Raw genomic sequence first — 44,211 nt, 5'->3', positions numbered from 1 at the left:
CCGAGCGCCGCCCGCCACGGGCGGGCCGAGCGCAACGCGACCCACGCCAGCGATGCCGCGAGCACGCGCGCTTCCAGCGTCAGCGCCGCATCGCGCACGCCGCGGAAATAACCCGAACCGTCCTGCCGCTCGTACGCATACGACGCAAGCAGCGCGGCTTCACCGAGCGCGCCGGTCTGCCTGCCGGCGCGCTCCGTCCAGTACGGCACGAGCCGCACTTTTTCCCATGCGCTTGCAGGCAGCCGCGTCGGCAGGTTCCACACGTCGTTCGGCACCGCAGCCCTGCCGATGCCATGAATCAGCCCGGCGCGGTAGACGCGTTCGCGCGCGGCCGCATCCGGCGACAGGCGCTCGTAACACGCGGCCGCCGTCACGGCGACCGAACGCGAGAATCCGGTCATCCACGGGAGTTTCAGATCGATGACGTCCGCGATCAATTCGGCGCAGGTCGCGCCTTGCATATCGGGCGTGGCCAATGCGGCATCGAGAGCGTCGGGCGACAGGTGATCGAGCGCCGCGAGCCAGCGCGCGGCATCGTGCGCGGCCGCCTCGACGAGCGCGCTCGGATAGCGTGCGCCCGCGCGTTGCCCGATCCATTCGATGGCCTGCTCGATGCCGTACGTGCGGCTGAATACGTCGAGGTCGCCCGCGAGCGTGACGATCGACACGGCGGCCGGCACCTGTTCCCGGGCGAGCCGTGCGGGCAACCCGTTGCCGTCCCAGCTTTCGAAAATGTGCCGCAGCGCGGTTTCCGTGGCGTGGGAGAGGCCCAGTATTCGCGCGACTTCGCCCGACACTTCGCAATGAATTTGCGCAAGCGGGATCATCGCGGCGCCGGCGCGGCCGACCGCTTCGGCGAGGCCGGGCCGGTTCTCGAGCATCGCGGCGCGGATCGCGACATCGTCGCCGAACGCCTGAGCGAAACCCGCGGCGTTCGCGGTACAGCCTGACCAGCGCAACAGCGCCACTTCGCGGGCCGTGTCGCACACCGATGCGTCGAAGCCCGCCGCGTGCGCGAGCTGTGCCGCCAGCCAGCCGGTGCGCAGCGAATGATCGGTCGGCTGCCCCATGCTGAGATCGCCGATGAAGGCCAGCGCGCGGACGGCGTCGAATATGCGCAGCGGGGCGTGACGGGCTTCGGCGTCGGGCATCGGATGGGGCGCGGGCATTCACGAGAACGGGAAAACGATCATACGCGACGACGTCGCGCCGTGCATGCGCGTGCAGATCGGCCGCACGCCGCACTTGGCCCGAAGCGATCTCGGCCGCTGCCCGGCGCGCGCGCGGGCGCGCCTTCGCCATCGGACATCCGACCGATGGCGGGCGGCCGTCACGATGGCGATACTCGGTGCACTGGTGATCCGGTCGGCACGGCATCCGCACGGCGGACACGCTGCACGCCGGCCGGAACGACGATTCGATTTACGAAGGAATGCAAATGGCTGACCACTCCCCTGAATTCCGTGCCCCCGCCGACGCACAATGGCTGAAACGGTATTACTTTTCCCGGGCGATATTCTCGCTGCTCTGGGTCGCGCTGGCATTTTCCGTCGGCCGGCAGAGCGTGGCCGGCGCAGCGATCCTGCTGATCGTTTATCCGGCGTGGGATGCACTCGCCAATTTCGTCGACCTCGCCCGCAGCGGCGGAGCGGCGACGAACCGCACCCAGGCGGTCAACGTCGCGATCAGCGCGGCCACGACGCTGGCGGTTTTTCCGGCGTTGAATGCCGGCATGCATGCGGTGCTCGCGGTGTTCGGCATCTGGGCGATTCTTTCCGGCTTGCTGCAGCTCGGCACGGCGCTGCGTCGCTGGAAGCAGGTCGGCGCGCAGTGGGCGATGATCCTGAGCGGCGCGCAATCCGCGCTCGCGGGCGTGCTCTTCATCGCGCAGCGCCACGCGTCCATGCCGCCCGCCATCGTGAAGATCGCGGGCTATGCGGCGGTAGGGGCCGCCTATTTCCTGATATCGGCATTGTGGCTGCAGTTGCGGCGGGCGCGACGCAGCGCGTCGTGAGTCGTCGATCACGATGACGATGTGACGCCGCGGGGCGCCGTCGCCGTCGCCGTGGTTGCGGTCAAGGGCACATGTCGTGCAACGCATGAGCTCATGCAGATGATCCCAGCGGTGAAAACAGGGGGTGTTTCGCGGTCGCGAATGGCAGGTGGTGGGCGACGCGAACGGGTCTGAACGACCCAGAAGGGACAGTCAACTTAGCGGAAAGCGGCCCACCAACAGCAAAAGCTACAGCTGGTTATCTATGGGTGAACCGGCGCGGCAACACCACTAAGGCAGTAATCATCTGTCGTCTGGCTGTCAAACCAGACTGTGCCCAGGCAAACTTGCCCTAAACACTGTATTCTGCCGGTAGAAATGACGTTGCCTAACCACTTACGCAATAATAATGCTAATTCAAAAATTCGTAGTACCAGCAGAAGAAGTGACTCATCGCGGCTTGAAGGAAATAAACATGCCTCGCCTCGGCCGATTCGTCGCCTTGGCCGGCAAAAACGGCGCCGGTAAAACGAGAATATTAGAGACCCTGGAAGCGCTAGTTATCACACGATCCAGTACCATAAACCAAGTTGAGCAAATAAAAGCAAGTATAAATTCTTATAAACATACTATTGAATTGAATCCCGGGCACTCCAGCATGCCTCAATGGACGACTCTACTTTCACAAGATGAGGCTCGTCTATCACAGATTCTTGACAGGGTCATCGGCGCCGACGACGTTACGAATTTCAGAGCGATCAAATTTGTTCCAAAGCAGTTAAATTTACAGGATCCCGGCCAGTTTCCTACGAGCCAATTGCAAGAGCGGTTTACCCAAGCCAAATCCCCCGGCCTCGTCGGATACGAGAATAATTGCCTCTTTTATATCCAGCATTTGCAGGCCCGGTATTGGAATGTAGAGCATCCGCTGTATTCTGGCTCTCCGGAAGATAAGGAGTCAGCCATCGAAGATTACAAGAGTTTTAAGGATATAATTGATCGGCTTCTCGGCACTACTCTTGACCGAGATTTAGACAGTAATCCGACGCTGTTCGGAAAACCCATTTCAAAAGTAGGGTTGTCTGATGGACAAAAAATCATCCTACAACTCTGTGTCGCCTTGCACGCACAGCGAAGTGGCCTTGATAACACTGTGTTCCTGCTCGACGAACCGGAGAATCACCTCCATCCGTCGGCGGTCATAGATTTGGTCAAGTCGCTCTACGAGACAACCAAAACGTCTCAGATCTGGATCGCCACTCATTCCGTTCCGCTGCTGTCGTACGTTGCGAGCATTGACCCGATGTGCCTTTGGTATGTTGACGATGGCAAGGCAACGCATGCTGGCCGACGCCCCGAGCTGGTCTTAGGAAGCTTGCTGGGAAATGAAGAGCAAATTGCGCAACTCAATTCGTTCACGTCACTGCCGGCGCAACTAGCGGCGATTAACTATGCGAACGAAAGCTTGCTGCCGCCAAAGGTAATTTCGGAGGGAGGAAAGGACCCCCAAGTTAGCCAAATACAGCGAATCATTGCTGGCTTGGGCAACGGTACGCCCCTCGCTGTGTTAGATGTCGGCGCGGGGAAAGGTCGCTTACTCGACGGCCTTGGGGAGGAAGTGGCTGCACAAGGTAGCCGCGTCGATAAGTTGATCGATTATTTCGCCTACGATCTTTTCCCTGACGACCGAGCTGCTTGCGAGCAGGTCATTCGCTCGCACTTTCCCGATGGCGTACGGCGTTACTTCAACTCGCGCGACGAGTTTTTCAGTCATAAGGACAATGGGAGCATTTCTGTAGTTGTAATGTGCAACGTTTTACATGAAATCCCTCCGCACGAATGGCTTGATTTGTTTTCATCCGAGAAACTGATCTATCGATCCTTAAAAGATGATGGTTATCTATTGTTGGTCGAAGACCAACGCATTCCAGTTGGAGAGAAGGCGCATCAATTCGGCTTCGTCGTCCTTGACACGAGCCACCTTAAAACACTATTTGACGTCAAGGCAGCCGATATTGATGCGGGAAGTTTTATTGTCGACGATGCCAGAAACGACGGACGCCTTAAAGGGCATTTGATTGCAAAGGGATTGCTTTCCCGAGTGACTCCTGATACGCGCCGAAATGCAATTAAACAGTTAAATGACACAGCCAAGGACAACATTAAAAGCTTGCGGACAGGTGCACCCTCGTACGCCAACGGCCAACTTCACGGCTTTTGGACGCAGCAATTCGCAAATTCGTCTCTATACCTCAGCGAAGCTTGAGTGACGCTCGGCATACTGGGCGCCCGTCTTGAGTGCATGCCGGCGGGCGGCCAAAGTTGAATACAGTCGGACTATGCGTTCGCACGGGCTTCTGCCGAAGCGCTCACGTAGCAGACGGGGAGTCTAAGGGGCGATACGCGTATCGGTAAGACAATTGTCAGCGATCTACGCCCCCATGTTGAATGACGCTACTTGGCCGAATGCCACCCGACGCATTCGACAGCACCCGCCCCGGAGAAAACACCAGCCATTCCCAAACCCGGCCTTTTGCCCCTCCGACGACGCCCGCTTGCTCCCCGCGCCTACCGACTACCCAACGCCTGAGCCAGCGCATCCCCCGCAGCCAGAATATGCGCGGACAGCGCCGCACACGCTGCGTCCGCATCGCCGTCGCGTATCGCCCGAACGATGTTCCGATGCTCGTCGTTCGAGCGATCCTGCCAGTCGAGTTGCTGCCACGTCGCGTACAGATGCCGTGAGCTGGCCCGATGCATGTCGCCGATTGCGTCGATGAGCCGCGGCATCCCGCACCGCGCGGTCAATGCGCGATGAAACCTGAGGTTCAGCGTGCCGAGCACGGCGATACCGCGCGCCGCCGACTCCTGATCGAGGATCGCATCGAGTTCCTCCAGCGCACGGGCGTCGAGAGCGGGCATCGCCTCGCGCAGCGCCAGCGCCTCGAAAGCAGCGCGCATCTTGGCCATTTCAAGCACGTCCGCCGGCTCGAGCGGCGCCGCCCGCACGCCCCTTCGCGGTTCCACCACGGCCAGCCCTTGCGCTTCCAGCCGCCTGAACGCCTCGCGTACCGGCACATGGCTCGCGCCGAACTCTGCCGCGATGTGGTCCTGGCGCAGCCACTCTCCCGGCGCGATGACGCCCGAGATGATGCGGTCCGCCAATGCGGCAGCGATCCGATCGGCCAGCGAGCGATCGTCCTTGACTTCAAAGTTCATGCCGACCACCATGCATATATTATCTATTAAATTGTAACAAAATCGGAGGCTCGATGCGCCACCACCGTCCTGTGCGTCTGCAGCACATTGCCGGCATCGGCGTCGATCGCATGGGTTCGATCGCCGATCATGCCGACGTCGACCTGTTGCGGCTCGAAAATCTCGATACCGACATCCCGCCCACCGCAGAGGCGCTCGCCTTCACCCGGGAGGCCATCGAGCGAGACTCGGCCAACTCCTATTTGCCATTCGTCGGTCAGGATCGGCTGCGCGCAAGCGCTGCGGCCCACGTGTCGGCGCTTTCGGGGCAGCGCTTGACGGCCGACCAGGTGGTGGTGTCGGCGGGTGGGCTCTCCGGCATTCTGAACACGCTGCTTGCCACCGTCGAGACCGGCGACGAAGTGATCGTCACCGATCCGACGTACGCGGGCCTGCTCAACCGCGTCCGCCTGGCGGGCGGCGTGCCGCGGCAGGTTCCGTTCGCCTTCACGCCGGGCGGCGAATGGAAGCTGGACCAGGCCGCGCTGCGGGCGGCAATCGGCCCGAAAACGCGGGCCATGCTGCTGATGTCGCCGTCGATGCCTTCGGGCGGGGTATTCGACGCGTCCGACTGGCAACTGATCGCGAGCCTGTGTGTGCAGCACGATCTGCTGCTGATCCTCGACAGTGCGATGGAGCGGCTGCTGTTCGATGGACGCACGGTCATCCATCCCGCCGGCCTGCCCGGCATGGCCGAGCGTACGGTGACGGTCGGCGCGGCGTCGAAGGAACTCCGCATGATTGGCTGGCGGGTCGGCTGGATCGTCGCGCCGGAATGGCTGATTCCCGATCTGGTGGCGGTGTCGCTCGCCAATGTCGTGGTACCGGTCGGCATTGCCCAGGAGGCTGCGGCGGTTGCGCTCGAGCATTCCGCGACCGATCTGCCCGGCTACGTGAGCGAACTCGAAAGGCGGCGTGACACGATCGCCGCCGAACTGTCCGGGCTCCCGTTCGGCATGCCGGCGGGCGGCTGGTCGATGCTGCTGCGTGTCTCCGACTTCGGCCTGACCGGATCGCAGATGTCGGAGCGGTTGCTGCGCCGCGGCGTATGTGCGACGGCGATGACCGGATGGGGCGTCGCACACGGCGAGCAGTATGTCCGTTTCGTGTTCTCGAACGAACCGGTCGAACGGTTGCGCACGCTCGGAAACAAGGTGCGCGTCGCACTGGAGGACGCATGACGGTCGCCTACGAGGCAGCCGGGTCGTGCGCCAGGTGTCCGTGGCTCGAGGTATCCGGCACGCCCCGCGTGAGGGTCGAGCGAACTCACGCGAGATCCTGCTTTTGCCGAAAGTCCCGCGTGCGACGATTCACGTGACGCGAGACATCCGAGGCCGGACAGCGCGATGCGCAGCCCGGCCGACCGTCACATCGGCCGAACGCCCTACCGCCCCGCCGGCGGCTGCAGCACGTCGCGCGGAATCAGTGCGATCAGCACGCAGCTGACCAGCAGGCAGGCGCCCAGCGCATAGGTGCCGTTGTTGATGTTGCCGGTCATTTCCTTGGCCATGCCGGTGATCATCGAGCCCGTGAACCCCGACAGGTTGCCCATCGAATTGATCAGCGCAATGCCGGCGGCCGCAGCCGTGCCGGACAGGATCTGCCCCGGAAAGGTCCAATAGATCGGCATCAACGCGAGGATGCCGCAGGTAGCGACGGTCAGGAATACGATCGACAGCGCCACGTTGTGCGCGAACGCCGCGCTCAGGATCAGGAAGACCCCGCCGATCAGCGCGGGAATCGCCGCGTGCAGGCGGCGTTCACCGGTCTTGCGCGAGTGCGACGCGTTCCACACCATCGCGAAGATGGCCGTCAGGTACGGAATGGCGGTCAGGACACCGATATGAAGCGGGCTGCGCACGCCCGACGCGCGAATGATCGACGGCAGCCAGAACGCGAGCCCGTAGAAGCCGGTATTGAAGGTGAGCAGGATGAAGGTGAGCAGCCAGACACGCGGGCTGCGCAGCGCGGCCCCGATGCTGTGCGACTTGTGCGTCGCCTCGGATTCGAGATTGCGCGACAGGACGGCCTTTTCGTCCGCGGACAGCCACTTCGCCGACTTCGGGCCGTCGCCCAGGCAGGCCAGCACGATGAACGCCACCACGATCGACGGCAGCCCTTCGAGCAGCAGCATCCATTGCCAGCCGCTCATGCCCGACAGGCCGTGCGTCTGCTCCATCAGCCAGCCGGACACCACGCTGCCGAGCGTGAGGCTCAGCGGGATCGCCACCAGGAAGCCCGACATGGCCACACTCTGGCGGCGCGCCGGAAACCAGTAGTTCATGTACAGGATCACGCCCGGGAAAAAGCCGGCTTCGCACAGGCCCAGCAGGAAGCGCAGCGTGTAGAACATGGTGGTCGTCTGCACGTGGAAGAACTGCGCGAGCGGCACGATGAACGCCATCGACGACGAGACGATGCCCCACGTGATCATGATCCGCGCGATCCAGAAGCGCGCGCCGTAGCGGTGCAGCAACAGGTTGCTGGGCATCTCGAACAGGAAATAGCCCCAGAAGAAAATGCTGGCGCCGAGCGCATAGACGCCGTCGCTCAGGCTCAGCTCGTCGAGCATCTGCAGCTTCGCGAAGCCGACGTTGACGCGGTCCAGGTAGGCCACGACGTAGCAGAGCAGCAGCAACGGCAGGATGCGCCGCATGACCTTGCGATAGAGCGCGTCTTCGGATGAGTCGGCCGCGGCCGGCGCGGCAGCGGTCTGCGTGATGGACGGCATCGGTTTGTCTCCTGATTGTGTAGGTCTTCTTCGTACCGGCGGGTTTTCTGATGCATCGATGTTACCGATAACATTTCACGGCAAAAAAAACGCCAATGGGGCGACGGGAGAAACGGGCATGCTGATACCGGTAACAAGCAGCACGGTAGCATGTCGCGACAGGCGTGTTCAAGCGTCGCCGAACGCGTGGTTTCCCTAGTGCGGACAGCGCTGCGACGTGCGCGCCGTGGGCGGCCTGCACCGTACGCTGCACCGGTATGATGTAGCCTTTCCAGGTTTTCCCGATCGCGATCCGATGCCCAGCCCCACCGCCGTCCGGCCTGCCGGACCGCCCCGCATGTCCGACGTAGCGCGCCTCGCCGGCGTATCGAAGATGACCGTGTCGCGCGTGCTTGCCGGCCACAGCGTGGCAGCAGACACTCGCGCACGCGTCTGCCAGGCCATCGACCAGCTCGGCTACGTGGCCGACGCGGCCGCCGGTGCATTGTCGTCGGGGCGATCGGAATTCGTCGCGGTGCTGGTGCCGTCGCTGTCGAGCTCCAACTTCTCCGACACCGTGCGCGGCCTGACCGATGCGCTCGAACCCCATGGCCTGCAACTGTTGCTCGGCGACACCGATTACGATCTCGAACGCGAGGAACGGCTCGTGCGTTCGATGCTGCGTCACCAGCCGCGCTGCGTCGCGCTGACAGGTGCGCAGCACACCGATGCGACGCGCAAGGTGCTGGAACGCTCGGCCATTCCCGTGGTCGAGATGTGGGACCTGCCCACGCATCCCATCGACACCGCCGTGGGCTTCTCGAACGTGCGCGCCGCACGTGCGATGGTGCGGCACCTGGCCGAGCGCGGTTACCGCCGCATCGGCTTTCTCGGCGGCGCCAGCGAACTGGATCGCCGTGGCCTCGACCGGCTCAAGGGATACCAGGCGGAGATCAAGGCGCTGAAGCTTGGTGAGCCGCGCATCGTGCGGCTCGGCGAATCGCCGATCACCATGAGCCACGGCGGGCCCGCGATGGCGGCCCTGCTCGCGCAATGGCCGGACACCGATGCCGTGATGTGCGTCAGCGACATGTCGGCATTCGGCGCGATCATGGAATGCCACCGGCGTGGCCTGTCCGTGCCAGAGGACATCGCGGTGGCCGGCTTCGGGAACTTCGAAGTGGCGACGTGCTGCCACCCTGCCATCACGACCGTGTCGGTCGACGCATACGGCATCGGCCTGCGCACGGGCGAGGCGCTGCTGGCGGCACTGCAGGCGCGCGACGGCGGCGAGCCGGTCGATTCGCGAAGCATCCGTATCGACTACACGATCGTCGCGCGGGAAAGCGCGTGACGGGCCGGTTCTCGCCGGTCGCGCCCGGCGAGAACCGGCGTGCGCTCGAGGCGCGCGCGAACGACGCGATTGCGTACCGCCCCCCTGCCCTTACGCCGCCCCGCCATCGCATGAACGAAAGGCCCGGTTGACGGCCGATGCGCGTCGATACGGTGCCGTTCGACTGGACCGAAACCGGCGCATCGCGCGCCGCGCTTGCTCCCTCCCCTGCGCCACCCGCACCCAAAAATTCCCTTCCGCCACGCAAAAACCCCGTGCTAACATCCATTCGATGTTACCGGTACCAATCCGGCATGCAACAATGAACGAGGCCCTTCGGAGACAGCCCGCCATGTCACAGCCCCCGCGCCGCCTGCGCAGCCAGGAATGGTTCGACGACCCCGCGCACGCGGACATGACCGCGCTCTATGTCGAGCGCTTCATGAACTACGGATTGACGCGCGAGGAGTTGCAGTCGGGCCGCCCCGTGATCGGCATTGCGCAGACGGGCAGCGACCTCGCGCCGTGCAACCGCCACCACGTCGAACTGGCCGAGCGCACGAAGGCGGGCATCCGCGACGCGGGCGGCATTCCGATGGAATTCCCCGTGCATCCGCTGGCCGAGCAAAGCCGCCGCCCGACCGCCGCGCTCGACCGCAACCTGGCCTACCTCGGGCTGGTGGAAGTGCTGCACGGCTTTCCGCTGGACGGCGTGGTGCTGACCACCGGCTGCGACAAGACCACCCCCGCCTGCCTGATGGCGGCCGCGACCGTCGACCTGCCGGCGATCGTGCTGTCGGGCGGGCCGATGCTCGACGGCTGGCACGACGGCAAGCGCGTCGGCTCGGGCACGGTGATCTGGCATGCGCGCAACCTGCTCGCCGCCGGCGAGATCGACTACGAAGGCTTCATGCAGCTGACCACGGCCTCGTCGCCGTCGATCGGCCATTGCAACACCATGGGCACCGCGCTGTCGATGAACAGCCTGGCCGAGGCGCTCGGCATGTCGTTGCCGGGCTGCGCAAGCATCCCCGCCGCGTACCGCGAGCGCGGCCAGATGGCGTACGCCACCGGCAAGCGCGCGGTCGAGCTCGTGCGCGAAGACGTGCGCCCGTCGGCGATCATGACGCGCGCGGCGTTCGAGAATGCGATCGTCGTCGCGTCCGCGCTCGGCGCCTCGACCAACTGCCCGCCGCACCTGATCGCGATCGCGCGCCACATGGGCGTCGAACTGAGCCTGGACGACTGGCAGCGCCTCGGCGAGTCCGTGCCGCTGCTGGTCAACTGCATGCCGGCCGGCGAATACCTCGGCGAGAGCTTCCACCGCGCCGGCGGTGTGCCTGCGGTACTGCGCCAGCTCGATACGGCCGGCCTGCTGCGGCGCGACTGCGTGACCGTGTCCGGCCGCGCGATCGGCGAGATCGCCGACACCGCGCCCGACGCCGACCGCGACGTGATCCGCACGCCCGACGCGCCACTCAAGCATGGCGCCGGCTTCATGGTGCTGTCGGGCAACTTCTTCGACAGCGCGATCATGAAGATGTCGGTGGTCGGTGAAGCGTTCCGCCGGACCTATCTGGCCGAGCCGGGCGCGGAGAACACGTTCGAGGCCCGCGCGATCGTGTTCGAAGGCCCCGAGGACTACCATGCGCGCATCAACGATCCCGCGCTGAACATCGACGAGCGCTGCATCCTCGTGATTCGCGGCTGCGGCACGGTCGGCTATCCGGGCAGCGCGGAAGTCGTCAACATGGCGCCGCCGGCCGAACTCGTGAAGCGCGGCGTGAGCTCGCTGCCGTGCCTGGGCGACGGCCGCCAGAGCGGCACGTCGGCCAGCCCGTCGATCCTGAACGTGTCGCCCGAGGCGGCGGTCGGCGGCGGCCTCGCGCTGCTGCGCACGAACGACCGCATTCGCGTGGACCTGAATCGCCGCAGCGTCGACGTGCTCGTGGACGAGGATGAACTGGCGCGCCGCCGCGAGACGGCGAGCTGCACGGTGCCGCAGGCGCAAACGCCGTGGCAGGCACTCTATCGCCAGTTCGTCGGCCAGTTGTCCACCGGCGGCTGCCTCGAGCCCGCCACGCTGTACCTGAAGGTGATCGAACAACGCGGCAACCCGCGCCATTCGCACTGACCCTCCCTGCCCACGACCCTTGCCGAGCCGACCATGCGTACTCTTTCCGTTTCCGACTGCCTGCCGCACGACCTGGCGCAAGCGCTGCTGATCGGCCGTGTGTGGCGGCACGACGGCGCCCATGCGGGGCCGAGCGTCGTTGCCGTGCGCGACGGCGAAGTGATCGACATCACGCGCACCGTACCGACCACCGCGGACCTGTTCGACCGCCCCGACGCCGTCGCCCTCGCCCGCACGGCGCCCGGCGAATCGCTCGGCCGCGTCGAGCCGCTGCTGCAGACGGCGCTCGACGGCACGCGCGGCGCGACCCACCTGCTCGCTCCGTGCGACGTGCAGGCCATCAAGGCCTGCGGCGTGACCTTCGCCGTCAGCCTGATCGAGCGCGTGATCGAGGAACAGGCCGGCGGCGACCCCGTGAAAGCAGCGGACGTGCGCGCGACCATCGCGGCCACCATCGGCACCGATCTGTCGAAGATCGTGCCGGGCTCGGACGCCGCGCTGCGGCTGAAGGCGGAACTCGAGCGCCGCGGCGCGTGGTCGCAATACATGGAAGTGGGCATCGGCCCCGATGCCGAGGTGTTCTCGAAGGCGCAGCCGATGTCGGCGGTGGGCTTCGGCGCGGACGTGGGGCTGCTGCCGGTATCGGTCTGGAACAACCCCGAACCGGAGATCGTGCTCGCGGTTTCCAGCAGCGGCCGGCCGGTGGGCGCGACGCTCGGCAACGACGTGAACCTGCGCGACATCGAAGGCCGCTCGGCGCTGCTGCTCGGCAAATGCAAGGACAACAACGGCTCGTGCGCGATCGGCCCGTTCGTGCGGCTGTTCGACGACGGCTTCACGCTGGACGACGTACGGCAGGCGAGCGTGTCGCTGCGCGTCGAAGGCGCGGACGACGGCTTCGTCCTCGACGGCATCAGCCACATGCGCGAGATCAGCCGCGACCCGGTCGACCTCGTCGCGCAGACCTGCGGCGCGCATCACCAGTATCCGGACGGCTTCATGCTGTTCCTCGGCACGATGTTTTCGCCGATCCAGGACCGCGACGCGCCCGGCGGCGGATTCACGCATCACCTGGGCGACCGCGTCACCCTCTCCACGCCCGCACTCGGCGCGCTCGTCAACACCGTGCGGCTGTGCACCGAGATCGCGCCGTGGACCTTCGGCGTGCGCGCGCTGTATGCGAATCTGGCCGCACGCGGCCTGCTTGCGCCGTAAGGCTCGGGGCCGCGACGCCCCCATTGACATCGACGCGCAGCGGATCGACGGCTAGGCCGCACCCTCACGCACGCGGTTGCGATCAAGGGTGGCGTGGATGCGTGCCGCGCCGGTGCGGCCGCCCGGCGAAATCATGCAAAATACGCCCCATCTGAGATGCGGAGACGCGCCCGTGGGGATCAACTTCGACTTGAACGACTTGCAGGCGTTTCGCGCGGTCGTGGAAACGGGCAGCTTCCGAAAGGCCGCGGAATCAGTCAGCATTTCCCAGCCCGCGTTGAGTCGCCGGATCGACAAGCTCGAGGAAGCGCTCGGCGTGCGCCTCTTCGAGCGCACCACGCGTCGCGTCGCGCTCACCACGGTCGGCCGCGTGTTCGCGCAGAGCGCCGAACAGCTGCTCGACGATCTCGACGCGGCCCTGCTCGGCATTCGCGACGTGTCGTCGAGCCGCCTGGGCCATGTGACCATCGCGTGCGTGCCGTCGGTGGCCTACTACTTTCTGCCGGCCATCATCGCGCGCTATCATCAGCGCTTTCCGCGCATCCGGGTCAAGCTGCTGGACGCGAGCGCGAATGAGGTGCTGGGCGCCGTCATCAGCGGCGAAGCCGATTTCGGCGTGAGCTTCATGGGCAGCCAGGAAGCCGAGATCGAGTTCAAGATGCTGCTCCAGGAGCGGTTCGTCGCTGCGTGCCGCCGCGACCATCCGCTCGCGCGCAAGAAGCGCGTGACCTGGAACGAACTGTACGAGCACGATTACGTGTCGGTGGACAAGACTTCCGGGAACCGCCTGTTGCTCGACCAGGCGCTCGCCGCCGTGGCGCCGCGTGGGCCGAGCGTGTGCGAAGCGCGCCACGTGACGACCCTGCTCGGCTTGATCGAGGCGGGGCTCGGCGTCGCCGCGGTGCCCTCGATGGCGATGCCCGGGCACGACCACCCCATTCTCACGAGCGTGCCGCTCGTCGAGCCGGTCGTCAAACGGCGCGTAGGCATCGTCAAGCGGCGCGGACGGCCGCTCACGCCGGCCGCCGAAGCATTTCACCGGATGATCGTCGACGCGAAGCGTGATGGCATCGCAAGCAGCGATGCATCGGTGTGACAACGACACAAGAGACACGAAGGAAGACCGTTCCGTGAGGTTGGCCAGGCTGCTCAAATCGCTCTACGTGCAGGTCCTGCTCGCGATGCTGCTCGGCGTGACCGTCGGTCACGTATGGCCTGACGCGGGCGCGAGGCTCAAACCGCTCAGCGACGCATTCGTCGGCCTCGTGCGGATGACCATCGCGCCGATCGTCTTTTGCACGATCGTCTCGGGCATCACGTCACTGGCGAACGGGAAGGCCATCGGCCGCACGATCGTCCGGGCGCTGGCGCTCTTCTATCTGCTGACCGCCGTCGCGCTCGCGATCGGGCTCGTCGTCGCGTTCGTGCTGCGCCCCGGCGCCGGCCTGCACATCGACGTGCATCATCTCGATGCGAGCATCCTCGCGCAGTACGCGAAGGAGGCGCAGCCGCGCGGGCTCGTGGCATTCGGGCTGAGCGTGATCCCCGATACGATGCTCGGCGCGTTCGAGCACGGCGAGGTGTTGCCGGTGCTGCTGCTGTCGCTGCTGTTCGGCTTCTCGCTGAATGCGCACCGGCGGGCCGGCCAGCCCGTTCTCGCGCTGATCGACGGGGTCGCCCAGGTGGTCTTTCGCGTGCTCGCGATGATCATGCGGCTCGCCCCGCTCGGCGCATTCGGCGCGATGGCCTTCACGGTGGGCCGCTTCGGGATCGGCTCGGTCGGCTCGCTCGCGAAGCTGGTGGTGTCCTTCTATGCGGCCTGCGCGCTGTTCGTCGCGCTCGTGCTCGCGCCGCTCGCGCGGCTGCACGGCTTCGCGCTGTGGCGGCTGTTGCGCTACCTGCGCGAAGAGTTGCTCATCGTCCTCGCGACGTCGTCGTCGGAGCCCGTGCTGCCGCGCCTGATCGTCAAGCTGGAATCGCTCGGGTGCGACAAGGGCGTCGTGGGGCTCGTGCTGCCGGCGGGTTATTCGTTCAACCTGGACGGCACCGCGATCTATCTGACGCTCGCGGCCTTGTTCATCGCGCAAGCGTGCGACGTGCCCCTTTCCGCGTCGCAGATCGCCTTGATGCTCGCCGTGATGCTGGTCACGTCCAAGGGCGCGGCCGGTGTTTCCGGTAGCGGGCTGGTCGCGCTGGTCGCCACGCTCGCCGTCATGCCCGACCTGCCCGTCGCCGGCGTGGCACTGCTGGTCGGCATCGATCGCTTCATGTCCGAGGCGCGTGCGCTGACGAGCGTGATCAGCAATGCGTGCGCGGTGATCTTCGTGTCGACGTGGGAAGGTGCGTGCGATCGTGCGCGTCTTGCGCAGCGGCTCGCTGCCGGCGGGCCGGTGTCCCCGAACGGGGTCGACGCGGACCGTGCCGCCGCGGATGCCGGCGGCAACGGCGACGGCGACGGGAAGGCGGTCTGACGCCAACCTTCCCGTCGATCAGGCTCAATGAGCGGGGACGGAATCCAGCCCGGTCGATTTCACGTCGGCCTGCACGTCGGGCGACGCGAGATAGTCGAGCAGCGCCTTCGCTTCCGCCGGATGCTGCGCGCCGACAGGGATGCCGGCCGCGAAGCGCGTGACCGACTGCAGCGATTCGGGGATCTTGCCGACGAAGGTCGCCCCCTTGACCGGCAGCAGCTCGCTCACCTGCTGGAAGCCGATCTCGTAGTCGCCGTTCGCGACGACCGATGCCACCGGAATCCGCGGAATCATCTTCGCCTTCGACTTCACCTGGTCCTCGATGCCGAGCTTCCTGAACAGCTCGCGTTCGATATACACGCCGCTCGCGCTGTCCGAGTAGGCGATCGACTTCGCGTGCAGCAGCGCCTGCTTGAGGCCTTCGGGGGAACCGACGTCGGGTTTTGCCGAGCCGTCGCGCACGACCACGCCGATACGCGAGTCGGCCAGCTCGACGCGCGATCCGGGGATGATCTTGCCCTGCTTGATCAGGTCGTCCAGCGCATAGCCGACCATGATGACGGCGTCGGCGGGCTCGCCGCGCGCGAGCCGGTTCGGAATCGCCTCGGGCGACTTGCCCATCGACGGGCCGAGCGCGGTATCGAGCGTGTTGCCCGTGGTGGCAGCAAACCGGGGGCCGAGCAGCTTGTAGGCGGCGGTGAAGCCGCCCGAGCTCATCACGTGCAGTTCGGCGGCCTGCACGTTGGCAGCCACTGCCGTGGCCAGGACGAGCGCGGCCGCGCAAAATTTCGGGAGCAGGTTTCTCATGATCATGGTCGTGGTCGTGCGGATTCGTCTGGGTTGGCAAGCATTCCGGATGGCCCGGGGCCTCAATGCGCGGGCGTCAGCGTCGCCGTGCGGCGACGATAGAGCGCGAACGTCGCCAGCAGCGCGCACACCGCGGCGAAGCTCATCCAGTAGCCCGGTGCGGCCTTGTCGCCCGTCGCGTGAATGAGCGCGGTCGAAATGGCCGGCGTGAAGCCGCCGAACACGGCCGTCGCGAGGCTGTACGCGAGCGAGAAGCCCGCGACGCGCACCTGCACCGGCATCACTTCCGTGAGCGCGACGACCATCGCCCCGTTATAGATCCCGTACATGAACGAGAGCCACAGGAGGACGAGCAGCATGTTGACGAACGACGGCGCGTGCGCGAGCAACGACAGCGCCGGGTAGGCGGTCACGACGGTGAGCACCGTCATGCCGACCAGCAGCGGCCGGCGGCCGATCCGGTCGGACAGCGCACCGCCGATCGGCAGCCACACGAAGTTCGACACGCCGACGCAGAGCGTCACGAGCAGGCTGTCGGCGGTGCTCAGGTGCAGCACCGTCTTGCCGAAGGTCGGCGCGTAGACCGTGATCAGATAGAAGCTCGTGGTGGTCATCGCGACCAGCATCATGCCGGCCACCACGACGCCCCAGTTCTGCACCAGCGTACCGAACACTTCCTTCATGCCCGGGCGATGCTTGCGCGCCTTGAACTCCTGGGTTTCCTCCAGGTTACGGCGCAGCATGAAGATGAACGGCACGATCATGCAGCCGACGAAGAACGGCGCGCGCCATCCCCACGCGGCGATGGCCGACGCGCTCAGCCATTGATTGAGCGCGAAGCCGAGGGCCGCCGCGACGACGATCGCGACCTGCTGGCTGGCGGATTGCCAGCTCGTGAAGAAGCCCTTGCGGCCCGGCGTCGCCAGTTCGGCGAGATAGACCGAGACGCCGCCCAGTTCCGCGCCGGCGGAGAAGCCCTGCAGCAGCCGCCCGAGCAGCACGAGCGCGGGCGCCAGCAGGCCGATCGTCGCGTAGCCCGGCACGAACGCGATCAGGACGGTGCCGCTCGCCATGATGGACAGCGTGACGATCAGGCCCTTGCGGCGGCCGACGTCGTCGATGTACGCGCCCAGCACGATGGCGCCCAGCGGCCGCATCAGGAAGCCGGCGCCGAACACGGCGAAGGTCATCATCAGCGACGCGAACTCGCTTTGTGCGGGAAAGAAAACGTTGGCGATCTGCGTGGCGTAGAAGCCGAACAGGAAGAAGTCGAACTGCTCGAGAAAATTCCCGGCGGTGACGCGGAAAACCGCAGCGGCCTTCGAACGTGCGTTCGGAAGGCTGGACGAGGGGTGCATCGGGTGTCTCCTGAAAATCCGGAAATACGCGGGAGGGGTGGATCGATTGTCGTTTTCCGGCATGTTCGCTCGTCGCCGGTCAAACGATAAGTGCAATTTTTGGAAGGATTGATGTCGATGGGTTATCAATCGACCTGCCGGCAGCGCGTGCCGCCGCGCATCGTTGCGGGCGCGCCGAACGCCCGATGCAACGCATTGCAGGACCGGCCACGCGGGCTCGCACACGTTTGCGCTCCCGTGCGCGACTGCACGCGCCCACTGGAGGCCCTGCCGGCCTCGATTTTCTGTTAACCGTGCCGTTAACCCGGATTTGACCCGCGCCGGAGCCGTTGCAACCGGCTGCCCATACGAGCACGAGCATGCCCGCAACCACCTCGATCGAGAAAATCGCCGACTGGGCCGGACGCAACCATCTTGTCGTCGGAGCATTGGGCACGTTGATGTCGCTGGCGGCGCTCGGGATCAGCGCGGCGACCCTGTGGATCGGGCGCAGCGAAGTGATCGAGCACGCTCACGAGACGTCGCGCAACGTCGCCGCCGTGCTGGTGAGCCAGATCGCGCGCACCGTCGAAACGTCGAACAACGCGCTGGTCGCGCTCGCGTCCGATCTCGGCAAGCCCGCGGTGCGGCGCATGGATGCCGGGCTGCGGCATGACCTGCTGTTCGAGCGCACGGCCGCGCAATACGTGACCGGCATGGGCGTGACCGACCGGCACGGCCAGTTGATCGACGGCTGCTGCGGCACGACCCATCGTTGGGATTTCAGCGATCGGGACTACTTCAAGGTCCATCGCGATGCCGACAACGTCGGCCTCTACGTGTCCGAGGCCTATCGCGCGCGCTCGCGCGACGGCAAGGAATCGATCGCGCTGTCGCGGCGCATCGAACGGCCGGACCATACGTTCAACGGCATCGCGGTGGTCGCCATCGACATCGCCTATTTCGAGCAGCTCCTGTCCGGTCTCGATGTCGGGCCGAACGGGGTCAGCGCGATCCTGCGCGCGGACGGTGCGATCCTCGCGAGAAATCCGTCGTTGAACGACAACCAGATGAACCACCTGCGTCGCTCGAAAGCCTTCGACCGGATGGTGCACAGCGAATCGGGCTTCTACCCCGCGCGTTCGGTCATCGACGGCACCAAGCGGCTGTATACGTACCAGCGGGTGCCGGGCACGCCGCTGATCGCCGTCGTCGCGCCGGCCGAGCGCGACGTGCTGGCGAGCATCACGCGCCTGTCGTGGACGGTCGGCGTGTCCGCCACCGTGATCAGCGCATTCTTCTGCGCGGTGGTCTGGCTGCTGGCGTTTGCGCTGCGCGACAACCTGCGCAAGCAGACGCTGCTCACGGATCTCACGCGGACCGATCCGCTGACGGGCTTATGCAACCGCCGCGCGCTCGATATCGCGCTCGCCGACGAATGGGAACGGCTGCAGCGCGGCAGCAACGGCAGCCTGTCGATCCTGTTCATCGACGCCGACCACTTCAAGCAGTACAACGACCGGCACGGGCATGCGGAAGGCGACACGGCGCTGCGCTTTCTCGCCGAATGCATCCGCACCCACACGCGGCGGCGCGGCGATCTCGCCGCCCGCTACGGCGGCGAGGAGTTCGTCGCGGTGCTGCCGGATACCGACGAAAACGGGGCCGCGCAGGTCGCGGAGGCGATTCGCCGCGAAGTCGAACGCAACCGGCTCGACGGGTTCGCGGAAACCGTGCCGGCCTTCACCGTCAGCATCGGCTGCGCGACCGGCCATCGCGCGCGCCCTCCGTCCGTGCACGCGCTGTCGCATCAGGCGGACATGGCGCTTTATCGTGCGAAGCGCGAAGGCCGCAACCGCGTGTGTTGCGCGGAAACGGAGCAACACGCGCGCGTGGCTTGACCGGCCACGGATCGGGTCTGCATTTTTTCGGCAGCGGCGTATACGCAAACGATTGCCTCGAAAAACGGTCCCGAATTGTTCATGGACCCATCCGATAATAAGGAAAACTATGCGATCTCAACGAAACAGGACTGCTCACATGAATGATCAACGATTAACGGTTCGCACGAAGCTGACCCTGGCTTTCAGCCTCCTGACGTGCATGGTTCTGCTCGTCTCCATTCTCGGCATCGTATCGCTCGGCAATGCGAACGCGGCATTCGAGAATTACGTCAACGGCACCAACGCCCGTGCAATCCTGGCGGACAAGGTTCGCGTCGCGGTCGACCGGCGTGCGATCGCCGCCCGCAACCAGGTGCTCGCGACGGCACCGCGCGACGCGGACATCGAGAAGGACGCGGCGCTGCAGGCCGACCGCGAGGTCGGCGCGCTGCTCGGCGAACTGACGAATGCGGTCCGCGAGGGGAGCGGCGCGACCGACAAGGCCCGCGAACTGGTCCGGCAAATCGGCGCGGTCGAAGCGCAGTACGGCCCCGTGGCACGCGCGATCGTCGACGCGGCGGCGAACAACCGGCGCGACCAGGCCATCACGATGATCAACGAGCAGTGTCGGCCGCTGCTGGCCAGGCTTGTCACCGCCACCGACGCCTATGCGACGTTCGCCCGCACGCAAGGCGCGCAACTGGTGACGGAATCGGCCGACCGCTATGCATCACAGCGGCTGATGCTGATCGTCATGTGTATCGCGGCGGCAGCCGCAGCCGCGATCCTGGGCGTCTTCATCACCCGCGGCCTGCTGCGCGCGCTCGGCACGGAGCCTGCCGCGCTCAGCGACATCGCGCGCCGTATCGCGGCCGGCGATCTCGGTACCGAATCGTCGACCAGTGCCGCGCCGGCCGGCAGCGTCCTGGCTTCGATGCGCGACATGCAGGCGAACCTGACCCGCCTGATCGCGGAAGTCCGCACGGCATCCGGCAATGTCGCGACAGGCGCCGGCGAAATCGCGTCCGGCAACCAGGACCTCTCCTCCCGCACGGAACAGCAAGCCGCGTCACTGCAGGAAACCGCCTCGAGCATGGAGCAGCTGACCTCCACCGTGCGCCTGAACGCCGACAATGCGCAGCAAGCAAGCGGGCTGGCCAACAACGCATCGGAAGTCGCCCAGCGCGGCAGCACGGCAGTCGGCCTGATGGTCGACACGATGACGGACATCAGCGCCAGCTCCGCCAAGATCGCCGAGATCACCGCGATCATCGAAGGGATCGCCTTCCAGACCAACATCCTCGCGCTCAACGCGGCCGTGGAGGCCGCCCGCGCCGGCGAACAGGGCCGCGGCTTTGCCGTGGTGGCCAGCGAAGTCCGAAGTCTCGCGCAGCGTTCGTCGGGCGCCGCGAAGGAAATTCGCGAGCTGATCTCGGAATCGGTCCGGAAAATCCAGGACGGCTCGCAGATCGCGAACAACGCGGGCGAGACGATGACCCAGGTCACGCATGCGATCGCGCGCGTGACCGACATCATGGGCGAGATCGCGGCCGCGTCGAACGAGCAGAGCCGCGGCATCGAGCAGGTCAATCTGGCCATTACGCAAATGGATGAAGTCACCCAGCAGAACGCGGCGCTCGTCGAACAGGCCGCCGCCGCATCGAAGTCGCTCGAGGAACAGGGCGGCCGGCTTGCCGAGGCGGTATCGCTGTTCCGGCTCGACACGCGGGCAGCCGGCGCCTAGCCTCCCGCCGCGCGCGCCCTCGATCGACGCATCGAATCCGTCGCCCGACATGCTCAGCACCCGGAATTAACCAGATAGTGGGAATTCTCGCGCCTTGCATCCGACACGAAACAAATCCGTAACGGCCGCGTAACGATCCATCACCACAATTCGCCATCTTCGACCATCAGGATGGAGTCTTGCATGTTTGCGTCACGAAGCCGTTTCCCGCTGCACGTCGCAGCCTTGTCGAGTGCGATCGTGCTGGCTGCCTGCGGCGGCGGCGATGATGTCGCGTCGACCAGCACCCTGGCGGCGGCCGTTCCCGCGCCGCCCGCCGACCCCGGCTTCGTCGACAGCGCACCACTCCCGAGCGTGCCCGCGTTCGTCGACAACGTCGCGACCAACCAACGCGGCGATGCACGCTATGCGACGCTGTCGACCAACGCCGCGGTGCGCGTGGTGAGCCGCTTCCTCGATCTCTGGCAACCGGCGACGATGCTGGTCGACGCGGGCGTGAGCGCGCCGGCGTTCGGCGCGTTCCCGGCCATCTCGCCGTCGACCTGCTCCGGGCTGCCGAACAGCGGCGTGTCGTGCGGCACGATCCTGAACGATGCGGTGCTGTCGGCCAACGTGCAGTACGTGATCAACGCGACGACCGCCCGCACGCCGCAGCAGGCCGATGCCGCGTACTACGACGACCGGCGCGGCAAGGGATACAGCGTGACCGACGGCATGGGCCCGCTCACCGCCGCGTGGCGCACCGCGGCCCAGCAGACGACCAGCATCACCAGCATTCCGTCCGACGCGACGACGGTGCTCTATAACGACTCGGGCAACAACGTCGGCGTCGGCAGCAGCAGCGGCAACGCCAGCTTCGGGAAGGTTGTCGACCTGCTCAACGAAATGGGCAACAACGCGTCGACCGAACCGTCGAAGCGCTTCTTCAAATATGCGCGCCCGTACCGCTGGAGCACGAGCGTGGTGGTCGCGCCGACGCTCGTGCCGGCGGAAAGCACGACGCCCGCGACCGACGGCGGCTTCATCAGCGGCCACACGGCCGAGGCTGTGCGCGATGCGACGACGATGGCGTGGCTCGTGCCGGAACGCTTCCAGGAAATGGTCAGCCGCGGCCTCGAACTGAGCGAGAACCGGATTCTCGCCGGCATGCATTCGCCGCTCGACGTGATCGGCGGGCGCATGCTCGCGCTGGCCGTCAGCGCGGCGAACCTGACCGCGTACGCCAATGACGCGCAGACCGCCTATACGCAAGCCCACCAGGCGCTGCAGCAACTGACGGGGACGAGCGCCACGACCTTCTCCGCCTTCGCACACTCCGGTACGACGACCACCGACCGGTTCGCCGACTACGCGACGAACAAGGCCGCGTTCCTGCGCCGCATGACGTTCGGCTTCGCCGCGATCGAATCGACGGATGCGCCGCCGGTCGTGCCGAAGGGCGCGGAGATCCTGCTGCAGACGCGCTTCCCGTACCTGAGCGCCGACCAGCGGCGCGTCGTGCTGAAGACGACCGAACTGCCGTCCGGTTATCCGGTCATGGACGATGCGGAAGGCTGGGGGCGCCTGAACCTGTTCGCGGCCGCCGACGGCTACGGCGCGTTCAACGGCAACGTGATCGTGTCGATGGATGCGTCGCAGGGCGGGCTCAATGCGGCCGACCTGTGGCGCAACGACGTCGCGGGCGCCGGCAAGCTGACGCTGCAAGGCAGCGGTACGCTGACACTGGCGGGCAACAACAGCTACACGGGCGGCACGCAGGTGAGCGGCGGCACGCTCGCGGCCGCGTCGACGACGGCGTTCGGCAAAGGCGACGTGTACGTCGGCTCGGGCGGCGGCGTGAAGATCGCGGCCAACGCACCGGTGACGATCGCGACCCGCTATACGCAGCTCGACAACACGACGCTCGAACTCGACATCGACGGCAACGGCGGCGGCCGCCTGCGCGTGGGCGGCCCGCTCACCGTCACGGGCGGCACGCTGCGCGTGAAGTTCGTGAACGGCTACACGCCGAAGGCCGGCGACACCATCGCGCTGATCGACGGCGCGGCGGCGGCCACGAAGTTTGCGACGGTGACGGTCGACGGGTTCAAGGCCACGCCGGTTTATACCGCGACGGGCGTGTCGGTCACGCTGTCGGCGGCGTAGCACGCAGCGGGCATCGATCCTGGCAGTGAGGCCGCTCGAGGGCGGCTTCGCCTTGGGCTTGGGCTCACGCGAAGCTGGCGGGCACCGCCGTACCGGCTTCGCCCGACGGGCAAGACCGTGTACCGAAGCGTCGCTGCAGCTCGATGATCGTCGGCAGGTTGAAGTCGTGGACATCCGGCGTGGCGCCGCCCTGCCGCCGGTTCATCTCGGCACAGAGTTCCAGCGCACGCGCCCGCGTCTCGGCGAGCAACCGCAGCGCCTCGCCGAGCAAGCCCTTTTCCCGTTCCGACAGTTGATCGCCGCGGCTCGTCCATCGAGCGCCATTCGAAGCCGCAGATCGTCGGCCCGTACTACTCGCCATCTCAAATGGCGACCGCGCCGAACCGGACGACCGCCGTGCCGTCGGGCCCATCTCAAAATTACGATTGCAAATGCCTCTCATTTGCATTAAATTGCCGCGCAAATGTACTGTTTGGAACACAGATGCCGGCGCCAGGCCGCCCGCCGTGCCCGAACGCGAACGACACAAAAAGGAAAAAGGACGGGTATGAGCAGGAGGAACTGGGCGGCCGCACCGATGGCCATCGTCGTCGGCACGGCCGGCATGGGCGCCGCCGACGCGCAGGAGACGGCGCTGCCCGCCATCGAGGTGTCCGCGCAACGCGCGACGGCGCCGTTCCGCACGCGCGAATCGACGAGCGCGACGCGCAGCGAGGCGGACGTGATGGAGATTCCGTTCGCGGTCAGCAGCGTCGATACGAAGCTGATCCAGACGGTGGCCGCCACGCGCGGCGACGATCTGTACGACTGGGTCGCCGGCGTCTCGCGCCAGAACAACTTCGGCGGCCTGTGGGACAACTACGCGGTGCGCGGCTTCGCCGGCGACGGTGGCACGTCCGGCACCGACTACCTGGTCAACGGCTTTTCGTGGAATCGCGGGATGAGCGTGCCGCGCGACACCGTCAACCTCGAGCGCATGGAAGTGCTCAAGGGGCCGGCGTCCGCGCTGTATGGCCGCGGCGATCCGGGCGGGATCATCAGCTATACGACGAAGCAGCCGCAGTTCGCCCGCGCGAACACCATCGGCGTGTCGGCCGGCAGCTACGGCGCGTTGCGTCAGACCCTCGATTCGACCGGCCCCGTCACGAAAACGCTCGCGTACCGCTTCGTCGCGATGAACGAGAACAACGGCAGCTTTCGCGACACGGTGTCGAGCAAGCGCTACCTGTTCTCGCCGTCGTTCACGTGGGACATCGGCGCGGACACGACGCTACACTATGAATTCGAGAGCGCGCGCCAGCGTGCGCCGCTCGATCGCGGCGTGCTGGCGGTCAACGGCCAGCTGGGCGTGATCCCCGCGTCGCGCTTTCTCGGCGAGCCGCGCGACGGCGACTACGACGTGCGCAACACGGGCCATCAGTTCACGCTCGAGCATCGCATCGATTCCAGCTGGTCGATCAATGCCGGCGTCGCGCAACGCAACACCGACCTGTCGGGGCGCTCGTCCGAGGCATTCGCGTTGCAGCCGGACGGCCGCACGCTGTGGCGCCGCTACCGGCAAGTCGCGTTTCACTCGAACGACCTGCAAGGCCGGCTCGAAACCACCGGCACGTTCCGCACGGGCGGCATCGGCCATACGCTCGTGATGGGCGTCGATGCGTACCGCTTCAACTACGACCAGTTCGTCACGCGCTCGACGCCGAGCGCCGCGGCGCCGTATGCGATCGACATCTTCGATCCGGTCTACGGCCAGCCCGCGCCCGCGCTGCGTACCGCGACCAACCTGCTCGAACGCGATGACGGACAAGGCGTCTACGCGCAGGACACGCTCGCGTTCGGGCCGCACTGGAAGATCCTGGCCGGGCTGCGCTGGGATCGCTTCCACCAGTCGATCGACAACCGCCTGAAGGGCGTGACGACGAGCCAGCTGCAGACCGCGGTGAGCCCGCGTCTCGGCGTCGTGTATGAAATGAGCCCGGCGTGGTCGTTCTATGCGAACACCGCGTATTCGTTCCGGCCGAACAACGGCGCGGACGTCGGCGGCAACGCGTTCGATCCCGAGAAAGGCCACGGCTACGAAGCCGGCGCGAAATGGGCAGGCGCGCGCTCGCTCACGACCGTCTCGGCGTTCTACGTGACCAAGCGCAACGTGCTGACCGCCGATCCGGCGAATGCCGGCTTCTCGCGCGCGGCCGGCGAAGTACGCAGCCGCGGCGTCGAATTCGAATGGAGCGGCGACCTCGGGCACGGCCTGCGCGGCCTCGTCAACCTCGCGTACGTCGATGCCGAAGTCACGCGCGATACGGTGCTGACGCCCGGCGCGCGGCTCGTCGACATACCGCGCCTGAGCGGCAGCGCGCTGCTGATGTACGAGACGACCCTGCCGTTCGCGGACAAGGCCGGCGCCGGCGCCGGCGTGATCTACGTCGGCCGCCGCGCCGGCAACACGGCCAACACGCAGGACGGCTTCGAGCTGCCGGCCTACGCGACCGTCCAGCTCAACGGCTACGTGCAGGTCAACAAGCACCTGCGCGCGTCGGTCGTGCTGAACAACCTGTTCAACCGCACCACCTACGTCAGCTCGTACAACAGCCTGTGGGTCACGCCGGGCGCGCCGCGTAGCCTGTTTGCGTCGCTCGCGTACTCGTTCTAGCGCGGCCGGGCGGCTGATGCGACGTGCATCGCGCGTCAGCCGCCGACCACGAACCGCGCGCCCAGTGCGAGCAGCAACGCAGGCGGCATCACGCACGCGCCGACCGCGAGGAATGCGCGGAAACCGACCTGCAGCCCTTCGCGCCGGATCGCCGCCAGCCACAGAATCGTCGCGAGCGAACCGGTGATCGACAGGTTCGGGCCAAGATCCACGCCGATCAGAATCGCGTCGACCACCGTTTGCGGGCTGTGCGCGGCGTGGATCGTCGAACTCGCGATCAGCCCGGCGGGCAGGTTGTTGACCGCGTTCGACACCAGCGCGACCGCGACGCCGGCCACGGCCGCGGCGACGTGCTCGCCGCTTTGCATCAGCAGATGCAGCAGCCCCGCCAGCGCGTGCACCGCGCCGGTCCGGTCGAGCGTCTCGACGACGACGAACATCCCCGCGACGAGCGGCAACACGCTCCATGAAATCGCGCGAACGATCGGCACGCACGCCGCGCGATCCCGCATCGCCACGCACGCGACCGTGACGACGCCCGCCAGCGCGGTCGGCAACCCGAGCGGGCGATCGGCGACCGACACCGCCATCAGCGCGACGGCCGTTGCGGCGATGCCCGCCAGCGCGATGCGGCCGCCGCTGGTCAGCGGCTGCACCGGCAGCCCGGACTCGCAACGGCCGGACAGCGCACGCCGCTGCACGATCCGCAGCATCACGAACGTGCAGACGATCGACGCGACGGACGGCGCCGCGAAGTGCGCGAGCCAGACGCCGAGCGCCGGCATGTGCGCGCCGTACAGCACCAGGTTCGCCGGATTCGAAATCGGCAACACGAAACTCGCGGCATTGGCGACGAGCGCGCAGCTGTACAGCAGCGGCATCGGGTCGGCCTTCGCGCGGCGCGCGGCGGCAAGCACCGCGGGCGTCAGCACGACGGCGGTCGCATCGTTCGACAGGAACACCGTGGTGACGACGCCGACCCCGTAGATCAACGCGAACAACCGCCGCGGCGAGCCCTGCGCGAGATTGACGACGTGCGTCGCGACCCAGTCGAACAGCCCCTCGCGACGAGCCGCCTCGGACAGCAGCATCATGCCCGTCAGGAAGAGGTACACGTCGCCGCCTTTCGCGACGGCGTCCAGTGCCTGCGCCGCGGGCAACAGGTTCAACACGACCAGCAGCAGCGCGCCGCTCACGGCCCAGGTGGCCTCGGGCCAGCCGAACGGACGCGTGATGACACCCGCGGTGGCGAGCGCGGAAATCAGCCAGGCAAGCGAAACAGGATTCATGGGCAAGGGGATGGAGGCATGGAAATCGACATCGCCTTCACGACGATGTCGCCGATAGATCGGCGGGCTTGCCGCACACGCGGCCCAGCGAGCGCGCATGACCGAGCCACAGCGCGAGCGAGCCCGTCGACACGGCGCCCAGCACGACGAACGCGGCCGGATAGCCGAAGTGCTGCGCGAGTACGCCGCCCAGCACGGGACTGAGCGCCGCGCCGATGCCCTGCGCGGTCGCGACGGCGCCCTGCCCGGCATTCACACGGCCGGAGCCATGCAGCAGGTGAACGACGAGTGCGGGCACGACCACGCTTTGCAGCCCGGCGCCGATGCCGTCGAGCACCTGCACCGGCCACACGCCCGCTTCGCTCAGCCACGCCGCGGCGACCAGCCCGCGCACCGGCAGCACGAGGTACGAGAACAGCAGCACCCGCCAGTAACCGTGCGCGCGAATCAGCCGGGGCGCGAGCCACGCCGCCGCGATCATCACGCACTGCGCGATGACGATCGTCTGGGCGGTGAACGCGCTCGCGTTGCTGCGATGCGTGACGACGACGCCCATCCCGTAGAGCGGCAGCATCGCCGCGTTGCCGAGATGAAACAGCGCGAGCGACGCGCCGAGCAGCACCAGCGGCCGGTTGTCGGCGAGCGTGCGCAGGCCGCCGACGCGCGACGCCGGTGCCGATGCCGATGCCGCATCCGACGCATGTGGTGGATGCGCAGCATCCGTTCCCGGTGCGGGACCGGCAGGATCGAGACCCCGTGCGGACGCGTGATCGATCGCGTGCCCGGGAATCGCCAGCGTGCTCACGATGGCGAGGACCGTGAACACGCCGACCAGCGCGAACACCGCGTCGAATCCGACATGCCAGCCGAGCCACCCGGCGAGCGCCGCACCGGCGACGTTGCCGGCGTGGTTCGCCATCTGGTTGCGCCCGAACTGCCGGTCGAAACCTTGCCGGCGCACGATGCCGAGCGTCACGCCCGCGGCGGCCGGCGCGAGCACCGCGCCGCTGACCGCCGCCACGACCTGCGACGCCGCCACCGCCGGATAGCCGTGGACGAACCTCATCGCCAGCGACGCCAGCGCCGTCACCGCGGTCGCCACGACGATCAGCGCCCGCTTCGCGCGCACCGTATCGACGAGCGCGCCGGCCAACGGCGTCGCGGCCATCGCGGCGAGCCCGGCCAGCGTCATGACCGAGCCGATCGCATCGGCGCCCCAGCCGCGCGACAGCAGGATGACGCCGATGAACGGGCCGATGCCGGCCTGCACGTCGGCGAGGAAGAAGTTGAGCGCTTCGAGCGCGCGCGCCGCTCTCATGGCCATCTCACCGTCGCACGATCATTCGGCATCCGCATCGACGAGCTCGGCGATCTCGCTCACGTCGAGCGTCGTGCCGTGCGGCGTGACGACGCCGTGCCCCCACGCCTGCACATGGACACCGGGACGCAGATACTCGTGGAGCGCTTCAGCCGCATGCGGCGGCACCCGCAACGCGACACCGCTCGTCAGCAACGCGCCGTTCAACTCGCCTTTCGGGCCGTGCAGCGCAAATGCGACTTCGCCGCTCGATTCCAGCGGTTGTCGAGCGGGGTGCGTCGGCTTCGCCGGCGCAGCATGCGCGGGCCCGTCGTCGACGATGTCGACGCCGTCGCGGCCGGTCAGTTGCACGGCCGCGATCATCTCGGCGCGACGCGGCTTGACGCCCCGTACGCGGATGCGGTCGCCGACCGCGACACGACGCACCAGTTCGCGGCCCAGATGCGGCGGCACGTGAACCTGCAGGTCGCCGTTCAGGATCAGGCCGTCGACGTCTCCGTGCGGATTCAGCAGGAACTGCGTGACGCGGCCGCGCGTTTCGGGCAGGCAGGCGGGATCGATCCAATGCATGGCAGGACTCCTTTCGATGGGTTTCGGAATGGCGTCGCGCTCAGCGCGCGACATCGTCATAGAGATTCACGACATGGCCCGGCGCGCCGAACGCCGTCGCCTGCAGCGCTTCGCCGTAGGCGTTGCGCGTGCCGTAGCCGACCGCGGCCACACGCTCGCCGGGGACGAGCAGCGCGCCGAATTGCTGCGCGGCCGGAACGGTCAGCTTGACGATCGCGCCGCTGTCGAGCATCACGCCGTCCGGCTCGCCGCGCGGCGCCCGTGTCACGCGGCGCACGACGCCGGACACGCTCAGGCGGGCGAGGTTGACGCCGCGCAGCATGGGCGGCACCGGCGCGACGGGCGCGGGCGGCTGATCGGACAGCGACGCGCCGGTGCCGTCGTTGCGGACGACGCGGGCACGGATCTCATCGTCGACGCGTCGATCGCCGGCGACCGTCACGCGGTCGCCCGTCTTCACGAGCGCAGTCAGTTGCGAACCGAGATGAGGCGGCAGGCGGACGAGCGTGCCGTCGGAGAGCACGAAGCCGTCGACGGCGCCTTCCGGGTTGATCGTCAGGCGCGACAGCGTGCCGGACACCAGCGCATGCCGTGCGGTGTCGTTTCCGGGCACGGCAGGCACCAGTGCGCGAGGCCGAGGAGGAGCAGGCGGCGGCACGGCGCCGGCCGGATCTTCCGCGCGCGGTGCGGGCGGAACCTGCGCCACGCTGACCGTTGCGACGGCAACGAGCGCGGCCGCGCAGAGCATGCGAGACGAGCGGCGCACGGCGGCACGGCGCCGCGGCCGCGATCGAACGACAGGCAGGTACGACTTCATGACGGGCTCCGGCGACGGGTTGCGATGCATCGATATCCGCAATACCCGTGCCAACCCGCGACGCCCCGCGTGGCCATGCGCCGAACGACGACGTGCGCGAAATCTGTCGGATTTCCCGACACGTCGCGTCGCCGGATGTCGGCATTCCCGACAGTCGAAACGGCGCGCCTCACTCCTTGCACTACGACCGGCAACGCGTGTTCGCAAGCCCGTTATTAGCGTGAACAGGCCCTAGTCGCCGCGCTCGATCCCGAGATTCGCCATGCGCGCATAGAGCGACTGGCGGCCGATCCCGAGCAGCCTCGCGGCTTCCGCGCGGTTGCCGTTCGCGCGTTCGAGCGCGCGCAGAATCGCCGCGCGCTCGACCGTCGCCAGTGCATCGGGCAGCGGCATGTCGAGCAGGTGCGCCGGCACCGCATCGGCGTGCGGCTCGCGCGCCGGCACGGCGGCCAGGCCGATATCGGCCGCGCCAATGGCCGGCCCGGGGGCGAGCGCGGCCGCCCGCTCCATCACGTTGCGCAGTTCCCGCACATTGCCCGGCCAGCGGTGATCGAGCAGCGCGCGCTGCGCGTCGTTCGTCAGATGCAGCGCGCGCGTGCCCGCCGCGCTGCCGAGGAAATGCGCGGCGAGCGGAAGGATATCGGCCACACGCTCCGCGAGCGGCGGCAGGTGCAAAGGAATGACGTTCAGCCGATAGAAGAGGTCTTCGCGGAACGTGCCGTCCGCGACGGCCGCGGCGAGGTCGCGGTGCGTCGCGGCCACGACGCGAATGTCGATCGCCGTCGCGCGATCCGCGCCGAGCGGCATCACCTGGCGCTCCTGCAGCGCGCGCAGCAGCTTCGCCTGCATCGCGGCGGGCATGTCGCCGATCTCGTCGAGAAAGAGCGTGCCGCCGTCGGCCTCGACGAGCCGCCCCGCGCGATCGGCATGCGCGCCCGTGAACGCACCGCGACGATGCCCGAACAACTCGCTTTCGAGCAGGTCGGCCGGGATAGCCGCGCAGTTGACGGCGACGAACGGCCCCGCATGCCGGGCCGATGCCGCATGCAGCACGCGGGCGGCCACCTCCTTGCCCGTGCCCGTCTCGCCGGTCAGGAGCACGGTCGCGTCGCTCATCGCGGCGCGGCCGATCTGCTTCTGCACGTCGCGCATCGCGGCGCTCACGCCCAGCAGTCGCGGTCGGTCCGCCGACGGTTCGCCCGCGAAATCGCTGTCGCCCGGCGCGCGCGCGGGCGGCTGATTCGCCGACACGATGCGCTCGAGCAGTTGCGCGATGTCGCGACGCCCGATCGGCTTCGTCAGGTGATCGAACGCGCCGAGCCGCATCGCTTCGATCGTGTTGTCGCTGGTCGCATGGGCCGTCAGCATGACGACCGGAATCGCGGCCAGCGCGGGATCGTCGCGCAGTCGCGCGAGCACGGCCAGCCCGTCCAGATCCGGCAGGCGGAAATCCAGAAAGATGCATTCGACGCCATCGCCGTCGCGCAGCGCGCTGAGCGCGGCGCGGCCGGAGGCCGCCTCGACGGCCCGATGACCGAGATCGGCGAGCGTTTCGGCGAGGCTGTCGCGAAAGGCCGCGTCGTCGTCGACTATGAGGATGTTTGCCATGGAATTTCAATCACGAATGCGGCGCCCCCGTCGAGGCGCGCGTGCCCGCCGTGCGCCGCCGCCACTTCGCGGACGACGGCCAGACCAAGGCCCGTGCCCTCCGCGCGGCCCGTCACGAACGGCTCGAAAATCCGCTCGCGCTGCGCGGCCGGCACGCCGGGGCCGCTGTCCGACACGGTGAGGCACAGCCAGTCGCGCCCGGCGAACGTGCGCCGCTCGGCGGCGAGCGTGACCGCGCCGCCGTCGCCCGCGTGGTGCAGCGCGTTGAGCAGCAGATTGTCGAGCGCCCGCCGCATCTGGTCGGGATCGAAAGCAGGACGATCCGACGGCCATGCCAGCCGTTCGACCTGCCCCGCGAGCGACAGCGTCAGGTCGATCGCTTGCCGCTGCGCCAGCTCGCGGTGCGCGTCGACGACCTGCGCGAGCCACGCGTCGACGTCGACCCGGGTCGCTTGGGGGCGCACCGGCTGCGTCAGCGCGAGCAGGCTCGACAATTGCGCATCGATGCGCTCGATCTGCGCGAGGATCACGCGCAGCGCGTCCTGCTGCCGCCGGCCATCGCCGGCCAGCGCGTTTTCCGCCTTCAGCCGCATCGCGCCCATCGGATTGCGAATCTCGTGCGCGACCTGCGCGGCCAGCTTGCCCAGCATGCCGAAGCGTTCGGCCTGCGCGAGGCGCGTGCGCAGTTCGTCGGCCTGCTGCTGCAGCCGATCCGCGCGCCGCGCCCGCTCGTTGAACGCATCGATGACGCGGTCGAGATCGGGCTCGCCGACGTACGGCAGATGATGCTCGCGACCGTCGGGCCCCAGCCCGCTCTCGATCCGCGCGAGGTTGCGCTTCCATCGGCGCAGCGCCACGGCCAGCGCCGCCGCGATCGCCAGGATCACGGCGAGGACGGCCGCGAGGCCCGTGGCCAGCAACTCGCCGTGCCGGCCCAGCGGCGGGCGCGCACGCGTCAGCATCCACACGTACAGCCCCGATCCGCCGCGTACCGGGCAGGCCGCCGCGATCACGGCATCCTGCGCGCCTTCGACGACGTTCGCGGTCGCGGCACGCGTCGCGGCCGCGGCGCGCAGCGTGCGGAGGATCAGCGGCGTTTCCGCTTCCGGTACGTCGTGTTTGACGCCGCTGCCCTGGTAGGTGGGAAAGGAATACGCGAGAAAGCCGCTTGCCGCGGGGGCGGCGCCGGGCATCCAGAACCCGCCTTCCATGTCGGGGGCACGGGAGAGCACGATGTCGAGGATCGCATGCATCAGCTCCGGGGCGGGCCCGGCGCCCGGCGACGCGGAAGACGCGCTGTAACGCGACGCGACCGCTTCGCAGGCCGACGCGCCGGCGGCCTTTGCGCTCGCGACCTGCTGACTCTCGGCGGAACTCGCCGTGATCCAGACGACCGCGACCAGCGTCGCGCACAGCGCCGCGACGAGTGCCCAGAGCATGACGAGTTGGGTGGAGAACGACGGACGCTTCATCGGATCGGGCTGGCGGCTGAGGACGACAGCATAGCGTATCGCCTGTCATGCGAAGCCGCCACGCTCGCCATGCAGCGCACGGGCGTCCTGCCGGGCCGGCGGCACCGGCTCACACCGGAAAGCCGGGCGAAAGCCTCGGGCGCTGGACGGCCTTTGGTCCAGCGTTCAGCCCGGCGCTTCCCGTCGAACCCCCATGCGCATCGTTTCCGTTAGCACCTTGCTGCACCCGCTCCGGCCGCCGCAAGTCATGCCATCCCGAACGCAGACGATGACAGCGGCGGGAAGCGGCGGCGACCGCGCAGGGTGCGCGTCGGGAGCGGGCGGGTCAATGACGCGTTATCAGGCAACGGCCGCGTCAGCCCGCGACGCGGGGAATCCTCGCCCCCAATCGGCGTGCGATTCGATTCGCCGCGTTGAACGTCGACCGCGCGGCGTGCGCGGCGCATCCGGTTTTCGGCTGGCGCGTTGGCCGCGTCGGCCGCCTCTCCCGTCAGCGCGCGTCCAAGGGCACGGCTGCGCACTTCGCCACACCGTCCCGCTCGATCCGCTCGACGATACGAGTAAGCCGAATGATGTCGGTCAGTGCGAAATCGGCCGCATCGGGCCGCGGCCTGCCGCACTGGTCGGCCATGCGCATCGCGAACGCGAGCGCTTCGGCACGCTCGCGCAGCAGCGCGCGCAATGCATCCGCGATCACCTGCCGGTCGCGCGGATCATCCAGGCCCAGCACGGAACCGTCATCCGGCATCACGAACGGCCCAGCCGCCAGCACGGCAACATCCGGCACGCGCATCGTGTTTCGTTCCATGATCTTCCTCATTGTCGACTCGCGACCGACCTGCGCGTCACCGCCGGTTCGACCGCGACACCACGTCGATCCACACCGCCAGCACCAGCACGGCGCCCTTGACGATCATCTGCCAGTACGCGTCGACGTCCAGCATCGACATGCCGTTGTCGAGGCTCGCCATCACGAGCGCGCCGATCAGCGCGCCGTAGACGGTGCCCGACCCGCCGCGCATCGACGTGCCGCCGATGAAGCACGCGGCGATCGCATCGAGTTCGCCCATCGTGCCGGCGGACGGCGACCCGGCAGCGAGCCGCGCCGTGTTCACCAGCCCGGCAAACGCACACATCAGCCCCATCAGCGCGAAGATCGCGAGCTTCACGCGGTCGGTATCGACGCCCGACAGCCGCGTCGCCTCCAGGTTGGAACCGACGGCGTAGATGCGCCGGCCGAACACGGTCTGCGTCGCGATCCACGAGAACACGCCGAGCAGCACGAGCAGCAGCAGCACGGGCACCGGGATGCCACCGTAGCGGTCGAGCGTCGCGACGAAGGCGAACAGCACCGCGCCGGCGCCGACGATCTTCGCGACGTCCTGCCAGCGCGGCGCGACCGCGAGCCGGTAGCGCCGCCGCGTCGCGCGCTGCCGCACCACCAGCAGCATCACGAGCGCGAACAGCAGGATCGCGAGGCCGTCCCCCACCAGGCGCGGCAGATAGCCCTGCCCGATGAACACGAAGCCGTCCGACACCGGCGCGATCGTCGAGCCGCCCGTCACGCCGAGCAGGATCCCGCGAAACGCGAGCATCCCGCCCAGCCCGACGATGAACGACGGCACGCGCCGATAGGTCGACCACCAGCCGTTGAAGAGCCCGATCAGCACGCCGAGCGCGAGCACGGCCGGGATCGTCGCCGCGACCGGCCAGTGGCGGTTGACGTCGAGGATCGCCGCGACGCCGCCGAGCAGCCCGAGCAGCGAGCCGACCGACAGGTCGATCTCGCCCGCGATGATGACGAACACCATCCCGCACGCGAGCATGCCGGTGATCGACATCTGCCGCAGCAGGTTCGAGACGTTGCGCGGTGTGACGAACGCGCCGTCCGTCAGCACCGAGAAGAACGTCCAGATCACGACGACCGCCAGCAGCAGCGCGAGCAGCTTGTAGCGCGCGAAGATCTGGCGAAGCGGCAGCCGCGCCGTGCGGCCGGCGGCACGCTGCGCGTCGGCATCCGGCGTCGCCGGGGTCGAGGAAGAGAGTTCGGAATTCATGTCGCGCTCATTGCGGTGGGTTCGGTGGACAGTCGCGCGGGCTTCAGCGCGGCGCCGAGTATCTGTTCCTGCGTGAGGCCGTCGTTGACGAAATCGCCGCGCAGCTCGCCTTCGCCGATCACCAGCACGCGATCGGCCAGCCCGAGCACCTCGGGCAGCTCCGACGACACGACGATCAGCGCGACGCCACGCTTCGCCAGCGCGAAGATCAGCCGGTAGATCTCCACCTTCGCGCCCACGTCGACGCCGCGCGTCGGTTCGTCGAGGATCAGCACCTGCGGCTCGGCCAGCAGCATCTTGGCGAGCACCGCTTTCTGCTGGTTGCCGCCGGACAGGCTCGCGATCGGCAGGAACGGATGCGCGGCGCGCACCGACAGCCGCTGCATTTCGGTGCGGATCGCATTGAGTTCGGCGGCCGCGTCGATCCGCCCGCGCGCCGCGAAACGCCGCAGCACCGCCAGCGTGATGTTGTGGCCCACGCCGAGCTGCGGCACGATGCCGTGGCGCTTGCGGTCCTCGGGCACCATCGCGATCCCCGCGCGGATCGCGTCGGCCGGCGAACGGATCGACAGCACCCGGCCGTTCATCAGCACGGTCGCCGTGCACGCGCCCGGATACGCGCCGAAGATCGCCTGCATCAGCTCGGTGCGGCCCGCGCCCACGAGGCCGGCGACACCGAGGATCTCGCCGCGCCGCACGCTGAACGACACGTCGTCGACCCGCTTGCGGCGTGCGTTCGTCACGTCGCGACAGGTCACGTTGCGCGCTTCCAGCACGACCTCGCCGATCTCGTGCGGCTCGCGCGGATACAGGTCGCGGATCTCGCGACCGACCATCATCGCGATGATGCGGTCGGTGGTCAGCGCGCGCATCGGCTCGGTCGCGACATGACGGCCGTCGCGGATCACGGTGACCGTATCGCAGACGGCCGCGACCTCGTCGAGCTTGTGCGAGATGTACACGCACGCGACGCCGCGCCGCTTCAGGTCGCGCACGATATCGAGCAGGATGCGCGTTTCGGCGGCGCTCAGCGACGACGACGGTTCGTCGAGGATCAGCAGCTTCGCGTCCTTGTTCAACGCCTTCGCGATCTCGATCAACTGCTGGTGGCCACCGCCGTAGTTCATGACTGGCTGCGCGACATTGATCGAGTCGATCCGCAATTCGTGCAGCAGTTCCTCGGCGCGCCGGACCATCGCGGCGAAGTGCATGCGCCCGCCCGGCAGCGTGATCTCGTTGCCGAGGAAGATGTTCTCGGCCACCGACAGTTCGGGCACGAGCATCAGCTCCTGGTGGATGATCACGATGCCCGCCCGCTCCGTGTCGCGCACGCCGGATGCCGCGAGCGGCGCGCCTTCCCAGCGGATTTCACCGTCCCACGTGCCGTGCGGATAGACACCCGACAGCACTTTCATCAGCGTCGACTTGCCCGCGCCGTTCTCGCCGCACAGCCCGACGCATTCGCCGGGCCGCACGGTGAGGTCGATGCCGTCGAGCGCTTTCACGCCGTCGAAGGTCTTGACGATGCCGCGCATCGTCAGCAAGGGTTCCGTCATTCGTTCTTGCCTCGCAGTCAACGCGGCCGCCGTCGCGACGGCCACGCATCGCGTCCGTCGTACGCTTACTGGCTCGCCAGCTGCGCCTGGGTATAGAAGCCGTCCTTCACGACGACGTCGACGTTGCGCTTGGTCAGCAGCGTCGGCTGCAGCAGCACGGTGTCGACCTTCTTCCTGCCGTTGTCGTATTGCGCGTTGAACGCGGGCTTCGCGCCCTTCGCGAGATCCACGGCCAGCTTGGCCGCTTCGCTCGCGATCAGCTTGAGCGGCTTGTAGACGGTCATCGTCTGCGTGCCGGCGATCACGCGCTTGACCGCCGCGAGATCCGCGTCCTGCCCGGACACCGGCACCTTGCCGGCCAGATGCTGCGCGGCGAGCGCCTGGATCGCGCCGCCGGCCGTGCCGTCGTTCGACGCGACGATCGCGTCGATCCGGTTGTTGTTCGCGGTCAGCGCATCCTCGGTGATCCGCAGCGCGGTCGACGCGCTCCATTCGGGCACCCACTGCTGGCCGACGACCTTGATGTCGCCGCGATCGATCGCGGGCTTCAGCACCTTCAGTTGTCCTTCGCGCAGCATCTTCGCGTTGTTGTCGGTCGGTGCGCCGCCGAGCAGGAAGTAGTTGCCCTTCGGTTTCGCATCGTAGACGCCCTGCGCCTGCAGCTCGCCGACCTTCTCGTTGTCGAACGAGATGTAAGCATCGACGTCCGCGTCGAGGATCAGCCGGTCGTACGACACGACCTTGATGCCGGCCTTCCTCGCTTCGGCGACGACGTTGCCGAGCGTCTTCGAGTTGAACGGCACGATCACGATCACGTCGACGCCGCGCGAGATCAGGTTCTCGATCTGCGAAATCTGCCGCGCCTCGCTCGCGTCGGCCGACTGCACCGACACCTTCGCGCCGAGCTTCGTCGCGGCCGCGACGAAATAGTCGCGATCGCGCGACCAGCGCTCGACGCGCAGGTCGTCGATGCAGAAGCCGATTTCGGGTTTGTCCTTGCTCGCATGCGCGAGCGGTGCGCCCAGCGCGAGGATCGCCAGCGCAGCGGCGCCGGCAAGCGAACTCAATACGGTACGACGCGTCACGGATTGCATGTCTCCACTCCTTGTTTTTGGACAACTTCACGAACGCCGGGCGAACGCCGAAATGCGCCGCCCGCATCGAGTCACTGCAAAGCACGGCATCGTGCGACGAGCATCGCGTCAGCGATCCGCACGTCAAACGCCCGTGGCAAACACCGGTGCGAGCGCACGGTAAAGCGCGCGAAAAGTCGGCCGCCGCGCGTCGCGATACCACGCGTGGCGCGCCATGTCCGGCTCGCGCACCGCGACGACCGGCGGCTGAGGGCACACGTCGTCGAGCGGCGCATCCGGTTCGAGCGCGAGATGCGCGAGGCGCGCGGCGCCCAATGCCGGCCCCACCTCGCCGCCCGCACGCAAGGTCAGCGCACGGCCGCTCAGATCGGCGAGCATCTGCGTCCAGTACGCGCTGCGCGAGCCGCCGCCGATCACCGTGATGCTGTCGGGCGCAAGCCCGGCCGCATGCAGCGCGTCGATGCCGTCGAGCAGCGCGAAGCCGACGCCTTCGAGCGTCGCGTTCGCGAGATCCGCACGCTGCGTGTCGGGCGTGAGCCCGTAGAACACGCCCTTCGCATTCACGTCGTTGTGCGGCGTACGCTCGCCGCTCAGGTAAGGCAGGAACCACGGCCGGCTCGTGCGTGCTTGCGTCTCGGCATCGTCGAGCAGCGCCGCGACACCGTCGTAACCGGCCAGTTGCGCGGTGAAGTCGAGACAGCCGGCCGCGTTCAGCATCACGGACATCAGGTGCCACGTGTCCGGCAGCGCGTGACAGAAGCTGTGCACGGCCGATTCGGGATTCGCGCGGAACCCGTCCGACACCGCGAAATAAACGCCCGACGTGCCGAGCGACAGCAGCGCATCGCCGGGCCGCACGATGCCGACGCCCACCGCGCCGGCCGCGTTGTCGCCGCCGCCCGCCACCACCGGAATTTCGCGCAGCCCGAGCGCGCGTGCGACGGCCGGCAACAGGGTGCCGGTGACGCGATTGCCTTCGAACACGGCCGGCATCTGCGCGCGCGACAGCCCGCAGGCGGCCAGCAGCGTGTCGTCGTAGTCGCGCTTCGCGACGTCGAGCCACAGCGTGCCGGCGGCATCCGACGGATCGGTCGCGAATGCGCCGGTCAGCCGGTAGCGCAGGTAGTCCTTCGGCAGCAGCACGTGGGCGATGCGTGCGAACACGTCAGGTTCGTGGCGACGCACCCACAGCAGCTTCGGCGCGGTGAACCCCGGCATCGCGATGTTGCCGGCCACGGCGCGCAGCGTGGGCGCGAGCCGTTCCAGTTCCGCGCACTCCGCATCCGCGCGGCCGTCGTTCCACAGGATCGCGGGGCGCAACACCTCACCGTGCGCATCGAGCAGCGTCGCGCCATGCATCTGGCCGGTCAGTCCGAGTGCGTCGATGTCGCGCGGATCGATACCGGCCGTGCGCGCATCCGAGACGAGTGCGGCCAGTACACCGCACGCGGCATCCCACCAGTCGCGCGGGGCCTGTTCGGACCAGCGCGGCTGCGGCCGGCTCACCGCGAGCGGGCGGCTCGCGCTCGCGCGCACCGCGCCGTCGCGGTCGAGCAGCACCGCCTTCACGCCCGACGTGCCGAGATCGAGTCCGATATACATGGCGTCAGCGCAGCCCGTAGATCGCCTGGTTCACGATGTTCTCGCAGCGTTCCTGCGCGCCGCTCGCGTGCTGCGGGTTCACCCCGCGCGCAAGCGCATCGGCCGCGAGCGACTCCAGCGTATAGTCGCCCGACAGGATCTTGCGGCCGAACGCGTCGTCCCACTGCGCGTAGCGTTGCCGGCGCAGCGCGTCGAGCCGGTCGTTCTCGACCAGCACCGCCGCGCGTTCGAGTGCGAGCGCGAGCACGTCGATCGCGCCGACGTGGCCGTAGAACAGGTCTTCCGGATCGATGCTCTGGCGGCGCACCTTCGCATCGAAGTTCATCCCGCCGGTCGTGAAGCCGCCGTGGCGCAGGATTTCGTAGAACGCGAGCGTCAGCTCCTCGACGCTGTTCGGGAACTGGTCGGTGTCCCAGCCGTTCTGCGGATCGCCGCGGTTCGCGTCGACGCTGCCGAACACGCCGAGCGCGAACGCGTTCGCGATCTCGTGATGAAACGAGTGGCCGGCGAGCGTCGCGTGGTTCGCCTCGATGTTCACGCGGATCTCGTTCTGCAATCCGTACTGCACAAGGAAGCCATGCACGGTCGCGACGTCGTAGTCGTACTGGTGCTTGGTCGGCTCCTGCGGTTTCGGCTCGATCAGCAGCGCGCCCTTGAAGCCGATCCGGTGCTTGTGCTCGACGACCATCGACAGGAAGCGGGCAAACTGGTCGCGTTCACGCTTCAGGTCGGTATTGAGCAGCGTCTCGTACCCTTCCCGCCCGCCCCACAGCACATAGTTCTCGCCCCCGAGCCGGTGCGTCGCATCGAGTGCATGGCACACCTGGGTCGCGGCCCACGCGAACACGTCGGGGTTCGGGTTCGTCGCGGCGCCGGCCGCGAAGCGCGGGTGCGAGAACAGGTTCGCGGTGCCCCACAGGAGCCGCACGCCGCTCGCCTGCTGACGCTCGCCGAGATAGTCGACCATCCGCGCGAAATTCGCCGCATATTCCCGCAGGCTGTCGCCTTCCGGGGCGACGTCGGTGTCATGGAACGTATAGAAAGGCGTGCCGAGCTTGGTGAAGAATTCGAATGCCGCATCGGCCTTCATCCGCGCCCGTTCGAGCGCGTCGCCCGGCTGCTGCCACGGCCGCTGGAACGCGGCCTGCCCGAAGATGTCGTGCCCCGGCCACACGAACGTGTGCCAGTAGCAGACGGCGATCCGCAGATGCTCGGCGAGCGTCTTGCCCAGCACGCGCCGCTCGGGGTCGTAATGGTGGTACGCGAGCGGATTGTCCGACTGCGGGCCTTCGTAGCGAATCGCGGGAATGTGTTCGAAATACGACATGGCGTCTCCGTGCTGGGTCTTGTTGCAGCGCAACGCGCGTCGGGGTGGCGCACGCGGCCGAATTCGGTAGGCTGGATCGTGCCCGCGCCCCTGCCGGGCGGCAATTGCGAAATTGCGCAGCACGCTTAATGTTTCTTGCCAGCCGCTGCGCGCGGCACACGTTCCGCCCTACAATCGCCAAACACCAGACACCGCGCGCCGCCGACCCGGGCGCGCCCCGGAGACAACGGCACCGCGCCCCTCGACGCACGTGCCCCGAGAGCGAGATGACACGCGTCCCTTCCGCCCAGACACCGCATCGCATCGCGCTGCTGTTCAACGCGAACAAGGTCTACGACCGCGAGATCATCAGCGGCATCGGCCAGTACCTGCACACGACGCGCGTCGTGTGGGACCTGTTCCTCGAAGACGACTTCCGCTGCCGGCTCACCGGCATCGAGCGCTTCGACGGCGACGGCATCATCGCGGACTTCGACGATCCCGCCGTCGCCAGCGCGCTCGCCGGCTCGCCGCTGCCGGTCGTCGCGGTCGGCTCGTCGTATGAGGATCCGGCCCAGTATCCCGACGATGTCCCATATATTGCGACGGACAACCCGAAGCTCGTGTCGCTCGCATACACGCACCTGATCGGGGCGGGACTCGCGCACTTCGCGATGTACAGCCTGCCGATCGCGCAGGAGAACCGCTGGGCGCAGCAGCGCGAGCTCGCGTTCGACCGGCTCGCGCGCGCGGACGGGCTCGATGCGCCGATCTACCGCGGGCTGTCGACGAGCGCGTCGGGCTGGAATCACGCGATCGAGCAGCTGATCGGCTGGCTGCATGCGCTGCCGAAACCCGTCGGCGTGATCGCCGTGACCGATGCGCGTGCGCGGCACCTGCTGCAGGCCTGCCTGATCGCCGGGATCGCGGTGCCGGAACAGGTGGCGATCATCGGCATCGACAACGATCCGCTCACGCGCACGCTGACGCGCATTCCGCTGTCGTCGGTGATCCAGGGCACCGAGGAAATGGGCCGTACCGCCGCGCACCTGCTGCACCGGATGCTGCGCGGCGCGCGCTTTCCCGGGCAGCGCATTCTCGTGCCGCCGGTCGGCATCAACGTGCTCGAATCGACGCGCCACCAGCCGCTCGCGAGCCCGCACGTGATGCGCGCGCGGCATTTCATTCGCCAGTACGCGTGCCAGGGGATCAAGACCGAACAGGTCGCCGACTACGTCGGCGTATCGCGTTCGCTGCTCGAGGAGCACTTCCGGCGTGAACTGCAGCGCACCGTGCACCAGGAAATCCTGCGCCACAAGCTCGAAGCCGCGCAGGCGCTGCTCGCCGGCCGGCAGGCGTCGAGCGCAGAAGTCGCGATCCGTTGCGGGTTCACGTCGCTTCAATACATGTACGCGGTGTTCCGGCGCGAACTCGGCTGCACGCCGCGCGAATACCAGGAACGCGCGGCCGCCTCAGCCTCCTGCTGACGGCCGCCGCCCATCTGAGCTCTCCCCCATGCACATCGATACCGATTCTTCCTCCCTGACGCACGGCGCGGCGCGCGTGCATGCCGAACCGTGGGGCACGCTGCCCGACGGCGAACCCGTTCGACGCTACACGCTGCGCAACGCGCACGGGATGCGCGTGGGCATCAGCGACCTCGGCGCGACCGTCGTGTCGTGGCTCGCGCCCGATCGCACGGGGCGCTTCGCCGATATCGTGCTCGCGCACGACACGCCGGCCGAGTACCTCGAATCCGGCGCGTACCTCGGCGCGACGGTCGGCCGCTGGGCGAACCGGATCGCCGGTGCGCGCTTCGAACTCGACGGCATCGGCTACCCGCTCGACCGCAACGAGAACGGCAACCTGCTGCACGGCGGCGCGAACGGCTTTCATCGCGCGCGCTGGGACGTGATCGACGACTGCGGCGGGCTCACGCTTCGACTCGACTCGCCGGAAGGCGACGGGGGCTTTCCCGGCAACGTGACCGTGCAGGTTCGCTACACGCTCGACGACGACGGCACGCTGACGATCGACTATACGGGGCGGACCGATGCGCCGACGCCGCTGAACCTGACGAATCACAGCTACTTCAACCTGAGCGGGCGCGCGGGCAGCGACGTGCGCGGCCATCTGCTGCAGATCGACGCCGACGCGTTCCTCGAAGTGGACGAGGCGCTGATCCCGACCGGCACGGCCGACGTGACGGGTACCGCGTTCGATTTCCGGCACAGCGCGCCGATCGGCGCGCGCCTCGACTGGCCGAACGCGCAACTGGCCCGCGCGCGCGGCTTCGATCATTGCTTCGTGCTGGGCGACGGCGCGCACGAGGCCCGGCCCGTCGCACGCGTCTACGATCCGGAAAGCGGGCGCGAACTGATCGTGTCGACCGATCAGCGGGGCCTGCAACTCTATACGGGCAACTATCTCGATGGCCTGCGCGTGAGCGGCGGCACACGTTGCACGCCACACGCGGCGCTGTGCCTGGAGGCGGGCGGCTTTCCGGATCAGGTCAACATGGCCGGCCTGAGCGGCGCCGTGATCCTTTATCCGGACGCCGTCTATCGACAGACCACCCGGTATCGGGTGGGCGTTCATGCGTAGCGGGCGCGGGACAGCACGGCCTGGCATTTCCGGCAGAACCTCGCACCGGGAGGATTCCCGGAACCGCATAGGGCGCAGCGCATAAAACCCGCTTCCAGCCAGGGGGCGACATCAAAATATTACGCGCCACGTCCCGCAGATATTCAGGTTGACTACACGATTTCGCATGCCGACTGGCGTTGCGTGCGGCGCGTGCCCGGGCTCGCACTCGTCGGAAGAATCGCTGTGCAAGACGCCGGTTGCGCCGTGTGCCCGCTCGTCCGCCTGCATCAATCCGCGCACCAGCCACTCGTGACGCATCGGGCGGGCGACACCCCGCGCCGGGCGGCGGGCACCGGTTCGCTTCGCGCCCCTTTCGCGCAAGACTAGCCGACGCCGTCATGCAGCGCCGGGATGTCCGTACGACGCGCGTTGCAACCCGCGCTGCCGTGAAAACCCGCACCCCACTACGCACATCGCGATTCGACGCCGCCATGCACGGCACTCATGCCGCGCATGAAAACTAATCGATTGTTGGCACCCCGGATCGACGCCGACAATCCGCACCATGCCCCCTTCGTTTGCGGTACGGGCCACTCACCCTCCCAATCGGCACACCACGATCCATGAACCATCCCGCCACCGTTTCGTCCATCGCCGGGGCCCGCAAGGCCACGGCGGCGCCCTGCCATGCCCGCCCCCGCACCTGCGGCGAAGCGCTCGTCGACCTCCTCGAACGCCACGGCGTCGAATGCGTGTTCGGCATTCCCGGCGTGCATACCGTCGAGCTCTATCGCGGCCTCGCCGCGTCGTCGATCCGCCACGTGACGCCGCGCCACGAACAGGGGGCCGGCTTCATGGCCGACGGCTATGCACGCGTCACGGGCCTACCGGGCGTCTGCTTCATCATCACCGGGCCGGGGATGACCAATATCGCGACCGCGATGGCACAGGCCTATGCGGATTCGATCCCGATGCTGGTGATCTCGAGCGTCAACGCGAGACGCGAACTCGGCCGCGGCGACGGCCGCCTGCACGAGCTGCCGTCGCAGCGCGACGTGTTCGCGGGACTCACCGCGTTCTCGCACACGCTGCTCGACGCGGCCGACCTGCCGCAGGTCCTCGCGCGCGCCTTCGCGGTCTTCGCCAGCGCGCGGCCGCGGCCCGTGCATATCGAGATTCCGCTCGACGTGATCGTGATGCCGGCGCCCGCGCTGTCCGACGCCCCGCCCGCGCTGCCGGCGCGGCCCGCGCCA

At 67.7% G+C, this 44,211-nt stretch carries 33 protein-coding genes; 15 read left to right on the top strand and 18 right to left on the bottom strand.

What is annotated here, in order from left to right; genetic code table 11:
- The coding region (locus tag G3N98_RS19290) for an HD domain-containing phosphohydrolase (protein WP_206148939.1) at positions 1–1,151 on the bottom strand (1,151 nt) is incomplete at its 3' end.
- 287 nt (positions 1,152–1,438) lie between these two features.
- On the opposite strand from G3N98_RS19290, the gene G3N98_RS19285 reads away from it, so the two are divergent.
- Positions 1,439–2,014 (top strand): DUF308 domain-containing protein, encoded by a 576-nt coding sequence (locus tag G3N98_RS19285; protein WP_206148938.1) that lies wholly within the window; start codon positions 1,439–1,441, stop codon positions 2,012–2,014.
- A 388-nt stretch (positions 2,015–2,402) separates the two neighbouring features.
- Entirely contained in the window at positions 2,403–4,259 is a 1,857-nt protein-coding gene (locus G3N98_RS19280) for an AAA family ATPase (protein WP_206148937.1), read from the top strand.
- Positions 4,260–4,561: 302 nt separating this feature from the next.
- Here G3N98_RS19280 and G3N98_RS19275 read toward each other — a convergent pair whose 3' ends face one another.
- The gene (locus G3N98_RS19275; protein ID WP_241025979.1) at positions 4,562–5,212 is read right to left on the bottom strand and encodes a GntR family transcriptional regulator; all 651 of its coding nucleotides are present in this window, start codon (positions 5,210–5,212) and stop codon (positions 4,562–4,564) included.
- Positions 5,213–5,265: 53 nt separating this feature from the next.
- Here G3N98_RS19275 and G3N98_RS19270 point away from each other — a divergent pair, with 53 nt between their 5' ends.
- A complete protein-coding gene (locus tag G3N98_RS19270) occupies positions 5,266–6,432 on the top strand; it encodes a pyridoxal phosphate-dependent aminotransferase (RefSeq protein ID WP_089476686.1) in 1,167 nt (388 codons plus the stop codon).
- A 203-nt stretch (positions 6,433–6,635) separates the two neighbouring features.
- On the opposite strand, the gene G3N98_RS19265 is transcribed toward G3N98_RS19270, so the two are convergent.
- Positions 6,636–7,982, bottom strand: coding sequence for an MFS transporter (locus G3N98_RS19265; RefSeq protein ID WP_206148935.1), 1,347 nt, complete (start codon positions 7,980–7,982; stop codon positions 6,636–6,638).
- 295 nt (positions 7,983–8,277) lie between these two features.
- Here G3N98_RS19265 and G3N98_RS19260 point away from each other — a divergent pair, with 295 nt between their 5' ends.
- The 5 genes from G3N98_RS19260 (at position 8,278) to dctA (ending at position 15,114) form a co-directional block, all read left to right on the top strand.
- On the top strand, positions 8,278–9,315 hold the full coding sequence (locus G3N98_RS19260; protein ID WP_206148934.1) for a LacI family DNA-binding transcriptional regulator: 1,038 nt from the start codon (positions 8,278–8,280) through the stop codon (positions 9,313–9,315).
- 331 nt (positions 9,316–9,646) lie between these two features.
- The gene (locus G3N98_RS19255; protein ID WP_206148933.1) at positions 9,647–11,428 is read left to right on the top strand and encodes an IlvD/Edd family dehydratase; all 1,782 of its coding nucleotides are present in this window, start codon (positions 9,647–9,649) and stop codon (positions 11,426–11,428) included.
- A 33-nt stretch (positions 11,429–11,461) separates the two neighbouring features.
- A complete protein-coding gene (locus G3N98_RS19250; protein WP_206148932.1) occupies positions 11,462–12,643 on the top strand; it encodes a fumarylacetoacetate hydrolase family protein in 1,182 nt (393 codons plus the stop codon).
- A 172-nt stretch (positions 12,644–12,815) separates the two neighbouring features.
- The gene (locus G3N98_RS19245) at positions 12,816–13,739 is read left to right on the top strand and encodes a LysR family transcriptional regulator (protein ID WP_089430088.1); all 924 of its coding nucleotides are present in this window, start codon (positions 12,816–12,818) and stop codon (positions 13,737–13,739) included.
- A 34-nt stretch (positions 13,740–13,773) separates the two neighbouring features.
- Positions 13,774–15,114: a C4-dicarboxylate transporter DctA gene (gene dctA, locus G3N98_RS19240; RefSeq protein ID WP_206148931.1), complete on the top strand. Its 1,341-nt coding sequence runs from the start codon at positions 13,774–13,776 to the stop codon at positions 15,112–15,114.
- 24 nt (positions 15,115–15,138) lie between these two features.
- Here dctA and G3N98_RS19235 read toward each other — a convergent pair whose 3' ends face one another.
- Positions 15,139–15,921: a substrate-binding domain-containing protein gene (locus G3N98_RS19235; protein WP_206148930.1), complete on the bottom strand. Its 783-nt coding sequence runs from the start codon at positions 15,919–15,921 to the stop codon at positions 15,139–15,141.
- Positions 15,922–15,983: 62 nt separating this feature from the next.
- Complete coding sequence (locus G3N98_RS19230) at positions 15,984–17,279, bottom strand: MFS transporter (RefSeq protein ID WP_089476679.1); 1,296 nt, start codon at positions 17,277–17,279, stop codon at positions 15,984–15,986.
- Positions 17,280–17,638: 359 nt separating this feature from the next.
- Here G3N98_RS19230 and G3N98_RS19225 point away from each other — a divergent pair, with 359 nt between their 5' ends.
- From G3N98_RS19225 to G3N98_RS19215, 3 genes are all read left to right on the top strand, one after another.
- Positions 17,639–19,159, top strand: coding sequence for a sensor domain-containing diguanylate cyclase (locus tag G3N98_RS19225; protein ID WP_206148929.1), 1,521 nt, complete (start codon positions 17,639–17,641; stop codon positions 19,157–19,159).
- A 139-nt stretch (positions 19,160–19,298) separates the two neighbouring features.
- Entirely contained in the window at positions 19,299–20,885 is a 1,587-nt protein-coding gene (locus G3N98_RS19220) for a methyl-accepting chemotaxis protein (RefSeq protein ID WP_206148941.1), read from the top strand.
- A gap of 183 nt (positions 20,886–21,068) precedes the next feature.
- A complete protein-coding gene (locus G3N98_RS19215) occupies positions 21,069–23,030 on the top strand; it encodes a phosphatase PAP2 family protein (protein ID WP_206148928.1) in 1,962 nt (653 codons plus the stop codon).
- Positions 23,031–23,094: 64 nt separating this feature from the next.
- On the opposite strand, the gene G3N98_RS19210 is transcribed toward G3N98_RS19215, so the two are convergent.
- Positions 23,095–23,301 carry a hypothetical protein gene (locus tag G3N98_RS19210; RefSeq protein WP_241025977.1) on the bottom strand — a complete coding sequence of 69 codons (207 nt, stop codon included), beginning with the start codon at positions 23,299–23,301 and terminating at the stop codon, positions 23,095–23,097.
- Positions 23,302–23,577: 276 nt separating this feature from the next.
- On the opposite strand from G3N98_RS19210, the gene G3N98_RS19205 reads away from it, so the two are divergent.
- Complete coding sequence (locus G3N98_RS19205; RefSeq protein WP_206148927.1) at positions 23,578–25,683, top strand: TonB-dependent receptor; 2,106 nt, start codon at positions 23,578–23,580, stop codon at positions 25,681–25,683.
- Between the two features lie 35 nt (positions 25,684–25,718).
- Here the strand turns inward: G3N98_RS19205 and G3N98_RS19200 are convergent, their stop codons facing one another.
- From G3N98_RS19200 to xylA, 12 genes are all read right to left on the bottom strand, one after another.
- Positions 25,719–26,972 (bottom strand): arsenic transporter, encoded by a 1,254-nt coding sequence (locus tag G3N98_RS19200; protein ID WP_206148926.1) that lies wholly within the window; start codon positions 26,970–26,972, stop codon positions 25,719–25,721.
- Between the two features lie 37 nt (positions 26,973–27,009).
- On the bottom strand, positions 27,010–28,290 hold the full coding sequence (locus G3N98_RS19195) for an MFS transporter (RefSeq protein WP_206148925.1): 1,281 nt from the start codon (positions 28,288–28,290) through the stop codon (positions 27,010–27,012).
- A 21-nt stretch (positions 28,291–28,311) separates the two neighbouring features.
- On the bottom strand, positions 28,312–28,860 hold the full coding sequence (locus tag G3N98_RS19190) for a hypothetical protein (protein ID WP_206148924.1): 549 nt from the start codon (positions 28,858–28,860) through the stop codon (positions 28,312–28,314).
- A gap of 40 nt (positions 28,861–28,900) precedes the next feature.
- Positions 28,901–29,473, bottom strand: a complete 573-nt coding sequence (locus tag G3N98_RS19185; RefSeq protein ID WP_254600140.1) for a hypothetical protein — start codon at positions 29,471–29,473, stop codon at positions 28,901–28,903.
- A 435-nt stretch (positions 29,474–29,908) separates the two neighbouring features.
- A complete protein-coding gene (locus G3N98_RS19180) occupies positions 29,909–31,285 on the bottom strand; it encodes a sigma-54 dependent transcriptional regulator (RefSeq protein ID WP_206148922.1) in 1,377 nt (458 codons plus the stop codon).
- Positions 31,267–32,757 (bottom strand): HAMP domain-containing sensor histidine kinase, encoded by a 1,491-nt coding sequence (locus G3N98_RS19175; protein ID WP_206148921.1) that lies wholly within the window; start codon positions 32,755–32,757, stop codon positions 31,267–31,269. Before G3N98_RS19175 ends, G3N98_RS19180 begins: the two co-directional genes overlap by 19 nt.
- Positions 32,758–33,247: 490 nt before the next feature.
- Complete coding sequence (locus G3N98_RS19170; protein ID WP_241025976.1) at positions 33,248–33,550, bottom strand: hypothetical protein; 303 nt, start codon at positions 33,548–33,550, stop codon at positions 33,248–33,250.
- Between the two features lie 52 nt (positions 33,551–33,602).
- Positions 33,603–34,814, bottom strand: a complete 1,212-nt coding sequence (locus G3N98_RS19165; protein ID WP_206148919.1) for a sugar ABC transporter permease — start codon at positions 34,812–34,814, stop codon at positions 33,603–33,605.
- The gene (xylG, locus tag G3N98_RS19160; protein ID WP_206148918.1) at positions 34,811–36,370 is read right to left on the bottom strand and encodes a D-xylose ABC transporter ATP-binding protein; all 1,560 of its coding nucleotides are present in this window, start codon (positions 36,368–36,370) and stop codon (positions 34,811–34,813) included. Before xylG ends, G3N98_RS19165 begins: the two co-directional genes overlap by 4 nt.
- 65 nt (positions 36,371–36,435) lie before the next feature.
- Complete coding sequence (gene xylF / locus G3N98_RS19155; protein WP_089429338.1) at positions 36,436–37,464, bottom strand: D-xylose ABC transporter substrate-binding protein; 1,029 nt, start codon at positions 37,462–37,464, stop codon at positions 36,436–36,438.
- A 123-nt stretch (positions 37,465–37,587) separates the two neighbouring features.
- Positions 37,588–39,066, bottom strand: coding sequence for a xylulokinase (gene xylB / locus G3N98_RS19150; RefSeq protein ID WP_206148917.1), 1,479 nt, complete (start codon positions 39,064–39,066; stop codon positions 37,588–37,590).
- A gap of 4 nt (positions 39,067–39,070) precedes the next feature.
- Positions 39,071–40,393 (bottom strand): xylose isomerase, encoded by a 1,323-nt coding sequence (gene xylA, locus G3N98_RS19145; protein ID WP_206148916.1) that lies wholly within the window; start codon positions 40,391–40,393, stop codon positions 39,071–39,073.
- Positions 40,394–40,659: 266 nt separating this feature from the next.
- Between xylA and G3N98_RS19140 the strand changes: the two genes are divergently transcribed.
- The 3 genes from G3N98_RS19140 to G3N98_RS19130 form a co-directional block, all read left to right on the top strand.
- Positions 40,660–41,859, top strand: coding sequence for a DNA-binding transcriptional regulator (locus G3N98_RS19140; protein WP_089429335.1), 1,200 nt, complete (start codon positions 40,660–40,662; stop codon positions 41,857–41,859).
- Between the two features lie 28 nt (positions 41,860–41,887).
- A complete protein-coding gene (locus tag G3N98_RS19135; RefSeq protein ID WP_206148915.1) occupies positions 41,888–42,976 on the top strand; it encodes an aldose epimerase family protein in 1,089 nt (362 codons plus the stop codon).
- Between the two features lie 605 nt (positions 42,977–43,581).
- Positions 43,582–44,211 (top strand): thiamine pyrophosphate-binding protein (locus tag G3N98_RS19130; protein ID WP_277396905.1); only part of this gene is annotated, 630 nt, incomplete at its 3' end.

This window comes from Burkholderia sp. Tr-20390, from assembly GCF_017104595.1.
Lineage (GTDB): Bacteria > Pseudomonadota > Gammaproteobacteria > Burkholderiales > Burkholderiaceae > Burkholderia.
Note: the sequence above shows the minus strand (reverse complement) of the source record. Positions and strands in the feature narration are given on the sequence as shown.

What these genes read in the sequence shown, in the direction of transcription:
- G3N98_RS19285 (WP_206148938.1), top strand. Translation starts at nt 1,439, where the DNA reads ATGGCTGACCACTCCCCTGAATTCCGTGCCCCCGCCGACGCACAATGG.
- G3N98_RS19250 (WP_206148932.1), top strand. Translation starts at nt 11,462, where the DNA reads ATGCGTACTCTTTCCGTTTCCGACTGCCTGCCGCACGACCTGGCGCAA.
- G3N98_RS19265 (WP_206148935.1), bottom strand. Translation starts at nt 7,982, where the DNA reads ATGCCGTCCATCACGCAGACCGCTGCCGCGCCGGCCGCGGCCGACTCA.
- G3N98_RS19270 (WP_089476686.1), top strand. Translation starts at nt 5,266, where the DNA reads ATGCGCCACCACCGTCCTGTGCGTCTGCAGCACATTGCCGGCATCGGC.
- G3N98_RS19230 (WP_089476679.1), bottom strand. Translation starts at nt 17,279, where the DNA reads ATGCACCCCTCGTCCAGCCTTCCGAACGCACGTTCGAAGGCCGCTGCG.
- G3N98_RS19220 (WP_206148941.1), top strand. Translation starts at nt 19,299, where the DNA reads ATGAATGATCAACGATTAACGGTTCGCACGAAGCTGACCCTGGCTTTC.
- G3N98_RS19175 (WP_206148921.1), bottom strand. Translation starts at nt 32,757, where the DNA reads ATGAAGCGTCCGTCGTTCTCCACCCAACTCGTCATGCTCTGGGCACTC.
- G3N98_RS19135 (WP_206148915.1), top strand. Translation starts at nt 41,888, where the DNA reads ATGCACATCGATACCGATTCTTCCTCCCTGACGCACGGCGCGGCGCGC.
- G3N98_RS19275 (WP_241025979.1), bottom strand. Translation starts at nt 5,212, where the DNA reads ATGAACTTTGAAGTCAAGGACGATCGCTCGCTGGCCGATCGGATCGCT.
- G3N98_RS19255 (WP_206148933.1), top strand. Translation starts at nt 9,647, where the DNA reads ATGTCACAGCCCCCGCGCCGCCTGCGCAGCCAGGAATGGTTCGACGAC.
- G3N98_RS19260 (WP_206148934.1), top strand. Translation starts at nt 8,278, where the DNA reads ATGCCCAGCCCCACCGCCGTCCGGCCTGCCGGACCGCCCCGCATGTCC.
- G3N98_RS19215 (WP_206148928.1), top strand. Translation starts at nt 21,069, where the DNA reads ATGTTTGCGTCACGAAGCCGTTTCCCGCTGCACGTCGCAGCCTTGTCG.
- G3N98_RS19280 (WP_206148937.1), top strand. Translation starts at nt 2,403, where the DNA reads ATGCTAATTCAAAAATTCGTAGTACCAGCAGAAGAAGTGACTCATCGC.
- xylB (WP_206148917.1), bottom strand. Translation starts at nt 39,066, where the DNA reads ATGTATATCGGACTCGATCTCGGCACGTCGGGCGTGAAGGCGGTGCTG.
- G3N98_RS19140 (WP_089429335.1), top strand. Translation starts at nt 40,660, where the DNA reads ATGACACGCGTCCCTTCCGCCCAGACACCGCATCGCATCGCGCTGCTG.
- G3N98_RS19200 (WP_206148926.1), bottom strand. Translation starts at nt 26,972, where the DNA reads ATGAATCCTGTTTCGCTTGCCTGGCTGATTTCCGCGCTCGCCACCGCG.
- G3N98_RS19170 (WP_241025976.1), bottom strand. Translation starts at nt 33,550, where the DNA reads ATGCGCGTGCCGGATGTTGCCGTGCTGGCGGCTGGGCCGTTCGTGATG.
- G3N98_RS19225 (WP_206148929.1), top strand. Translation starts at nt 17,639, where the DNA reads ATGCCCGCAACCACCTCGATCGAGAAAATCGCCGACTGGGCCGGACGC.
- xylA (WP_206148916.1), bottom strand. Translation starts at nt 40,393, where the DNA reads ATGTCGTATTTCGAACACATTCCCGCGATTCGCTACGAAGGCCCGCAG.
- G3N98_RS19205 (WP_206148927.1), top strand. Translation starts at nt 23,578, where the DNA reads ATGAGCAGGAGGAACTGGGCGGCCGCACCGATGGCCATCGTCGTCGGC.
- xylF (WP_089429338.1), bottom strand. Translation starts at nt 37,464, where the DNA reads ATGCAATCCGTGACGCGTCGTACCGTATTGAGTTCGCTTGCCGGCGCC.
- G3N98_RS19190 (WP_206148924.1), bottom strand. Translation starts at nt 28,860, where the DNA reads ATGCATTGGATCGATCCCGCCTGCCTGCCCGAAACGCGCGGCCGCGTC.
- G3N98_RS19195 (WP_206148925.1), bottom strand. Translation starts at nt 28,290, where the DNA reads ATGAGAGCGGCGCGCGCGCTCGAAGCGCTCAACTTCTTCCTCGCCGAC.
- G3N98_RS19165 (WP_206148919.1), bottom strand. Translation starts at nt 34,814, where the DNA reads ATGAATTCCGAACTCTCTTCCTCGACCCCGGCGACGCCGGATGCCGAC.
- xylG (WP_206148918.1), bottom strand. Translation starts at nt 36,370, where the DNA reads ATGACGGAACCCTTGCTGACGATGCGCGGCATCGTCAAGACCTTCGAC.
- G3N98_RS19180 (WP_206148922.1), bottom strand. Translation starts at nt 31,285, where the DNA reads ATGGCAAACATCCTCATAGTCGACGACGACGCGGCCTTTCGCGACAGC.
- G3N98_RS19235 (WP_206148930.1), bottom strand. Translation starts at nt 15,921, where the DNA reads ATGAGAAACCTGCTCCCGAAATTTTGCGCGGCCGCGCTCGTCCTGGCC.